The sequence below is a fragment of the Thermosynechococcus sp. PKX95 genome, from assembly GCF_031583295.1.
Lineage (GTDB): Bacteria > Cyanobacteriota > Cyanobacteriia > Thermosynechococcales > Thermosynechococcaceae > Thermosynechococcus.
Map to the genome: position 1 here is coordinate 1,371,184 of NZ_CP134171.1, position 55,628 is coordinate 1,426,811.

Sequence of the window (55,628 nt, forward strand, 5' to 3'; positions counted from 1 at the left end):
AGAAAACCTCGAAGTCCAAGCGCAGTATGCGTCGTGCGGTCTGGAAGCGCCAAGCTGCCCTTCAAGCGCAACGTGCCCTTTCCATTGGCAAGTCTATTTTGACCGAGCGCGCCCAAGGCTTCTACTTCCCTGAAGCTGAAGAAGAAAACGAAGACGAACAGGAGTAATCCATGGCCACTCCCACGGAGCCAAGCCGCACCCCAAAACTGGAAACCCCCAAGTACGGCTTTAATACTTTTGCTGAGCGGATCAATGGTCGTGCTGCTATGGTTGGTCTTGTGGCTCTTTTGTTATGGGAATATTGGACAGGAGAGGGCTTGCTCCACTGGTTGGGCTGGGTCTAGGGGACGCATTTAGCACTTTTTTGCATGATTCCCTACAACCTCAGTGACCCCCGCCTCTTTGGCATTATGGTTGGGGTCATGTTTTTGATGGTGGTCAGCCGCCTCGTTCTGGTGGCCGGCTTTTTTTCGCTTGTATATGTGGTGGCTCGCTGGACGCCCCTGAGGAAACGGCGGGTCAATTTGCGCCCCTACCAGCGGGGACAGTTTTGGCAGGAGTTTGGCTGGTCGTTGGTGACAGCGGCTATTTTTGCGTTGGCGGGGGCGATCGCCGCAGTGATGTGGCAGCGGGGCTGGACAGCGGTTTATCTAGAGTTAAATTCCCTTTGGGACTACATTTACTTTCCCTTGAGTATTGGCCTTGTGCTGCTGCTCCACGAGACCTATTACTATTGGCTCCATCGCTGGATGCACCAACCGAAAATTTATCGCCGTGTCCATCGGGTGCATCACCATAGCATTGTGGCCTCGCCCTGGACGGCCTTTTCCTTTCACCCGTGGGAAGCGCTCCTACAGGCCATTTTCCTGCCGCTGATTATTGTGCTTGTGCCGCTGCACCCCTACGCGATCGTGATTCAGCTCAGCCTGATGACGGTCTCCAGTGTGATCAACCACCTGAATTTAGAGATTTATCCCTGTGGCTTTGCCGAGCATTGGTTGGGACAGTGGTTGATTGGCGCCACCCACCACAGTTTGCACCATAGTCAGTTTCGCTGTAACTATGGCCTCTATTTCACCTTTTGGGATCGCTGGCTGGGGACAGAGAGCCGCGATTACCTTCCCCTGTTTCGCGATCGCACCCAAGGCTGAAGAAAGAATGAATTCTGCATAGGCCAATTGGCCAAGGCGTAGGACAGTTCGTCTAGTTCAGTGGCAGTGAGATGGTCAAGGCACTTTCCTTTCCGATGATGGCGGAGCGGCAACATCCTTTAATTCAGCCGCTACTCACTTGGTCTGATGAAGCACTGATCAAAGCCTTTCAGGAGGAGCGCGATCGCGGCTGCTACTTTGTTGCTCTGTATTGTCGCTATGCCGCCCTTGTCTATAGTGTGCTGCAACACCACGGGCGATCGCCCGTACAAGTGGACTATCTCTTTGCCAAGGTGTGGCATGGGCTATTTTTTAGCCTTGACCGTTTGGAATTTACTCCTGAAGGGGTGAAAATTGGCGATGAGGAAGCTCGCTCCCTGCGCAATTGGATTGTCAACCGCACTGCTACCCTGATTCAAGAGGAACTCCCCGGCATTGAGCACATTACCTATGTCCTGCAGGATGCGCCACCGCCCCTTTGGTGCTACTTAGAAGCCAGCCTTGCCTACTTGAGTCCCCTGAGCCGCCTCGTGCTAGTGACCACCCAAACCTTTCACTGGAACCTTGAGCGCGTGCGCGCCTATTTAGAAGTTCAAGGGGAAACCTACAGCCTTGAGGAACTCAACCAGCATTTAGAAGAGGGGCTAGTACGCATCGCGGAGTATCTGCCGCCGGATATTCGCCAAATTTACTTAATGCCCGATCTCGCTTCAGAGGAACCCCCCACCGTTCAACCCACTCTCGAAGAACTCTTTCCCAATAGCGTTGAGGAAGTGGGCACCCACCTTGAGAGTAACCCGACGGACGCTAGTATTGATAACCTACTGGCAGAGTGGGAGCGGATTCTCTCCAGCTAAGATTATTTTTCCACAGGTGAATCTCACAACGATCTGGGATGCCCCCAAGACCGTCCCTTGTATGCTAGACTCAATTTGTTGAGAAAAATTTCTAACAAGGTTTGACGTTCATGGGTCTGGGTGTTATTGATTTGCCGACATTTTCCCTTGAGGGCACTGTCGAAGCGGTCTTTTATAAGAAGGGGCGACCCAAAGTCGTGATTCTAAAAACCGCCACAGGAACGGTCTGGGTTAAGCTAGAAAAGTCTCTGCGCCGTGAGTTAGCGCAACCCCCCAAGGTGGGCGATCGCCTGCGGTTAGAGGGAATGATCAGCGATAAGTACGATGGCTGGGTCAAGCAATACAAGGCCAGTCATTTAGAATTTTTAGCAACGGCTCAACCCGCAGCGGCAAAGCGTTCTCAGCCCTGTAAGGTGCTCATTTGTCAAAAATCCTCCTGCTGTCGGCGGGGTGCCAAGGAACTCTGGCAAGAACTAGAGGCACAACAGCTCCCCATTGCCCTGAAGGCGACGGGCTGTATGGGGGAATGCAAACGGGGACCCGCGGTGGTTGTCCTGCCCCACAAGAAACGGCTGACCCGCGCCAATGCCCAACAGATTCGCGAGCTAGTTTGCTCGACTGAGGCTTAGGGAATTCAGGACAACGGCAATCGAACTCACAGCCATACAAGCGGCAGCAATTCCGGGGGTGAGACTAAGACCCCATAGGGGTAATCCAACACCGGCTGCAAGGGGTAAACCGACGATATTGTAGGCCACTGCCCAAAGAAGATTCTGCTGAATTTTGCGGAAGGTGGTGCGGCTAAGGCTTAGCACAGCGAGCACATCCTCTAGATGATTGCGGGTGAGGATAATATCCGCTGCTTCAATGGCCACCTCTGTACCCGTACCAAGGCTAATCCCCACCTGAGCTGCCGTTAGAGCTGGCGCATCATTCATGCCATCCCCGACCATGGCCACGGTTTTGCCTTGGGCTTGCCAACCTTCAATAAGAGCCAGCTTTTGTTGCGGTTGGAGGTCTGTGTGAAGATGGGTTGTGGGTAAGCCTAGTGGTTCTAGGAGTTGCTGTGCGGCTTTGGCCGTGTCTCCCGTCAGCACATGGATCGCATAGCCTTGGGCTTGCAGGGCTTGAACGGTGCTCACTGCCTCTGGGCGCAGGCGATCGCGAAAGGTCACAACGGCAATCAACTGGCGATCGCAGGCCAAGGCCACATGGGTTTCCACTTCTAGGGAAGGGCAGTCAACCCCCTGATCACGCAGCCAACTGAGGCGACCCGCCTGATAGTAATGCCCCTCAATCCAACCGCTGATCCCCAGTCCGAGGGCAGTTTCCACCTCTGTCACCGTTGCTAGCTCTGTTGTCTGGCCGGTCGCAACCCACGCCTTCTGAATCGCCACTGCAAGGGGATGGCGACTCTCGCGCTCTAAACTGGCTAGCAGATACAGCACCTCTTGAGAGGAGTGATCGCCATAGAGCTTGATCTCGGCCACTGCCAGTTCACCGGTCGTCAGTGTGCCCGTCTTATCAAACACAATTGTGTCCAACGTCTGACTGCGCTCAAGAACATCACCACCTCGAATAATTAAGCCTTTGGCAGCGGCGTGACTGGTGCCCACAAGCAGCGCGATCGGGGTGGCAAGGCCAAGGGCACAGGGACAGGCAATCACCAGAACACTCAAGGCTAGCTTTAAGGGCAATAGGGGTGTGCTATTGGTCATTTCTGGGAAGAAATGGGGGGCGATCGCGCTCCAAAAGAGAGCCGTTGCTGCCGCCAAGGCTAGCACCCCATAGCCAAAATAGCCGGCCACCCCATCCGCCATTTGCTGCACCGGTGCTTTGCGATTTTGTGCCTGCACCACGAGGTCTAGAATCTGCCCCAAAAATGAGGCACGACCACAGCGTTCCACCCGTAGGGTAACGGCAGCACCAACATTGCGACTGCCCGCCAGAACGGATGCCCCCACCCCCTTGGCCACCGGTAGAGATTCCCCTGTGAGCATGGATTCATCCACCAGGGTTTCCCCGGTCACAATCGTGCCATCGGCAGGAAAGGGTTCTCCAGCATCTACCCACAGCCAGTCCCCGACTTGGATACGACTGACGGGAATGGGCCAGCGATCGCTAGCGGTCAAACTGGGTTGCCATAGCGCCTGTTGTGGCTGAAGCGCAAGGAGGGATCGCAAGTCCCGTTGTGCCTGTTGACGTACCCGTTGCTCCAGCGATCGCCCCAGCAAAATAAAGCCAAGGATCATCACCGGTTCATCAAAGAAACACGCCCAGCCCAAGGCCGGCCAGAGCCACGCCACCGTACTCGTGAGGTAAGCCCCCAAGGCGCCAAGAGCCACCAGCGTATTCATATTCGGGCGACGTTGGAACAGGCCCATCATTCCTTCCCGCAGAATTTCCCACCCCGGTAGGACAAGGGCAATGGTTGCTAGCCCCCAATGCCAGATCATTGCCTCTAACATGGGCCAGTGCCCCGGCAGCAGATCAATCCCGTGGCCGACACTGGAGAGAACAAGGAGCACAAGGGCGATCGCCAACCTTGGCAAAGAGGTTTCCTCAGAGGCCGTGGGCAGTTCCAAAAGGGCATTGGCTTCTGCGAGGGTGGCTTGAAAGCGACCTTGGTTTAGGCTCTCGACAATGGCGCTGGGGGTCGTCTCAGCGGGGGAATAGGTGACAACGGCGGTTCCCGTGACCAGATTGACTGCCGCAGCATCTACGCCCGGCTGCTCTTTTAACTGATTTTCCAGCGATCGCACGCAGCCAGCACAACGCAAGCCGCTCACCCGCAGGATGGCTACCTCAGGGGCGTGAGAATCAACACTTGAACTTAGGGACACGTCGCACCCTCTCCAAAAAGAACTACGTTCAATCTCCTAACTGCGTCCCCACCGCCTATTGTGGCACGTTGGCTTTGGGATGTCAGGGAAAGGGCGAGCTATCCTAAAGAAGTGAGGTTTTCACGAGAAATACAGAGAATGGTGACTGCCAAGGAGACGGGCGATCGCTATTTCACACCAGAAGAATACTTCGCGTGGGAAGAGCAGCAGTTAGAAAGACATGAGTTGATTGATGGTTACGTGTATGCGATGGCGGGTGGTACAAGAAACCACAGCGATATTGCTGGTAACTTTTTGTTAATTATTAAATCCCACTTACGGGGTAAAGGCTGCAAAACCTATACTTCTGATTGTCGCGTGAATATTTTTGAGACATCGAATTTTACCTATCCCGATCTGAGTGTCACCTGTGACGATCGCGATCGCCAGAGTCCCTTTTTCATCACTTATCCCTGTCTCATTGTGGAAGTGCTCTCACCCGCCACCGAAGCCTACGATCGCGGCAAAAAGTTTGATCTCTACCGTCGTAACCCCAACCTCGTGGATTATGTGCTCGCTAGCTCAGAGGAAATGGCGATCGACATTTACCAGAAAAATGAAGTGGGGGATTGGTTGCTGCGCTGCTACCGCGCGGGCGATCGCGTTGAGTTGAGGAGCATTGACCTCAAAGTGCCTATTGAACAGTTTTATGAAGACGTTGACCTCTCTGCCCCCGCCGTAGATACCACTGCTCCGTGAAACGGCAAGCGGCTCTCCCTATGAACGCCGAGGCTATCGAAAAAGCAAAATTGGGTATTCTTTGAGAGGAGAGTAAATTCAAGGGGTACCAGACATGTTGCCGTTAACGGTGAGTCGCCTCTGGACAATTAGCCGTAATGTTTTCAATGAAACCCTGCGGGAGCGGGTTCTTTACGTCACTGCTGTTTTTGCCATTGGCCTCGCCTTGGCGGTTGTGATTTTGGGACAGGTGTCAGCAGGCACCCAAGACAAAATTAGCCTTGATGTGGGGATGGCAGGAATTTCCCTCTTTGGCTTGCTGATTGCTGCCTTTGTCGGGGGTGGTCTGCTCAATAAAGAGATAGAAAAGCGCACGATCTTAGTGATGTTGGCGAAACCCATCAGTCGCGCGGAATTTATTATTGGCAAACATTTGGGTCTATCGGCGGTTCTGCTGGTACTGGTAGCACTGATGACGCTGATTCTGTTTATTCTGATGAGCTTGAATCAGTTTGCCTATCCCGCAGGACCTTTGATGGTGACCTCTTTCTACATTGCGCTGCAACTCGCCCTCTTGACGGCAGCCGCTTTGCTCTTTGGCAGTTTCACCAGTTCCCTGATTGCCACGCTGTTAACGGTGGCACTGTACTTTATGGGGCACTTTAGTCAAAACTTGGTGATCCTCAGCCAAAAGATGGAGAGTGATGCCGTACGGCAACTGATGCAGTTTCTCTATCTGATCTTTCCCGATTTATCCCGCTTGGATTTTAAGAATACAGCGGTCTATGGCATGCTGCCCTCTGTACCAGAACTCGTGGCCAATGCCTTCTATGGCGTGATTTATACGGTAGCACTGCTGGCGATCGCCACTTGGATTTTCTCCCGTCGTAATTTTTAAGAAAAACCCACCGCCCCGCTGTGCAATTGCTCCCCCAATGGGCTATGATAAAGCTCTGGGAATTTTTGCCCGTGTAGCTCAGTGGTAGAGCACACCCTTGGTAAGGGTGAGGTCACGAGTTCAATCCTCGTCACGGGCTTTGTTGGGCAAATCTCATGGAAGTTGCCATCGCGAGTGGGGGCATTTATCGCTGTCGCTGCCAGTAAATGAGTGCCAGTACGACGGCCAAAAGAACCACTGTACGGCGTAACAGCAGCGGGTTAACCGCACGGGCAAATTTACCCCCCAAAAGTCCGCCAACAATGGCAGCGATCGCCATCCCCAAGGCAACGGGCCACACCACCTCCCCCGATACAACAAAAAATGCGGCAGCGGCAACATTGATTCCAAAGGCCAAAATGTGCTTCAAGCCATTGAGGCGCGTCAAGCTTTCCCCGAGAACAATGCCCAGCACGGCGAGTAGAATCACACTCACCCCCGCGCCAAAATAGCCGCCATAGACCGCCGCTAAAAACACAAGGGGAATAGCTCCCACTTCAGATACGGCTGGCGCACTGATTCGCCGCAGTAACCAAGCCCGCACCTGCTCCTGAATCCCCAAGAGGACGGCGGCCAAAAGCAGCAAATAGGGAATCAAGGCATTAAAGAGTGCCTCGTTGGTGTGCAACAGTAACATTGCCCCTGTGATGCCCCCGGCCACCGCACTGGGAAAGAGCCAACCAAGGCGCCGTTGCTGACCCTTCAGATCCTGCCGTTGCGCCACTGTCGCCCCCAAATAACCGGGTACCAAAGCCACCGTGCTGGTGAGATTGGCAACCACTGGCGGCAAGCCGATCGCCACCAAGGCCGGGAAACTAATCAGTGTTCCCCCACCGGCAATGGCATTGACAAAGCCCGCCGCCAGACCTGCAACGGTCAGCAGTCCGATCCCGCTGATCATGCCCCTGACTAGCTAGAGCCTAAGCAAGGTAGCGTTGGATGGTCTCGCGGTACTGACTCTTGGGTTTCATCCCCACGATCACTTCTAGGAGTTCTTTGTTTTTGAAGAGTTGAATCGTGGGTGTACTGGTAACCCCTGCTTGCTCGGCGATCGCGCTATCTTCAGTAATGTCAATTTCAATCAGCTGCACCCTGCCATCGAACTCCTCGACTAGGCGATCCAAAATCGGCTTGAGGGTGTGGCACGGGCCACAGGTGGGCGAGACATATTTCACCAGCAGCAGGCGATCGCTCTCGTGGAAAAGCTTGCGCAAGGCATAGCTACCCCGATGCTTAATGGCATTGGGATCAAACGCCTGTTCTGGAGATGTCGTAGGCTTCGCCGTTTCTGCGGGTTTGGTCTCGGTTTCCGTTTGGTGGAACTCCTGAATTAGCCCCCGCGCCGAGAGCCAGCGTTCGGCATCAAGGGCGGCCATACAGCCACTGCCTGCCGCTGTTACTGCTTGGCGGTATTCATGGTCTTGAACATCCCCTGCGGCAAAGACCCCTGCCACATTCGTTTGTGTCCCGTGGTGGGTGACGATATAGCCCACACTATCCAATTCCAGAAAATCTTTGAAGAGTTGGGTGTTGGGGGTATGACCAATGGCGTAGAATAGGCCGCGCACCGGCAGGACGGATTCTTCCCCTGTGGCTTTATTGATAATCCGCAGACCCGTCATTAAATTGCCATCGCCAAGGATTTCCCGTGCTTCAGTTTGCCAGTGAACCGTAATTTTAGGATTGGCAAACACGCGATCCTGCATCGCCTTACTAGCGCGCATTTTGTCACTACGCACAAGAAGATGGACGTGGGAGCCATATTTAGTGAGATAGACTGCTTCCTCCGCTGCACTATCACCGCCGCCAATCACCGCCAACTCGACATCCTTGAAAATCGGCGTTGCCCCATCACAAATGGCACAGGCGGAGACCCCCTTAGTCCAATACTGCTCTTCGCCGGGGAGATGGAGTCGTTTGGCCGTGGCACCCGTACAGATAATGACGCTGTGGGCATAGACCTGCCGCTCTGCTGAGCTAATGAGAAAGGGGCGTTGACTAAAATCCACCTGAATCACATCTTCAGTGACCATTTCTGTGCCCCAGCGCTCTGCTTGCGCCTTCATCCGTGCCATCAGTTGCGGCCCTTGAATGCCTTCCGGAAAGCCGGGAAAGTTTTCCACTTCGGTGGTGGTCATGAGTTGTCCCCCCGGCAGCCCCCCAATTTGATAGCCTTCAAACATAAAGGGCTTGAGGTTGGCGCGAGCGGCATAGATGGCTGCTGTGTAGCCCGCAGGGCCAGAACCAATAATGACAACGTTTTCAATCCGTGGCGGTGTCATGGCTAAAACAAACTCGAAACGACTATGAGTTATTTGATTTTAGCTTGATTTTCCGTGGCAAACAAGGGAAGCATCTTTGGGCATAATGAAACGGTTAGGCACGCTCCTTGGCTGTGTATATCAAGCAGTTAGAACTCACGAATTTTAAGTCCTTTGGCGGCACAACCGTGATTCCGCTGCTGCCGGGGTTTACGGTCATTTCAGGCCCCAATGGCTCAGGGAAGTCGAACCTCTTGGATGCGTTGCTGTTTGCCCTTGGCCTTGCGGGGTCTAAGGGGATGCGGGCAGAACGATTGCCAGATTTGGTGAACCATAGCCAAACGCGGCGTGGCCATAGTGTGGTCGAAACGCGAGTCACGGTGACCTTTGCACTAGATGCTGAAACGGAATGGCGCGTGACGCGGCGACTGCGGGTAACCAAGCAGGGCACCTATACCTCGACCTACGCGGTGAATGATCAACCCTGCACGCTGAATGAACTGCACGACCAGTTGCAGGCATTTTGTATTTATCCCCAAGGGTATAACGTGGTCTTGCAGGGGGACGTCACCAGTATCATTTCTATGAATGCCAAGGCACGGCGGGAAATTATTGACGAATTGGCGGGGGTGGCGGATTTTGACCGCAAGATTGCCCAAGCTCGCGAAAAATTAGATACAGTCAAGGAGCGCGAAGAACGCTTTCGCATTGTTGAGCAGGAATTGATTCAACAGCGCGATCGCCTGCAACGGGATCGCCTGCAAGCGGAAAAATATCAAGCCCTACGGCTAGAACTGCAAGAGCGAGAGCAATGGCTGTTGGTGCGCCAATGGCAAGCCCAGGAAGCGCAAAAGGTGCAACTACAAACACAGATTCAGACGCTACAAAAAGAACAAGCCCAACGCCAAGAGCAACTGCAACAAAAGGCACGGGAGATGGCAGCGGCAACGGTTACGCTAGAACAACTCAATCAACAGGTGAAAGCCCTCGGCGAAGAAACGTACCTCCGCCTGCAAGCAGCGTTGGCGGATCTCCACGCCCAACAGCGGCAGTGTCAACGCCAGCAAACAGCCTACCAACAGCAGCAGGCACAGTTGGCAGAACAACTCCAGCAACGGCAAGCCCAGTACCACAGTCAACGGTTGCAGCAACAGCAACTTACTCAAGAGTTAGAACAGCAACAGGGCGATCGCCCCCCCTTAGTGACAGCGGTTGCCACCAGCCAAGCCACCCTCGACGCCCTACGGCAGCAAGCTCAGGAGTTGAATACGGCAGCCCAAGCTTGGTTTCAGGAGCACAGTCGGCGACGGCAGCGGATTGATGCCCTGATCCACGAACTGGAACCGAGTCGCAGTGAACTCTCTCGCCTTCAGGAGCGATCGCAACAATTGCGGCAACGGCAGGGGGAATTGCACCAAGCGGCCACCAGTTTAGAAGCTCAACAATTGGAATTGCAAGACGCGCTCACAAAAGCTGCAGCAGCAGTCCAACAAGAGGAGCAGCAACTACAAAACCTCGCCCAACAACTGGCCACAGCGCAGCAACAATTGAGCTTAACAGAAGAAACCTATCAACGCCTTGAGCGAGAACAGCGCCAAAAGCAGCGAGAACTGGATCAACTGGAAGCACAGCAACAGGCGGTTCAGGAAAGCCAAGGGAGTTTTGCGGCGCGGCTCATTTTAAGTGCTGATCTCCCCGGCGTGTTTGGGCTGGTGGCACAGCTCGGTCAAGTGGAACCCCGCTATCAACTGGCCTTGGAAATTGCGGCCGGGGCACGCCTAGGCAATATCGTTGTGGCGGATGACAGTGTGGCGGCAGCAGCGATCGCCATCCTGAAGCGGGAACGGGCTGGTAGAGCGACATTTTTGCCCCTGAACAAGATGGCACGTCCCAAGACCCTACCCCTTATCTCCTTGGCAGGCTGTATTGACTATGCCTTGAATCTTGTGACCTTTGAGCCGCAATATGCCCCCATTTTTGCCTACGTGTTTGGCAGTACCCTGGTCTTTGAGAGCCTTGAGGCGGCGCGACCCTACCTAGGGCAATATCGGATGGTCACCCTAGAGGGAGACTTGCTAGAACCCTCAGGGGCAATGACCGGGGGTAGCTATAGTCGCACAAATACCCTCCGTTTTGGTCAGGGGGCCACCCCCCAAGAATCGGCAGAAGTCCAACAGGTGCGCGATCGCCTTGGGGAACTGGAACGCCTGTTAGATCGCCTCATTCAAGAGCGCACGCAAAAACAGGGGAGAGTGAATGAGCTGAGCCAAGCCCTGAGTGACGCCCGCCAAAGCCATCGCGATCGCCAGCGGCAATGGGAGCAACTTCAGCAGCAACAGCAGCACCTCAACCGCCAGCAAGCAGACTTAGCGCGCCAACAGCAGCACCTTAGCCAAGAGTTAACCGCCGCAGAGACTGAACTCGCGCACCTAGAGGCTCGTCTTCCTGAACTCGAAGCAGAACTCGCCGCCGAACGCCTTGCCCTCAATGCCCTTGAAGCCAATCCCAGCCATCAGCAGTGGCAGCAGCTTCAGGAACAGCTTCAGGCACAGGAAAAAATTCACGCCGACCATGTGGCCGCCCTGCAAGCGGTGGATCAAGCCTTGGGCGATCGCCACCGTCAACTCGAGCAACTAGCACGAGACCTAAAACAAACAGAACAGGAAATTCAGCGACTGCACCAAGCCCAACAGGAGACGCTTTGTCAGCAGCAAGCCCTCGATCAGATGCTTGGGGACTTAGCGACGCAAACTCAAAGCACGCAAACTGCCTTGAGGGAATTGGACGCCCGCCTTGGCCACCTCAAGGGCGATCGCGATCGCCAAGACTACCAACTACGACAGCAGCAAAAGGACTACCAACAACTGGAATGGCAATACCAAAAAGCCAGCGACACCCTCACCACGCTGCAAGCCCAACTTCAGGAATTCAGCACCATCGAGGCACCCCCTTTACCCCAGCCATGGCCGGAAGTGCCCGCCAATCTCTCCCTCAGCGACATTCAACAGCAGTGCCAAGCCCTCGAAAAACAGCTGCGTGCCATGGAACCCGTCAATATGTTGGCGATTCAGGAATTTGAGGAAACACAAGGGCGGCTTAATGAGCTACAGGAGAAGCTCGCCGTTCTAGAAGCGGAGCGCACGGAGATCCTACTGCGGATTGAGAACTTCACCACCCTGCGTCAGCAGTCCTTCCGTGAAGCTTTTGATGCCGTCAATGCCAACTTCCAAACCATTTTTGCCACCCTCTCCGAGGGTGATGGCTATCTGCAACTGGAAAGTCCTGAGGATCCCTTTGCCGGGGGTCTGAATCTGGTGGCACATCCCAAGGGGAAACCCGTACAACGCTTGGCCTCAATGTCGGGGGGAGAAAAATCCCTCACGGCCCTCAGTTTTATCTTTGCCCTACAACGCTATCGCCCTTCCCCCTTCTATGCCTTTGATGAGGTGGATATGTTTCTCGATGGTGCCAATGTTGAGCGCCTTGCCAAAATGATTCAGCAGCAGAGCCAAGAGGCACAGTTTATTGTTGTCAGTCTGCGGCGACCAATGATTGAAGCGGCTCAGCGCACGATTGGCGTCACCCAAGCGCGGGGTCAACATACCCAAGTGATTGGCCTCGATTTGACCGCTCACCATTGATGCCTAACGGTGGCTGAAAAATAATTCCTAGATTTTCGATAGTTGATCGGCGTGGATCGTAGAGGAACAGTAGAATCCATTTAACTGTCAAAACCTCGAAGTTCTGCTGAGGAGTGTCCCTATGAAATACTGGCAAAAATTTGGCCTGAGCTTACTGACGGTGGCCTGTTTGGGAACAATTGCCCCTCGACCTGCCCAAGCCAATATGTTTACACAAACGGAAGTGGATCAAAGCCGCTATGTGGTGATGGCTGTGCCCCTTGCCCGCGGTGGCTATCGCCTCTTAGTGGTGGAGCAAATTAAGGATACTCGTCCCTGCTGGAGTGAGTCGGGCAGCAACCCCGTGGTGATTGACCCACTGTTGACGACGTTTGACTTTACGGGCATTTGTGGGCGGGCTACGGATAGCAATGGCTACTCGATTCGGGTGGCGCAACAGGATTTAGGGTTGCAGTATGGTCTGCGCATTGAACAGGGGGATGGCGAGTTACTCCTTGTTGGCAGTAGCAATCGCGGTGGCCCGCGTATGGTCATTGGCCGCACCCACGGTATGCAGGAAGGGCAATTTCTCAAGTTTCATCTGGAACCCACTTGGCGGCTAACGCGGCGCACCTATGAGGGGCAAGTGCTGGGTCATGTGTATTTCACCAATGACTCTTGGGAAGCAGCAACCGGGAGTATCCCTGCCCCTGCAACGCCCATCGGCACGGAAACCAACATTGATCCCATACCCACTCCCCAAAGCTAGGTTTACCGCTGCTTCATTGCCCGCTCCATCTCCCGTTTATCTTGGCGCTGCTTGAGGTCTTGGCGTTTGTCGTGGAGCTTCTTACCACGGGCTAGCCCTAGGGAAACCTTGACCCGCCCATTTTTTAGGTAAAGCTTCAGGGGCACAAGGGTTAGCCCCTTTTGTTCCACCTTGCCCACTAGCTTGCGAATTTCCTGTTTGTGGAGAAGGAGCTTGCGATCGCGCAGGGGGTCATGGTTGTAGGATTGGTTAGTGCTCTCATGGGGCGAAATGTGCACATTCATCAACCAAACTTCACCATTGCGGATGCGGGCAAAGCCATCCCGTAAATTCACCTTGCCAGCCCGAATGGATTTGACCTCAGTGCCAAGTAACACGAGACCACATTCATAGGTTTCCAGAATTTCGTATTGGAAGCGCGCTTGGCGATTTTCACTCAGGACTTTAACGCTATCACCCATTTGAGACTCACAAGGGTATTGCCAATATACCGTAGTTTAGGGGTAGGCGGAGTTTTCATCTTATCACTGCCCTCCCACCCCCCTGCTCAATGGTTATGACGCTATGCCCAAGCCGCAGCAGTTAGCGTTTTTGCAAGGCCTGCCTTTGATTGCAGTGGTGCGTGCTGCTCATCCTACTGCAGCGATCGCCCGCGCTCAAGTCTGTATCCAAGCGGGCTTCACCTGCCTAGAGGTGACTTGGACAACCCCCGATGCTGCTGGCGTCTTGCAACAACTCCGTCAAGACGCTCCCCACTGCACCATTGGCGCTGCGAGCCTGCAAAACCCAGAAATGGTTAAAGGAGCGATCGCTGCTGGCGCACAATTTTTAGTGACCCCCCATACAGCCCTAGAGGTGGTGCCCCTCGCAAAGGCGGCCAATTGTCCTCTGATTTTGGGGGCATTAACGCCAACGGAAATTCTCCACGCTTGGCAAGCCGGGGCAACGGCAGTGAAGGTTTTTCCAGTGATGGCGGTGGGGGGGGCGAGCTATTTACGCGCCTTGCGACCCTTGTTTGGCGAGATTCCCCTCATTCCCTGTGGCGGTATTGGTTGGGGGGATGTGGTACCCCTCTGGAAAGCAGGGGCGATCGCCATTGGTATGGGCAGTCAACTGGGTACGGATGTCACAATGCTCAAGCAGCAGGTGGCTCAGGCTCGTCAGGCGTATCAGGCACTGGCGCAGGGGTAAGGGTGCGCACCCGCTCAGCATGGAACCGTTTGCGGCGCCAGCGTTTGCCCAAATCGAGGCCAATGGTTTTGTGGAAATCATCCTGCACCTTTGCCGTGAGGCGGTAGGACACTTGGCGGACAATTTGAGCCAAGACACGATTGCCTGTCCCTTGAATCAGGCCATGGGGCAAACGGTAGATAAACCGCGGAAAGTACATTTCCACCCGCAAATCCAGTTCCCAATTGACCCGCGTGTAATCAATGACATTCAGCGCCAACAGGTCGCTATCCGTCTCAGGGGTGGCTCGCATCGGTACCAAGGCCATGGCCGCTTGAAAATTCACCTCATAGTTCAAAAACGGCTGTTCGGGCACAGGAATTGTTTCAATGCGATAGACCCCCTGCTCTTGGGGCAGTAGGTGCAGTCCAATTTTGGGTTCCACTTCATAGCCATGGGAACCATAGCGGCCAATGGTGAGAATGTAGCCATGCTTGCCCACAGGTTCTGTTTTCATGGGATGGGCGCAGCGGTGAAACCATTCTTGGTGATTGTTCAAATAGGTCTCGTAGCGTTGAACGGGCGCATAGACTTCCATCCAGCCTTGGAATTGGTTGTGAAAAATAAAGGGGGGTAGCTTTGTCCCCTCTTGGGCATCGGTCATAGTATTAGATCAGCATTAGATCAGCATTTGGTGATTTTGATCCTGACATACGGCTGGGGGCGATCGATCGCTACTGCGGGGAACCTTGGAAATATTGTCCCTGTCCAATGGTTGGTTTACATTTCGTTACATTACTATTCAGTTGCTTGAGGCTCCAGCGATGCCCCCTGTCCCTCCTTGGCTCGCCATTGAACACTTGGACAAGCCGTGGATTTTTTGGCCATTGTGCTTGATCGTGCTTCTCAGCAGTATTGTTTTGCGCTGGGGGAAAGTGCAGCAGCAGTGGGCGCGGGTCATTGCCGTTGGCAGTTTAATGGCCGTGATGCTGCATTATCTGCTGTGGCGATCGCTGGCTACCCTCAATCTACGCACTCCCCTAGAGGCCACCTTTAGCCTACTCCTACTGGCGATTGAAGGTTTTATGATGGCGGGCTATGGCCTGCAACTCTACCTCCTCTTGCACATTAAAAACCGTCGCCCTGAAGCCGATGCTGCTGCCCTTGCGGTCAAAAGTGGCCACTATCAGCCTTGGGTGGATATTTTTATTCCGACCTACAATGAACCCCTGACGATTTTGCGACGCACGATTGTTGGCTGCCAAGCCCTCGACTATCCCCACAAACGTATCTATGTTCTTGACGATACCCGTCGCCCTGCCCTACGGGAATTGGCCTGTGAACTGGGCTGTGAGTACCTCAGCCGTCCAGACAATCGCCATGCCAAAGCGGGCAACCTGAACCATGCCCTTACGCAGACCAAGGGTGAACTGATTGCGGTCTTTGATGCTGACTTTGTTCCCACTCGAAATTTTCTCACCCGCACTGTGGGCTTTTTCCAGACCGCTGATATTGGCCTTGTCCAAACCTACCAGAGCTTTTACAATCCCGATCCCATTGCCCGTAACCTTGGCCTCGAGGATCACCTACCCCAAGAGGTGGAAATCTTCTCCCGTCATTATCAAGTCCTGCGGGATGGCATTGAAACAGCGCTGTGCTACGGCAGTTCCTTTGTGGTGCGGCGATCGGCCCTCGAGGCCATTGGCGGCTTTGTTACTGAATCCCTCAGCGAGGACTACTACACAGGAATTCAATTGGCGGCAGCAGGTCATCGGTTGATTTACCTGAATGAAAGTCTCAGTGCAGGCTTGTGTGCAGAGGACATGACGGCGCATATTCGTCAACGTCAACGCTGGGCACGGGGCACCCTCCAAGGATTATTCATTGTGGCAAGTCCACTGCGGGTACCCAATCTCACTGGGCTTCAGCGCCTTGCCCACCTAGAGGGGATCACGCAATGGTTTCACAGTCCCATGCGTTTGCTGTTGCTGCTGTTGCCCTTGATTGCCGCCTTTTGGGGTGTCGTCCCCCTTGAAACCACCCTGCGGCAGTGGCTTTACTATTTTGTGCCCTACTACTGGCTGCTGTTGAGTACATTCCGCTGGCTCAATGGTCAAAGTCGCTCTGCCTTGGTATCTGATATTTATGCGGTTCTTCAATGTGTGCCGTTGACATTGACAGTGATTGACACGTTGTTGCGTCCCTTTGGTCGCGGCTTTTGGGTGACTCCCAAGGGGAGTTATCGCGATCGCTACCATTTTCAGTGGCACCTAGCGACACCGCTCCTCGTGCTTTTTCTTCTCTCTGTGGCGGCTGCTGTATTAAATTGGCAGGCATTACACACCAAGGGGCTACTATTGGCTTGGGTCTGGAACCTCTACAATCTGGTAATTCTCGCCCTTGCCCTCTACAGCCTCATCGAACGCCCCCGCCCCGATCCCTATGATTGGCTCAATGTCCAGCAAACCGTTGAACTCCATCTCGCTTGGGATCAAACCACTGCCCTGTGGGGCACGACAATTCGCCTTTCTGAAGGGGGGGCGATCGTGCATCTGCATCAACCCCTCCCCCCCTCCGCAATGGGTGTACCCCTCACCTGTCGGCTTTTGGAGGCAGGCATTGACCTCAGCGGCCAAGTTGTTGATATGCCCAATCCAACGACCCTAGAGATTTACTTTGACCCCCTGACCTTGGCTCAATACCGCCAATTGGTCACCTTACTTTTTTGTGAACCCAACCGTTGGCAATGGCAAAAAGCCCCCAGTGAATTACAAACCCTGTGGCTGCTTCTGCACACTCTCATCTCGCCTCCCCTGAGTCGTCACTGGATGCGGATCACCCGCCCTAGTCAGGCAAAAGCGTGGCATCGAGCCTATAGCTATGCCAAGGAAAAATGATTTTTGCCAGCTCTTTGTAACATTAAGCTTATAGGTCTTAAACGAGGGGACTATCCATCCAAAAGCCGTCCACAAATTGCCTAGTTGCTCCATCGCAACGAGTCCACCATTACTCGCTGGCTCAATGTCTATCGTCCAGTGTTGAATTCTGCATTGGCAGTCACTGTCTCTCCTCTGAAAAAACACTTGAATGGTGCATTGGCTAAGATATAGCTTGGCTAGAGCGACAACACTTTCTTGGAACACTAAAGATGCACCGATACCTCCTCCGAATCTGTATTGCTCTGGTGTTGGTGCTGTCTCTTCAGTCCATTGCTCAAAGTGCCTTACCCGCTGGTGCAGGGGAATTTCTCACAGGTCGCGAGGCCACTTGGCAACGGGAATATGAAGTTTATTTTCAAAATCAATTTACTAGTCGGCGACTCAATCCCTCTGCCATTCAGCGCATTCTCAGGCAAATGTCCAAGCGTACGGGTCGGCGCACAGCTCTTTTGCACTTGGTACCAACGGCCAACGAGATTAAGCTCTTAGTTACCTCTCTACAGGGAGAGCCACTGTTGCTGACTGTGCCAGCGGTGTCGCAAGCTGATCTGATGGCTACGGTTCAAGACTTTCGCCGCTCAGTGGCGGATCCACGCCAACAGTTTTTATCTGCCTCCTTTGGCAGTAGTGAGCAGCTTTATGACTGGTTAATTGCGCCCTTAGAAGCCAAACTCAGGGCTGATCGGATTGACACCTTGCTCATTTGTGTTGGAGCAGGCCTGCGATCGCTCCCTTGGGCGGCTCTCCGAGACCGCAGTACCGGTCAATTTCTGATAGAAAAGTACGGTGTTGCCTTAATTCCAGCGTTTAACCTGATCAAAACTGACTATGCTCCCCTCAAAAATGCCACGGTCTTGGCAATGGGGGCTTCAGAATTCGATCGCCTCAGTCCACTGCCGGCAGTCCCCCAAGAATTAAGTGCCATCCAACAACTCTGGGGCGGATCCACCTTCCTCAATCGTGACTTTACTGTTGCCAACCTAACGCAACAACGGCAGCAGGGTAACTATTCCATCGTTCATCTGGCTACCCATGCCTTGTTTCGCCCCGGGCAAGCCCAAGAGTCCTTTATTCAACTGTGGGGCAGTGAAACAGTCACGCTGCAAAACCTCCCCCAACTTAATCTAGAGCAACCCCCTCTCGAACTGCTGGTTTTGAGTGCCTGTCAAACCGCTCTGGGAGACGATCGCGCGGAGTTAGGCTTTGCGGGTCTTGCCCTTCAATCGGGTGCCAAAAGTGCCGTCGCTAGCCTCTGGCAAGTGAGTGATGCGGGTACCCTAGAACTCATGGAACACTTCTATAGCCATCTGCACCACACTGCTAGTAAAGTTGCTGCTCTGCAAAAGGCTCAATTACACCTTCTGAGATATTCAAGATTCCAAGCACCTTATTTTTGGGCAGGCTTTACACTCGTGGGCGCTCCTTGGTAAAGCAATTTTCTGGCCATCGTTTTAAGATTTGTTAGAAGAAAATTTATTTTTGCAAGCAACATCTGAGAAAATTGCATTGAGAGATACAGGATTAAGCACAGATGCATTGGCAAGTGGCTTGGAAAAACGGCATTCGCTATCTTTTGCTGGCACTACTCGCTAGTACGTTGTGGGTCACCCCCGTCTGGGCAACCAGCGCGATCGATATCCCTTTGCCGGAAACAGCGGCCGGGGTCGTTGATGAAGGTAATGTGCTTAGTGTCGTCACCCAAGGCAGTGTCGGGCGATCGCTCCAAGACCTCTCCGAGGCAGCGGGCATCAATGTTCATGTAGTTACACTGCACCGCCTCGACTATGGTGAAACCCCCCAGAGCTTTGTGGATGACCTCTTTAACCAGTGGTTTCCCGATCCTGAGTCCCAAGCCAATCAGGTGATCATTGCCCTCGATACCGTTACCAATGGCACAGCGATTCACTATGGCGAGGCCGTGGCCGAACGCTTGAATCCTGAAACTGCCGAAAGTATTGTCCAAGAAACGATGCGGGTGCCCCTACGGGATGGCAACTACAATCAATCAGTCCTTGACACCGTCGATCGTCTTGCGAAAGTCCTCAAAGGCGAACCGGATCCAGGCCCGCCCGTAGTACGCGAAGTGGTTGTCGAGAAAACCTACAAGAGCAAAGAGGAAACCGACGATCGCTCCGCCACAATTATCGTCGTTGCCCTGCTAATCGCCGCTACAGTGATCCCAATGGTGACATACTTTATGTATCAAGGATCATCGTAGCCAAGCTCCCCTTCCATTTATGAAAATCTATACCTACCACACACCAGAGCGTGTACCAGCCGACTGGCAACCCGACTGTGCCATTGCTGTTGATGTCCTGCGGGCAACCACTACGATCGCCACTGCTCTTGCGGCTGGGGCAGAAGCCGTTCAAGTCTTTAGTGATCTAGCAGAGCTAGAACAAGTGAGTCAGCAGTGGCCGGCAGCCAAGCGGATTCGCGTTGGTGAACGGGGTGGGAAAAAAGTTGCTGGCTTTGACATGGGCAACTCTCCTGCTGAATGCTTGCCAGAGCGGGTAAAAGGATGTCGCCTCTTTATGAGCACCACCAATGGCACCCGTTCCCTTGAGCGAATTCAAGCCAGTCCCCTCGTTCTTGCCGCCGCCCTTGTCAACCGTGCTGCCGTTGCCGAGTTTGTCCAAAAACATCAACCGGAAACCATCTGGATTGTTGGTTCGGGCTGGGAAGGTAGCTATTCCCTCGAAGATACCGTCTGTGCTGGCGCGCTGATTCATCACCTCTGGGGTCAGCAGGATGCCCCCCTCGAAGCCCTTGCGGGTAATGACGAAACTATTGCTGCCACTGCTTTGTACCGCTACTACCAAGATGATCTATTGACCCTCTTTCACCATTCCAGCCACGGGCAGCGCCTGCTCAACCTTGGCAATGAAGCCGATCTCAAATATTGTGCCCAAGTGGATATTCTGGCCATTGTGCCGTGGCAGGTTTCCCCCAAGCTCTTGACTAAGGCCTAGGGCACCACATCCCCACCCAGAGCAAAAAGCCCAACCAGACATTTTCATTGAAGTAACGACCATAGGTCTGAATGGGGAGCGTTGTGGTTTGGGTGTCACGGCGTTCGTGGGTATAAATTTGTAGAGATTGCCGCAGCCAAAAGTAGGTGGTCACGGCCAAGGCCAGCCAAAATCGCCAAGTGAGTCCCGCACTCCAGCCAACAATGATCAGGAACACCACCGTCAGCCCATAAAATAGCGCGATCGCCAAGGGCGCATAGGCACCGAAAAATAAGGCACTGGAATTTACCCCCAGTCGGCGATCGTCGGGGCGATCGGGCATGGCATACACCGTATCAAAGGCCAATGTCCACATCACCACTGCCGCCCACAACCACGCGGTGGTCAAGGTTAAGCGTCCCTGTACCGCTGCCCAAGGAATGAGGACAGCAAACCCCCAAGCCACTGCCAAAACGAGTTGCGGAATGGGAAAGACTCGCTTCGCCAAGGGATAGAGCAGAATCACCGGCACTGCGGCCACCGCCAGCCAATACCCCAAGGGAGTGAGGTAAAACGTCAATCCCCAAGCACAGAGGAAGGCAATCACCATCAAGCCCAAGGCCACACTGAGGGAAAGGCGGCGACTGGCTAGGGGGCGGTTTTGAGTCCGCTGCACATGGGGGTCAATATTGCGGTCCCAGCAGTCATTGACAATGCAGCCCGCCGCACTGGTGGCGATCGCCCCCACCGTGATAATCAGCAGCAACTGCAACGACGGCAAGCCCTCACTCGCCAAAGTTAAGGACCACAGCGCCGGAATGAGGAGAATCAAACGACCCGCAGGCTTATGCCACCGCAACAGTTGGGCAATGGCCACCCAAGTTGGCACTGAGGTTCTCGAAACTTGAGAATTCACCACACCGCTCCCACCGTGAATGCCACTACACTTAAAAATCTTAACTTTTCAGGCGATTTTGGGACGTTGCCGCCCCATTTGCCCTAGGTTTCTAGTTAGCCCGTTTGCACTCTGTCGATTTCCCCTTTTATGGCCAGAAAACCCTTTCACTTTTTCCGTAGTGCTGCCCCGCCAGACCCCACACCCCCCGCCGAGGAAGAAGATAACTATCTCGAAGATTACTTCTTTGATGAACCCGGCGCCATGCCCGGTACCCTCAGTATTGAGGCCGATGCGCCACCGCCGACAATTATTCTCATTGACTATCAGCCGGATCAGGCCAGCCGTCGCGTTTTAGAAACGCCGGAAGAATGTGGCCCCTACCTCAGCAGTCCCTCCGTCAGTTGGATAGATGTTCAAGGGATTGGCGATGAAGACGTGATGCGGCGACTTGGCCAAGTTTTTCACCTGCACCCCATTGTCCTTGAAGATATTGTCAATGTCCCCCAGCGCCCCAAAGTTGAGGATCATGACGATTACCTTGTGCTGATTACCCGCATGGTCACCCCCAAGGAAAATGAACACGGCTTTTATACTGAACAAGTGAGCTTTGTCTTGGGGCCGCATTTCTTGCTCACAGTACAAGAAGAACCCGAACGGGATTGTTTTGACATGGTTCGGCAGCGGATTCGCACCAGTCGCGGCATCATTCGTCGCTATGGCCCGGATTATTTAGCCTATGCCCTTTTGGATGCCATTATTGATGGCTTTTACCCGGTTCTAGAAGACTACGGCGAGCGCATTGAGGAATTAGAAGATGCCGTAGTTACCCGTCCTAGTCGCGCCATTCTCGAAGAAGTCCACCAAGTGCGCCGCGAATTACTGGCGCTGCGCCGTGCCATTTGGCCACAACGGGATGCCATCAATGCCATGATTCGCGATCCCAGCCCCCTTCTCTCCGAGGAAGTGCGCATCTACCTACGAGATTGCTATGACCATGCCATTCAAGTGCTAGATATGGTGGAAACCTACCGTGAACTGGCGGCCAGTTTGATGGATGTGTATCTTTCTTCCGTTGGCAATAAAATGAACGAAATTATGAAAATTCTGACGATCATTTCGACCATTTTCATACCGCTGACCTTTATTGTCGGTATCTATGGCATGAACTTTGATCCCGATACCTCCCCTTGGAATATGCCTGAACTGGAGTGGTATTGGGGCTATCCAGCCTGCTGGGCGGTCATGCTTACCGTGGCGGGCAGTTTATTTTTCTTTTTCTGGCGCAAGGGCTGGTTCCAAAGCAGCACCAGTATAGGCTCCCTAGATACTGAACGCTAGTTCCCCATCGACTTTAGAAACTTGCCCCTTGTCCCTTGCGTCAAATTGGCTTAGGGTGGGAAAGCAAAGGGAGTACTTCATATGTAAAAATACTCACTTGTTACGTGCATAAGTTTTGGTGTGAGTTAGGTACTACAGGGCGATCGCCCCTCTCTCCACACGTGAAGAATGGGATTGGGAGAGTTAACCGACTGCAATCAAGCATGAATTAGGAGACTGTATGAAAAGATTGGCACACTTGGGTGTTTTGGCAGGGTTAGTGAGTAGCCTATGGCTAGCACCCGCCATCAGCCGCTATGACATTGCCACTGCCTTGCCCGAAGAACAAGTGTTGCGCATCCTCAACAATGTGCCCATTTTTATGATCACCAATGATAAGGGGGAACCGCTGACCTTTGAGATGCCCAATCCCCAAGATCAAAGCAAGAAAATTCAAGTTTTTACCTTCTTTGTCAATCAGCAGGATGCCCAAACTGCCCTGAACACCATTAAAACCCAGCAACCGGATGTGGGTCGCGTGGCGCGGGTCTCGGCAGCCGCTCTCAGTGGGGCGGTGAAAATTGCCCTCGAAAGCCAAAAAAATCCTGCCATTGGTGTGGACATTATCCCCTCCAGACCACAACTGGAAGCAGCGGTGAATCTGCTCAAACAAAGTGGCGATCTAGTGGAACGCGATGGCAAAATTCTCACCAAGGATGGTAGGCCGTTCATGGGCGGTACCCCCCTCTTTTTCCTAGCAGATAGCAAAACAGGCAACCCCATTGCCATTGAAGCCCAAATGCGCGAAAACGGCCAGACCCGCACCCAGCGGTTTATTCCCTTTTACTTTGATAAAACCCAACTCCAACGGGAAGTGGATCAAGCCCGCCAGCAGCGTCCTGAACTGGCCAAGGATACCGGGATTCGCGTCGTCATGCTGGATAATTTGGTGGCAACCATGTTGAGCACCAACGATCCTGTGGCGGGTCAAATTCAACTGGTACAAACCCCTGAGGCGATTCAGTTTGCCGTGCAACAGAGCGGTGGCAATAATGCCCAGCGACCCAATCAAGCGAATCAACCCGCGTCTCCCCAGCGCCCAAATCAACAGGGGGGCGGTCAAGGCACAAACCGCAACCGCTAAGACACACCCATGCCCTGGCGACACCTGCTAACGGCAATTCTGCTCCTTGGCTTCCTGTGGGGATGTGCCCTGCCTCAAGTGCGAGCAGAGGAGCGCCTGTTTCTGAATGTCGGGGTGGAATTTCGTGGCGAAGTGCAATTAGCTGTTGGCAGCCAGTGGCAGAATACCGAGGTGGGGGGGCTGTCGGGTTTGATCTACGATCCGCGTCAACAGCAGTTCTATGCCATTAGTGACGATCGCCAGCAACCTCGGTTTTACACCCTCGAAATCACTCCCGAAACCATTACCCCCAAGGACGTAACCTTTCTCCAGCAGCCTAATGGTGAGGTGTATCCGCCCAACACTGCCGACACTGAGGGGATTGCGCTGACGCCTGAGGGGCACCTTGTAATTAGCAGTGAAGGGGTAACGGCCACGGCTAGCCCCCCTTGGATCAAAGAGTTTGAGCGCGCGAATGGACGAACCATTGCAGCTCTCCCTATGCCCAAGTACTATCTCGCCAATGGTCAGCAGGGCATTCGCAATAATCTTGGTTTTGAGGCACTGACGCTTTCGCCGGCGGGCGATCGCCTGTTTGTCGGCGTTGAATCGGCCCTTGCCCAAGATGTCCGCCCCAATATCCCCATTTACTGCCGCCTGCTCCATTACCTGCGGGGGGATGTTGCCCCTGTGTTGGTGGCGGAGCATCTCTATCCCTTGGAACCCTCAGAGGCCGTGTTTAATGGCCTCGTGGAGCTACTTGCCCTTGACAATGGTGGCCATTTTCTGAGCTTGGAGCGCACCTATAGTCCGGGAGCAGGGCATGGCATCAAGCTCTTTGAAGTATCCCTAGCGGGGGCGACAGATACCCTTGGCATGGCCACGTTACCGGTTGATCTGCGCACTCTCCGCCCTGTGCAGAAACGGCTGATTTTGGATTTCAAGACGCTGGGGATTCCCTTGACCAATTTGGAGGGGATGAGCTTGGGTCCCCCCTTGGCCGATGGGGCGCGATCGCTCTACATCATTGGCGACAACAACTTTGATGGCAAGACGCCGACCCAAGTCCTGATTTTTGCCTTAACCTTCCAGCGCTAGGCCTCAACGGTCAAGAGTCCCAGTTGTGCTAACAGGCGATCGCCCTCCACATGCTCCTGCATCATTTGTTCGACGCATTTGACTTTAGCGATTTCATGGAGGCGCACCTGACCAAAGGCACGATCCACAATTTCCACGGCTGTTAGGGTGTCTAAGTCCACCGAGAGAATGGGAATTTCCAACTCTTCGGCACGGGCAAGAATCGCAGGGGAAGGCGGCAAATGCCCCGTGAGGATCAGACAGTGGGTGGAGGTCTCCAAGGCCGCCCATTGAATATCGGTGCGATCGCCCCCGGTAATCACCGCCATATTGTTTGCTTTACGGAAATACTTCAAGGCAGCACTGACGTTCATTGCCCCAATGGTGAGTTCTTCTACCAGCAAATCCAAGCGATCCGGGCGGCACAACACTTCCGCATTTAACTGGCGTACCAATTCCCTGACACTGACACTGCGCAGCAGCTGACTGCGGGGCAACATCCCAAAAACGGGGATCTGATGGGTCTCCAGATAGTGGCGAATGGCAGGCAAGGGTTGGGCCTCGGGTTGGGGAATATCGTTGATGATCACCCCCAATAGGCGATCGCCCAATTCCGACTTGGCGAGGAGGAGCGATTCCACCACCAAGGGGGACTCGTAGCGCACCACCAGTAAAATGGGTGCATCCAACACCGCTGCCATCTGAGCTAACCCCAAATCAAACAGCCGCCCCTCGGCTAATGTGGCTGGCCCTTCGAGAAGCACCAAGTCTTCACTATTGATAGTGTGATAGGCTGCTAGGGCTTGGCGATAATCCTGCTGATCTGTGCCCATCAGCCGTGCCTTGATCACTTCTGGCGTCAGCGTGAGCAATGTGGGTCGCACATTCTCTAGGTTGAGGGTTTGCTGTAAAAAACTGACATCGGCTTCAGTGTCTTCACTCTCGGTAGCGGGTTGGTAGGTGCCCAAGGGCTTACCATAGGCAATGCGCAGATGGCGATCGCGACAGAGCTTGGCCAAGCCTAAAACCGTTGCCGACTTACCGCTATAGGGCACAATGGAACCAATTAATAAATGCTTCGCCACCGTTTAGTTACTCCTCCCACAACCCCAACCCTGAACACGCTATCCTTAGTCAAGCCGTAACAGCTTACGATAAAACGCTTTTGAAAAATCGGCAATACGATGTTTTTTATAGTTAATAATTACATCAATGAGATGATCCACCAGTTCAAACGTGGTGATGGACATTTCGTACTGGAGATCAGGCGAATTATCAAAGGTCACCGTACAACGGGATAAATCCGCCGGCAAATTGGCGATTGTCCATGTGGCAATAAAATCAACATTGTTACCGCCTTCAATCCCCCGTTGTCCCTCCAACTTCCCCAAACGGTAGAGGGCGATGCCCAAGGGCAGCAGCGGACGTTTCTCAGCACGCATATAGGGGGCAAAGATATTGACTTCCCGGGGGTTGGCAGGCTGAAGCTGATCGAGGGCGGTCATGCAAGAATCCTTGTGTATTCAGTCTCACCGAGTGCTGAGGTCTATTCTACAGGTAGAGCAGGTAGCACGGGAGTCTTCGCTCTAGTAGCGCATTTTGGTTTGGTAACATATAGTTAACATAACTAACGAGCACTGCCTATGGTTTTTGATCCCGGAAACGCTAATTTCTACCAGTCTTCTACGGATGATGGGCAGCCCAATCTGCTCCTGAAGTACCTGCAAAGCCAATCGCCAGAAGTTTTGACCCGTATTGCCCGTTCCGTCAGTCCAGAAATTCGCCAAATTATCAGCCAGAATGTCCAAGGTCTCGTGGGCGGCCTTCCCTCCGAGGATTTTAATGTCCAAATTGCCACCGATCGCGACAACCTTGCGGGGTTATTGGCCTCAGCCATGATGACGGGGTATTTTCTGCGCCAGATAGAACAGCGCATGGAACTGGAAATGAGCCTCGGCGATTTACCTATGCCCTAGGTTCTACCCACATACTTATTGTGAGTCTTGCTTGTGTCCGATCCTTGGCAACAGTTTAAGGCACTGCCTTGGCGATCGCTGGTGCCCACAGGTCTTCTTGTTGCCCTGCTTGCAGCGCTGTTTGATACGGGGCTTTACTATATTGCCGGTGCCGTCGCATCTGTCGGCGAGGCGTTGATCATCCTACTTCAGCCTCCTTTGGGTCTGTTAGTCCGCCTTGGTCTGAGCATTGGCCTTGGAATGGTGGCAGTGATCTCTTTGGAGGTGTGGTTTAACCCAGCGCCGATCTATAGCGGCACCCTCTGGGCGTTATTTCTGTGTGTCCTAATGGCCAGTGTGTTCTTGAGCTTTTTTAGCGGTACCTTGGGACTGCGCCCCCTATTTTTTCCACTCACAGAGGTGTTCCTGATTGGCACAGCCGTGGGGATTTTTTGGCAGGGTCGTCGCTACTGGCGGTATTAATTCGCTTCCTCAAGACGAGACGCAGGGAGCTTCGGAACGACGGCACTAATCTCAGGATTGAAGGTGGCATCAAAGGCATCGGCTCCCTGAAACAAATACCACACGGCCTCAATCACACAGGCAATGCGAGCAATGCTACCCAGAGAACCGTAGGGCACCGTCGAAAAGAGTAGCCCCAGCATGAGGTAAACGCCACCCCACAGGGGTTGGCGCAAATAAAACTTATGGAGTCCGGGGAGAAAGATGCCGGCCAAGGCTAAGAGAATGGCGATCGCGCGATTACGGTAGCCCATTATTGCTCACTGTGAATGACTCTAAATGCGATATTCAGTTAATCTTTAGCAAAACGCAACCTTGAGGAGTCTGGATTGCCACAACCACTATCTGTTGCTGTCTTTATTTGCCTAGAATGGCAACCCAATGCCGGGGGACACGTCAAATGTTGGGAACGTTTTGCGGAAGCTGCCAGCCACTACCCAGACTGCGTTGACCTGACCATTTACTTCCTTGGTGCCAAACAGCAAACCCTAGAGGTAGCAGCCAATGTTCGCTACCAATTGCTACCGCCCCAGTTCAGCACGCACTCACTGGAAATTATGCGCCAAGGGGCAGGCGTGACCGATGTAGCTCCCTTGCATTGGGGATTGCGCCGTTATTTACCCCAACATCAGGTGTTTCACATTACGGATACTTTTAGCTTTGCTCAAACGGTGCGCCGCTTTTGTCGCCAGTACCATCGTCCTCTCCTCAGTTCGATTCACACGGATTTGCCCTTATTGACCCGCACCTATTCGCGGGAAATTATTTGGCGCATGAGTGGCCGCAGTTGGGGGCGAGAATTTTGGCGGTGGCTATGGCTGGAGAAATTACAAGTGGATCAGTGGTTTGGTTACCGAGCCGAACGTAAATTAGCGGGCTTTATGCGTGCTAGCGATCGCGTCTTGGTCTCGCGGCAGCAGGATGCCGATTGGCTGCTCACGTTTTTGCCCCCTGAGCGGGTGGCGTGGTTTCAGCGGGGCATCGATCGCGATCGCTTTCATCCGCGATTTCGCAATCCCCAATGGCTACGGGAGGAGTATCACCTGCCAGAGGTGCCGATCGCGCTTTTTGTCGGTCGGGTAGATGCCAGTAAAAATGTGCTCCTGTTAGCGCAGGCAGCTCAAGTGTTAACCAATCAAGGAAAGGCATTCCATGTGTTGATTGTTGGCGAAGGGGCACAGGCTACCCTTGTCAAAGACCTTTTGGGCGATCGCGTCACCCTCACAGGCAAGGTACCCCAGGAAAAATTAGGGGCAATTTATGCCAGCAGTGATCTATTCGTCTTTCCCTCAGAGTCGGAAACAGGGCCCAATGTGGTGGTGGAAGCACGAGCGGCAGGATTACCCGTTGTCATTTCTGGGTTTGATGGCGGGCGCAAATATGTCCAAACCTCAGGGGAGGATGGGGTGGTGGTTTACAGTCGCGACCCCCAAGATTGGGCAGCCGCCATTACCCCGCTGTTAGATGATGCCCACTATCGCCAGCGGATGGGAACACAGGCACACCAGATCACCCAAGCAACGTGCCCCACGTGGCAGGACGCCTTTGAGCAGAGCATTTTGTGCCAATGGGAAGCGGTTGCCCAAGCCTACGGCTGGCCTCAAAAAGCCTGATCCTCTAGGAGAGCCTCTAAAATCAAGGCCATATGGGTCCAGTGGGTTCCCCCCTGACAAAAGACAATATAGGGTGGACGCAAAGGGCCATCGGCAGACAGTTCCGACGTGCTGCCGTCAATAAACGTGCCCCCAGCCATCACTAGATCATCGGCATAGCCGGGCATGGGCGCAGGTACAGGATCAAGATAGGAACCCACCGGGGAGTAACGTTGCAACGTACGGCAAAAGGCAATCAGCTTTTCAGGACTGCCCAATTGGATCGCTTGAATGACATCGCGGCGGGGGGCAAGGGGGGCGGGGTTGACGGGATAACCCAATTGGTCAAAGACATAGGCCAAGAGATGGGCGCACTTGAGGGCTTCGCCGACCATTTGCGGTGCTAAGAACAGCCCTTGAAAGAGCAGACGATGTTGATCAAATGTGGCACCCCCTTCGTGGCCAATCCCCGGTGCCGTAAGGCGATAACTGGCTTGCTCAATGAGATCAGCGCGTCCTGCTAAGTAGCCCCCCGCGGTGGCGATCGTGCCGCCGGGATTTTTAATCAGAGAACCCGCAATCAAATCGGCGCCAACATGGGGCGGTTCTTGGGTCTCGACAAATTCGCCGTAGCAATTATCCACAAAACAAACCACATTGGGATTTTGCCCCTTGATCAGTTGGATCATTTTGCCAATGTCCTCAAGGCTGAGGCTCGGCCGCCATGTATAGCCACAGGAGCGTTGAATGAGCACCATGCGGGTTTGAGGTTGGACACAGGTGGCGATCGCCCCCCAATCCGGTTCGCCCGTACTCAGGAGGGGAATTTCGCGATAGTGAATCCCAAAGTCCTTGAGGGAACCTTGGCCATGACCCCGCAGGCCAATCACCTCTTCTAGGGTGTCGTAGGGGGCACCGGCAAGGGACACCAGTTCATCCCCAGGGCGCAGCACACCAAATAGCGCCGTGGCGATCGCGTGGGTACCAGAAACAAATTGCACCCGCACCAAGGCCGCCTCAGCCCCCATCACCTGCGCAAAAACGCGATCCAGCACCTCACGCCCTAGGTCGCCATGACCATAGCCCGTCATGCTACTGAAGTGATGCACCCCCAGCCGCTGCTGCCGAAACGCCCCTAGAACCCGATCCAAATTTTCCTTAACGCGGCCATCAATTTCGTTAAACGTTGGGGCAAGTGCCTCTTGGGCAGCAGTTACAAGTGGAGTTTTCACGTCGAGACTAATCATTGAGCAACGGCAAGTGTCATAAAGATAAAGACTTAAACCAAAGTCTGAGTCTTGGCAGGATAAATGCGTCCTCGCCACTGCTTAGGGCGTTGCCAAGAGGAGAGGGTAATTCGCAGGGCGGCGAGGGGATCCGCAAGGGGAGACAGCCAAAAGAGCCAGTGCCCTTGACCCGTCTGCCAATCATAGACAGGGGCGATCGCCAGTGTCATGCCGCAGCGGATCAGCACCAGCAAGCCATTGAGCAGTGTCGCCATCTCTAAAGGAAGGCTGGGAGTAGTCATTGCCAGTGCCATCAAGCCCAAAATCAACAGGGGCAACGGTAATCCCTGTACTGCCCAGAGGAAATAGGCATCGCCCCAGAGCTGGGCGGCTGGGGTGGCATCCTTGAGATCCAGCGATCGCCCCCATTCTCGCCATGTTTCCGCCATGCCCTCATACATCCGCACCTTGAGCACCTTGGAGCCATCGCGAAAGGCCACCCGTGCTCCCCTAGCTGCTGCCGCCCGCACTAACGTTACATCATCACAAAAGGAGGAAGCGGCAACCTGGTAGCCGCCCATTGCCTCGAGGCGCGATCGCCGAATGAGTAGGCACTGACCATTGGCCAGAATCCGCTCCGGCTGAGTTTCCACAGCGCGCGCTGCGCCAAAGCGGTAGATCAGCGTCAAGAGCAACGCCGGTTGCAGCCACCATTCACCGCCGGTCTTGAGGATAAAGCGAGGCGAGAGAGAAATCAGATCCAGTTGCTCCTGCTCTGCTGTCGCCAAAAGACTAGCTACAAGGCCGGGTTGCGGTTGGGTATCCGCATCAATGCCCAAAATCCACTCACTATCGGGATGGGCACGACAAAAGCCCGTATGTAAAGCCCAAGGCCGCCCCACCCACCCCGGCGGTAAGGGGGGATCAAACTCCAGTCGCAGACGCGGATCGCGGTGTTGTGCCGCGTGCACGATTTCAGCCGTGCCATCTTGGGAATGACTATCAACAATCAGAATTTCCCGCACCTCATAGCCTTGACGCATTAAGCCCTCTAAACAGGGTTGCAACCGCTGTGCCTCATTGAGGGTGGGGACAACAATTGAGACTTTGGCTAAGTTCTCTGGGCGGGAGGGCTGGGGGGTTAAGGGAGTCGGTCGTCGCCAACCTGATCCTAAACGGGCGATTAAAACAGCCGCCCAAGGTGCCTGTGCCAGGATCGCGGCGCTGGCGATCGCTGCTATGCCAACTGCAACGGTACTCAATTTTCTTCTGCCTCGTCCTCTGCTGGCGAATTTTCGGGGGGCGGAACATCCTCTGGAGACAGTTTCAGCCGTTTAATCGGTAAATTGGCAATCAAAGCCGTTGTCCGCTGATCCGACTCTAGGGAAACCGCTAGCCCCTCCGTTTCTAGCTCCACATAGCGGGAGACCACCTCTAAAATATCGCGCCGCAGATTGTCCAAAATTTGCGGTGTCAGGGCCGTGCGATCGTGGGCAAGAACTAACTTTAAACGCTCCTTGGCAGTGGTGCGACTGGGGGGAGTACGGGTAAACAGCCGCTCTAAAAGTTCACTGATCATCCCTTTGCCCCAAACAAGCGTCGAATGCGACCAAAGAGTCCACCGCTTGCCGCCTCTAAATCAAGAAACTCAACCTTTTCCCCCTCCAAGCGACGGGCAATATTCATAAAGGCCTGCCCCGCTAGGGACAGCGACTCTGCCAAGACCAAGGGTTCCCCTTTGTTGGTGGAAACAATCACCTTCTCATCCTCGGGGACAATGCCAATCAGGGGAATGGAAAGAATTTCTTGGACATCTTCAACGGACATCATATCGTTGGCAGCCACCATGGCGGGGCGTAAGCGATTCAAAATGAGATGGCTATTGCGAATGCGGTAGGCCTCCAGCAGGCCAATCACGCGATCGGCATCCCGTACAGCGGCAATTTCTGGCGTGGTCACCACCAAGGCTTCCTGCGCAGGGGCAATGGCATTGCGAAATCCCGCCTCGATCCCCGCTGGACAATCAATGAGCACGTAATCATAGTGCTTGCTCAGGGCTGAGGCTAACTGTCGCATCTGTTCTGGGGTAATGGCATCCTTATTGCGGCTTTGGGCTGCGGGCAGCAACACCAGCCTATTCAGGCGTTTATCGCGCACAAGGGCTTGATCCAAGCGACACTGCCCAGTCAGCACATCAATGGCGGTGTAAACCACGCGATTTTCCAAGCCGAGTAGTAGGTCAAGGTTACGCAAGCCAAAGTCGGCGTCAATGAGCACCACCGATCGCCCCAATTTGGCCAAAGCCACACCAATATTGGCACTGGCGGTTGTTTTCCCCACGCCCCCTTTGCCCGAGGTAATGACAATCGTGCGCCCCATTGAACTCCCTAGGAATTGGCTTACTAGAATAGATTATCTCAAGGTGCCTCGGATACGGCGAAGGCTCGCCCCCAAGTATCGGCGGGGGCAATCTGAATCCCTTGGTCTGTGGCGTAGGCCACCTCTGGATAAGGCGGGTTTGGCGGCTCTGGGGTACGTGCCAACAGATCAGCAATCCGTAACTGTGTGGCTGCCATTTCAAGGGTCATAATCCGTGCCCCCCGATTGCCCTTGGCACCGGCGTGGGCGATACCGCGTAATCGCCCCCAGACGATAATATCGCCGGCAGCAATGATACTGGCTCCTGCATTGACATCGCCAACAATCACCACAGTGGCGTCATGGTGAATTTCCATGCCTGATCGCAGGGTTGTTTTCAAGTAAAGGGGGTTGGCCATGGGGTCTGAGTCCCCCTCAGTCTCTTTTGCAATTAAGGGTGGCAGTTCCCCCTGCTGGACACTGTAGCCAAGGGTAGCGGCAGCGATCGCCGTCTGGCGGCGTTCGGTAATAATCTTGTCCAGTCGCAACTGATGCTCGCTGAGAGCCTCGGCCAACTGTTGAAGCTGTGACTGATCTAAAAGCCGCTGTCCGCAGGCACAATCTACGGGTAAGGTCTCTGACCAGAGGTGTTCTTGACCGACAAGGTAAAGTTGCAACTGCGGCCACAGGTCAATCCAGTCTAAATCGGCCGGCAACGTGAGTCGGTAGCGCCCTCCACAGTGTTCTAAAGCAAGGCCGCTGACAATGGGTGTGCTTTGCTCCACCTCAAGAGTTACCGCAGGGCTTTCAGCAGGTTCCTCTACGGGGGTTGACTCAGACTCACTCATGGTTTTTCCACTCGCAGTCGCTGTGTAATCAGAACCATGCCCGTATCGCGAATTAAGGCCACAGAGACCCAGCGATTACCGGCTTCTTGAGGCGCACGTCCCACCTTAAAAATCCCGCCCGCAGAGAGGAGTTCCAATTTGACGGGGCTAGGATTGGCGTAGGTTTGGGCGTTGATGGGCTGATCGCTGGCGGCGCCAAGGAGAATGGCATTGCCAATGGGTTCTTGCACAATCGCATCAAGGCTAAACTCTTCACCCGCACGCACGGCTTGGGGGAGGGAGAATTGCACCGTAGGCGGTGTCGCACCAATCGTGATCGTAGTTTTTTCGCTGGTAATGTCTTGGCGGATGATTTTGCCGTTGCGGATGACTTGGGTGGCTTGCAGGTTGCCACGAATGTTTTGCGGGCGATCGCTCGTGCCGCCGGTTCCCTCAATGGTTGTACTAATCTCTAGAATCCACTCATTTCCCTGCTGTTGCCAACGGTTCACCGTCGTGCGGTAGCGGATGTCACGGTAGGGTTGCCAAAACGTCGGCAGTTGTTTGCGCAAGATTTCAAGGGTGAGGCCGTCCCCTGTTTTGAACTCAGGGTCATAAAAGGCTAGCACTGCCTCTAGATTCTTTTGACTGGCTGCTGTATCCAACCCGTTAACGAGGGATTGCAACGATTCTGGCAGAGCAGCCGGAGTGGCTTGCGCGAGGGGAGCCGCCCAAGTCTGCTCCTGTATCCCCCCACAGATCACTGCCAAGCCAAGAACTGAAACCAAAAAAGAGCGACGCATCATTCACTGCCTTTGCGACTCGTTTGCCATTAAGGTCTATTCATCAAAATTGGCGGAGTTATCTTGCTCGTCAGTGGGAGGACGATCCAAGGGTTGATAGGGCACATATTCACTGCCATCCGTTGTGCCTTCCGGACGGGGGCGGGGGGGTCGCCGTCGCACAGGGCGATCGCTCACTTCCGCAGTTTCCGTAATCGGCGGCGGCGGTCGGCGGGTTGGCCGGCGGGTTGTCGGTGTTGGTGGACGATAGGGTTCATCGACAATCTCATCTGCCGGTGGTGGGGTCGGTCGCGGACGCCTTGAAGGGGGACGCCGAACACTGGGGCGGCTAGGGGGTGGGCTACTGCGGCGTGAGGGTAAACGTCCGACCGGGGGGGTATCCTCTACATCCTCGTCTTCATAGCGCGATCGCGACACCTCACGACTGCCCCGAATTCGCCGCAGGGGTGGGTAATCCTCCTCCTCTTCCTCTTCATCCTCGTAGGGTTCGAGTTCCTCCAGCTCCGCTCGATAGGTGTAGCTACGGCTCACGGGTCGCTCTTCATCCACAATCGGGGTATTTCGCCGCGCCTGCTCGGTGGCCACCCGTCGTAGCCGAATACTCTCGTAGGCAAAAAAGGCAGCGGTGCCTGTTAGTAGAAACTGGCCAAAGAGCAGAATTGGATCGAGGCGCCACCCTTGGAAAAAGAGAATCCCACCGCACAGAAGAGCCACTGCGGCGAAGAAAATATCGTGATCTCGCGCTAACTCTGGCTGAACCGAGCGCAGAAAATAGAGGAGCGCCCCCGCAACCGCTAGGCCAATGCCCAAAATACCAGCAGGCCCAAGCCCGACATTAACAATTTGACCAAGGAGGGGGGAAAAGGAAAGATACGTCATTTAACCGGTTGATTGAAGGGGCAAAATAAAAGACAGAGTCACAGCGCTATGGCCATGACTCTATTTTAGCGATGATTGCAAAGCCCACCAGCTGCTTGGCTGCCTATGAAGAACGCTGCACTTTATCAATTTGACTAATGGTGATCAAAGCAGCGAAGGTTAAACCCAGCACCACCGCGCCGGACAATAGCCCAATAAAGAAACCTTTAAGAGAAGGGGTAATGGTCAACAGTAGAGGGTACGCAGAATGAATCATGGCTGTTGCTTGCAGGTCAAAGTGAACACTAGGATTTTAACAAAATCTGGCTTCGCTGCTATTAGACCCAGTGTCGCCAAGCTCGGAGTCGCGTCAGTAGCCGCTGCTGAAGGCGTTCCCAAAACGCAAAGGAAAGGACGCCTCGGGATTGCTCTCGTGGGACTAAGCCGATATTTGCCCCGACCGGTCTGAGCGATCGCCCCATGGCCATCGCCGCTTCGCGAGCCTCTTCTCTAGGAGGAATAAACGTGAGGGTGGGAGCGGGTAGCCAACGCGCCAGTTCGCAATAGCGATCGCGGGGATGATTTTTTACTTGTCCCTGCACCACCAACGTCGTCGATTCGCCACCATCCACCGCCGTTGCATCAGTGACGCCCTGCTCCAGTAAAAACGCCTGAAGCTGTGGAAAGGAGAGCCCCGGCGAACCACCATTGCCCCGCCCATCGCTGACGACGAAAATATATTCATTGCCCCGTCTGCCGAGAATCGCCTTAGGAGAAGTGCGATCGCTGTCATCCACAGGTAGCTTCCTGCCGCCCTCTAAAAGCTGCTGCGAGCCACTCACCACATGAAACGGCTGCGCAGGTAAGCTGCCTCGGTAAAACTCCATCCCCCCTTGAGCCGGGAAATGCACAATCGCTAAATAGCCCCCCTCATAGGGACGCACCACCTGACCATTCACGATGTAGGCTCCGAGAACCCCCGCTGGAATCGTGCCTCGACCGCTTAAGCAGGTCTGCCGTAGTGCCCCATAGTCAATACCCTCAGGCTTTAATTCCCCCATAACCCATTTCTGATAGTCCTGAAAGGAACGCAGGGAATTCGCATTTAACCAGCGGAAGAAATTCGTATTCATCGCTGCCACAGCTCCCGTCCGCCGCGCAAAAGCCGCTGTCGTTTCTAAATAGGTATCTTGGCCATTGGGGGCAGGTTCTGTCATGACCACCCGATAATCCGCCATCGGCGCAGCCACCATATATACCTGCGTTTGATCCACTCTATGGGTCGAGTACTGAAGAGTGGCTAATGAGAGGCCAACCCAAGGCAACACACTCAGCATCTATTTTCCTCCAGCACAGCCTTCAGTTTCGGTGGGCTATCTCTAACCTAGGACGCAAAAACAGATGATTCTGTCCCCAAGCTGCTTTAAGGATAGTGAATAAATCAACATAAATCTTTAGGTTCTTTTAACCCACATCCTTGGGGAATCTGCCTAGGATCAGGGTGGGATTTTCTGGACGCTTTGGCACCATGGAACAAATACCCGCTTCAATTTGGACACTCACCGCTGGCATTGTTGTTACCCTGATTAGCTTCTGGGTTGGTCATCACCATGGCCTCCTGCCGGAACAGGCCTCTGAGCAGGCTCCCTTGGTGGATAACTTCTTTGACATTATGCTCACAATTGGTACCGCTCTCTTTTTGGTGGTACAGGGTGCGATCATCCTCTTTGTGATTCGCTATCGCCGCCGTGCCGGTGAGGAAGGGGATGGCCTACCCATAGAGGGCAACTTACCCCTAGAGGCCTTCTGGACGGCCATTCCTGCCCTGATTGTGATTTTCCTTGGTATCTACAGCGTGGATATTTTCCAGCGCATGGGGGGACTGAATCCGGGGGATCATGCTCTGCACTCCATGCACACCCCTAAACCAGCAGTGGCGGTTGTTGCCGAAGCCCCCTCAAAAACCACCAGCGATGCAACTGCCCTTTTAGCAGCAGCGCCAACCCCTGAAATTGGCATTGGTGCCAGCCCCGATGTTCAAGGCAAAGCCCCAGACGTAGTGGTGGATGTGGCGGGTATGCAGTATGCATGGATTTTCACCTACCCCGACAGTGGCATTGTCTCCGGCGAATTGCATATCCCAGTGGGCAAGGATGTCCAATTGAACCTCTCCGCACGGGATGTGATCCATTCCTTTTGGGTGCCGCAGTTTCGCTTGAAGCAGGATGCGATTCCGGGTGTGCCCACTGAACTGCGCTTTAAGGCTACCAAGGTCGGGACATACCCCGTCGTCTGTGCTGAACTCTGTGGTGGCTACCACGGTGCCATGCGCACGCAGGTGATCGTGCATACTCCAGAGGATTTTGAAGCGTGGCGTAGTCAAAACCAAGCGATCGCAACGACTCCCGTGATCCCCTCCCTGAGCGATCGCCATGTCGAGGAGATGGGCGTCACCCCCCAATTGGTGGCGCAAGTAGAAGCAATGACCCACCACCATTCTCCGTCAAAGCTGTAGTTTTCTTCCTACTGTTGCATTCTTGAGAGAGTTATGGCGCAAGCACAACTGCCGCTAGATACCCCCTTGTCGCTCCCTGAGCATCCCAAGGCGTGGAAGTGGTACGACTATTTCACCTTTAATGTTGATCACAAGGTGATTGGCATTCAATACTTGGTCACCGCCTTTATCTTTTACTTGATTGGCGGACTGATGGCGGTGGCCATGCGCACGGAGCTGGCAACGGCAGATTCAGATTTTCTCAATCCCAATCTCTACAATGCTTTCATGACCAACCACGGCACCATTATGATTTTCTTTTGGGTGGTGCCAGCGGCCATTGGTGGCTTTGGCAATTACTTGGTGCCCCTGATGATCGGGGCACGGGACATGGCTTTTCCCCGCTTGAATGCCTTAGCCTTTTGGCTGAACCCGCCGGCGGGGGCATTACTCTTGGCCAGTTTCCTGTTTGGCGGTGCCCAAGCGGGTTGGACCTCCTATCCGCCCTTGAGTACGATCACGGCCACTACTGCCCAGAGTATGTGGATTCTGGCGATCGTCCTTGTGGGTACCTCCTCGATCATGGGATCGGTGAATTTCATCGTCACCATCTGGAAGATGAAAGTGCCTAGTATGCGCTGGGATCAATTGCCCCTCTTTTGCTGGGCCATGCTAGCTACCTCTCTGCTGGCTCTAGTGTCAACGCCCGTGCTGGCGGTAGGGCTGATTTTGCTGCTGTTTGATATTAACTTTGGCACCTCGTTTTACAAACCCGATGCCGGTGGGAACGTTGTCATTTACCAGCACCTTTTCTGGTTTTACTCTCACCCGGCGGTGTACCTGATGATTTTGCCGATCTTTGGCATTATGTCTGAGGTGATTCCGGTTCATGCCCGTAAGCCTATCTTTGGCTATCAGGCGATCGCCTACTCCAGTTTGGCCATCTGCTGCGTGGGTCTCTTTGTCTGGGTACACCATATGTTCACCAGTGGTACGCCCCCTTGGATGCGGATGTTCTTCACGATTTCGACACTGATTGTGGCGGTGCCGACAGGAGTAAAAATCTTTAGTTGGGTCGCCACCCTCTGGGGGGGCAAGATTCGCCTCAACAGTGCCATGCTCTTTGCCATTGGCCTACTGTCGATGTTTGTCCTTGGTGGCCTCAGTGGTGTGACCTTGGGGACTGCCCCCGTGGATATTCACGTCCACGACACCTACTATGTGGTGGCACATTTCCACTATGTCCTCTTTGGGGGCTCCGTGTTTGGTCTCTATGCGGGGATTTACCACTGGTTCCCCAAAATGACAGGACGGCTCCTCGATGAGCGCTTAGGGATTCTCCACTTTGTGCTGACCTTTATTGGCACGAACTTGACCTTTTTGCCGATGCATGAGTTGGGTCTTAAAGGGATGCCCCGCCGCGTGGCCATGTACGATCCCCAGTTTGAGCCAATTAATCTCATCTGTACGATTGGTGCCTTTGTCCTAGCTTTCTCAATTATTCCTTTCCTGATTAACATCATTTGGAGCTGGAATAAGGGCAAAATTGCCGGCGATAACCCTTGGGGCGGTCTCAGCTTAGAGTGGACGACCAGTTCACCGCCGCTGATTGAAAACTGGGAAGTGCTGCCTGTGGTCACCAAAGGTCCCTACGACTACGGCATTGAGCAGCGCAAGGAAAGCACTGATGAGGATGAGGACGAGGAAGAGTAGGACGCTTTAGGAGCAAGCCATGCAAGGTACTGTTGACTCTCAAGCGACGGCCATAGCCGTTGATCATGCCCATGAGCACCCTGATTTTCGGGTTTTAGGGTTGCTGGTCTTTTTGATTTCTGAATCCCTAATGTTTGGTGGCCTCTTTGCGGCCTATTTACTTCTGCGGGGCATGAATGAGCAATGGCCGCCCGAAGGCACTGAGGTGGAACTTCTTGTGCCCACCATCAACACCATCATCCTTATTTCCAGTAGCTTTGTCATCCACTACGGCGATGTTGCCATCAAAAAGGATGACGTTCGCGGCATGCGCCAATGGTACTGGATCACGGCGGCCATGGGGGCAGTGTTCTTGGGCGGTCAAGTTTATGAGTACCTCACCCTCGGCTACGGCCTGCGCACCAATGTCTTTGCCAACTGCTTTTATGTGATGACGGGCTTCCATGGCCTCCATGTCTTTGTGGGGATTTTGCTGATTTTGGGGGTGATCTGGCGATCGCGCCGTCCCGGCCATTACAGTGCCCACAAGCACACGGGGGTCACCATGGCAGAGATCTACTGGCACTTTGTGGATGTGATCTGGATTATCCTCTTCACCCTGCTGTATATCCTGACTCGCTTTTAGGGGCAGGTCTTGAATTGGGGCGATCGCGGATCAAAGTTGCACTGATAGACCACAGGTGCTTGCCAACTCAAGGGAATTTCCAAGAGGTCACGGGTACCCGTAATTCCCTGCAAGAGAAAAAGAACAAGGGCAAGGGAATTCAAGCCAATGTGAATCCGCCGCCACCTGAGCGATCGATCTTGGTAAATCTCCCGCACAATGGCCACAGAAAAAATCATCAGCATCACCGCCGCCAAGCCAAAGTAAAAGTGGGAAACCCACCACTCGTCATCACGGCGAAAGACCCCCGGTTGAAAAGCTAGAATGGTCACCCCCATCCCTGAGAGGGTGGCAAAAACAGCACGCCATAGCTTCGATTGAGCACGATACAGCAGCGCCGTTGCTGCAATGGTGACAACAAACATCAGTGCCACGAGGACAACAGAGAGCGGTTGCAGTGTCTGATTCTCCGCCTGCATCAAGAAGCCCTGAAATCCAAACACCACTGAATAGGCCAAGGCCACCAATGTGATGCCAACCACGCCGGCTGCTAAAAGATTGCCCAATTTGACATGCAGGGTGCCCACTGTGGGTGGGATGGTGGTGTCTTTGAGACGACGCTGCCGCGTTTGCAGAGCAAAGAATGTGGTGATACCAATGACCGGAAAGACAAATGTGCAGGCCAAGATGGGATGCAACAGCAAAATGATGTCTTTGAGGTTGAGAAACATACTGGCTAAGAATGATAAGGCCAGTTTTAGGGTAACGAATCTAGGGGCGGGGCAAATCAAAGAACAGCACTGTTGTCAGTAAGCCAACTGTGGCCACCAACAAGGTCACTAGGAATCCCCAAAGCCGGGCATCTGTGCCCGCTTGTCGCTTAGAAATATCCTGCAAGGTGGACTCTACCGTATCAATCCGCTGCCCTAACTGTACTTCTATGGAATTGATACGCTGCTCCAGTTTGGCCTCCACAGCCTTCATCTGTTGCTCCAGCTTAGCTTCGACAGCATTGATGCGCTGCTCCAGTTTGGCTTCGACGGCGTTGATGCGCTGCTCTAGCTTAGCCTCCACAGCATTGATACGCTGTTCAAGTTTGGCCTCGACAGTATCAATTTTGTCCTCAAGCCTTTGGAATTTCTCGTTACTCGTGGCGATGTGAATATCCAGCTTTTTATCCATGGCTTGGATGGCAGCCTGCATTGACTGCATATCGGCCTGCATCCCTTGGATAGCATCTAAAACTTGGCTCAATTCGGAACGGGTAACGGGTTCAGTCATGATGCTGATGCTTGATTAACGGACGTGGAGGGATTCGAACCCCCGACCCTCAGAACCGGAATCTGATGCTCTATCCACTGAGCCACACGTCCAGCCTTCTCATCATAGCATTAACCAAGGTAGGCTTGCTGAACCCGTGGATCATTCAGGAGATCTGCTGCACGACCGCTGAGGGTCACTTGACCCGCTTCAAGCACATAACCGCGATCGCCCAATTGTAAGGCTAGGTGCGCATTTTGCTCGACCAGTAGCATTGTCATCCCCTGTTGCCGCAGTTGTGCCAAGATGGCAAAAATTTCCCGCACTAAATTGGGCGCTAAGCCTAAACTGGGTTCATCAAGGAGCAGTAAGCGAGGACGACTCATCAGGGCACGGGCGATCGCCAGCATTTGTTGCTCACCGCCACTGAGGGTTCCCGCCAGTTGGTATTGCCGCTCCCGTAGTCTAGGAAAGCGCTTGAGTTGTTCTTCGAGGTCTTGTGCAATCTGCGCCTCATCTCGACGACAGTAGGCACCGAGAAGAAGATTGTCGCGTACGGTTTGGCGGGCGAGAACCTGACGCCCCTCTGGACAATGGGCAATGCCCAGGCTCACTAATTCATGGGGCGATCGCCCTGCAATCGATTGACCGGCAAAGCGAATGGTACCTTTACTGGGAACGAGTCTAGAGATGGCACGCAGCAGGGTGGTTTTGCCAGCACCATTGGCACCCACAAGGGTAATGCACTCGCCGGCTGCAATGGCCAGACTCACCTCGCGCAGAGCGCAAATGCCACCGTAGTGGACACTCAGGGACTCAATTTCCAAGATGCGCGCTTGAGAAGTCATCCCCTAGGCCGTGGTCTGTGATTCCTCCGTATTGGGGGAGCTACCCCGCGCCTCTTCCCATTCAGCAATAGCGGCATTTTCGGTTTGGGCAGCAGCACTGGTGACGAGGGCGCTAATTTCCCGAGAAAAGAACCCTTCTTCCAGTAGCTCCATATAGATAGGATGGAGGTTGCGTTGCAGTTCTTTGAAGATGGCGCGGGCGCGATCGGTATAGCGAAAGTTTTGGTCAAATAAGCTGGCCATCTGAGAAATCCAAGAGCACTGCCACTATCCTAAATCCTATCGGCACACCCATTGCCAGTGGTGGCGCGGACTTTTGTTTTCTTTCCCTTGGGCAATGATGGCAAGTCAATTTGTTATTCATTTTTCGATTGAACTTGACTTGAAGGTGCTGGTGTTGTTAAAGGATGTGTTCCTGTAGATACACCTCAGCCTTGTCCGTAGTCAGCGGTGGGGCAAAAAGATAGCCTTGGCCAGAGGGACAGCGCAGCGATCGCAACAGTTGCAGTTGAGTTGTGTTTTCAATGCCCTCGGCAATGCAATCGAGGTGGAGGTTGCGCGCCAGCACCAAAATCGTGTGAACGACCTCTAGATCTTCTTGGCTGCGATCTATTTGGGAAATGAAGGAGCGGTCAATTTTAATGCCATCGAGAGGCAGATTGCGTAAATAGCTCAGGGAGGAATACCCAGTGCCAAAGTCATCAATATTAATGCGCACCCCCATCGCCTTCAGCTCGGCAAGAATTTCGCGGGCAGAATCCAAGTGCTGCATCAAGGTACTTTCAGTAATTTCTATCTTTAGAAAGTGCCCTGCTAAATGGTAATGCTCAAGGGTTTGTTGAATCTCAGCTACAAGGGTGGGCAAAGAAAATTGATTGGCGGACAGATTGATGCTCATCGTAAAGCCCACGGACTGAAGCTTGGGATAACGCTGTTGCCACTGCTGCAACTGTTCACAGGCATTGTGCAAGACCCAGCGGGAGAGTTCAAAAATCAGCCCCGTTTCTTCAGCGACGGGAATAAAAACTTTGGGGGAAATCAGCGTATCCCCCTTTTGCCAGCGCAGGAGTGCCTCAAAACCTTTGAGAGATTGGCTCCGGAGCTTGACGATGGGCTGATAGTGGAGGACAAAGTCCCCCCGTTCAATCGCTTGCCGCAGTTCCACTTCTAAGTACAGGCGATCGCGCACCTGTTGCAGCATCACAGGATCAAAGACATCAATGCGATTGTGTCCCTTGGTTTTAGCGTGGTACATGGCCATGTCAGCATCCCGCAGCAGTTCCTCACTACTGGTGTAATGGGGGTTACCCATCACAAGACCGATACTCACCGTGCTGTACAGGGTGTAGTGATCGATTTCAAAGGGATGGTTGAGGCGATCCTGCAGTTGGTGGGCAATGGCTTGGGCATGTTCTATCCCCTCAATATCATTGAGCAAGACCGCAAATTCATCTCCCCCTAGGCGTGCCACTACGTCCTGAGGACTCACACAACGCGTCAGCCGCTGAGCAAAGGCTTGGAGGAATAAATCCCCTGTGCCATGTCCCAGACTGTCATTGAGGGTCTTGAAGCGATCAATATCCAAACAGAAAACAGCATAGTGGTACTTGGGGTGCTCGGCTGCATAGCTGAGGGTAAGGCGCAACTGCTCCTCAAAGAACCAGCGGTTGGGTAAATGGGTGAGGCGGTCATGGCGGGCTTGGTAGAGGAGTTGGGCTTCGATTGCTTTGCGCTCTTGAATTTCCGCTTGCGCCTTTTGATAGAGTTCTGCTTGCAGGATGGCGATCGCCAACTGGGTCGAAATTTGCTTAATCAGTTCAATTTCACTGTCTTGCCAGTCGCGGGGATGGGCGCACTGATGACAGATGAGCAACCCCCACAGCCGCCCTTCGACAATAATCGGTACCACTAGATTAGCCTTAACCTGATAGTGCGCCAGCAAATCGCGATAGCAGGAGGTAACAGGCGCTGTGTCTAAATCATTTACCACATGGATGCGACCGCGCTTGTAGGCTTCAATGTATCGCTCTGTAAAGCAGGAATCCCCCACGACATCCCCAAGGGCTGACAACCAAGGAGGGATCACCGCTTCAACGTCCATAATGCCGCGCCAATCCTCAAGGAAGCGATAAATAAGCACGCGATCGCAGCCCAAGAGTTCTCGCACATCCTTGACGGCAGCTTCGAGAATCGTGGCCAGATCAAGGGATTGGTGAATGTGCTGGGTAATTTGTACCAGCAGGCGATCGTACTGGGCTTGGCGCAGAAGTTGTTGTTCCACCTGATGGCGATCGATGGCATGGCGGATACTGCGCGCCAGCAAGTTGGGGCTGAGTTCCTGAAAGCTCAAGTAGTCCTGAGCACCACTGTGGAGGATCTGCGTGGCCAGATCCGGACGATCGCTGGGATCAATCACAACTAAGGGTAAGTGTGGATAGCGTTGCTGGAGTGTTTGCACTGCTTTAAGAACGTGATCCCCTTGAGCAATGAGGACAAGGAGATTGGGCTTGGCCTGAGCAACCACCCCAGGGGTTAAATGAGAATACGGACAGGTGTGAACTTGATAGCAAATGTAATCAATCTCGGCGAGATGGGGATATAAAATTTCACCCGATTGGGGGATGTTTTCGATCAGTAATATGTTGATGGATGGCAATAAGCATTTTTTTTGAGGATATTTTTGCGCAGAGTCTTCTGCGACGACTTCAAGGGTCGCTAGTGATTCTAAAGGGCAGTCATCAACAGCGGATAAAACAAGGAGTTTCTCAATCATTGCTAAGTCATCATTCAACACATTAAAATCACAAACTATACAAAAACTTATCAAGGAATATTATTTGTTGCTTCTTCCTAAGTCCATCATACAGCCCTTTTCTAAACTATTGGAGCAGCGATGGCGCTTCATCCCTCAAAGAGCGGTTTTGAGGTTTTTCTGACCGTGATCCCGTCACTGTGAAAAGGGGTGGGGATCGCTGTGAGATCGTGATAGAGAACACGTTTAGACTGCTATCAAAATTGCTAGGTTAGGAGCAGCATTCCCCAAAGGCAGGGGGTTGATCATTGTGCTGCAAAAACAACTTCAAAGCTGGCTGCGGGTTTCTTTATCGACATTGACGCTGGCGATCGCCCTTGTAGTTTCCCCATCCCCGGGTCTCGCCCAGCGGGATTTGATCCCCATTGACGGTTCCGATGAGGATATTCAGCTTCTCTTTGATCTGGTTTATTATCCGCGCCGCGATCCTGCCCGTTTTCGGCTGCAAAACAGTGCTGAGGTGGAAGCCTATCAGTTGATTCGCACCATTTTGCGTACGGGCACGACCCTCTACATCCGGCAGCGCCAAGATGATAATTACGGCTCCTATAGTTTTAGTCGCGATCGCTTGATCTTGCGTCCCCGCGCCCTTGCCCATTGGCCAATTTTTATCGAAACGCTGCGCCACGAGGGCTGGCACGTCGTTCAAGCCTGCTTTGCCGCCAAACGAGATTTGGATTCCTTGGTGCCCGTGGGCATTCGCGTCAGCCCCGGTATCGTCGCGGATCTCTACCGCAAGAGTGGCTATAACCCCGAAGACATTCCAATTGAGGCCGAGGCCTTTGCTGCTGAGCGGGTACCCAATATGACATTGCAGGGGCTACAGCGCGAGTGTGCCGACTGGATCAACCGCCCCAGCAAGAATTAGAGAGAAGAACGGGTCGATGCACCGCAATGCCGACAATAGGGTAAGTGGCGATAGGTGGGCTGCTGACAATTGGGACAGGGCATCCACTGCAAATAACCACAGTGGGGACAGTGTTGATCGAGATCCCGCAGTCGTTTGCCGCAACGGACACAGCGGAGTTTTTGGACTCGCCCTGCCGCCTGTCGCTGTGGATTGAGGAAAAGAGCTTGCGCCACTTTAATCATGCCAAACCCCACCGCTGGAATCAGCAGGATATAGAGGTAGCTGACCAAAAAAAGCAGACCGCCAAAGAGAGCAAGAATGACATTAGCCAGCCACTCAAAGAGGGCTCCCACCTGCAATAGTTCAAAAATCTTCAGCACCAAAGGAATCAAGAGGATCACCAGTAGGTGCCAACTCATGAGGGCAAGCAGGCCATGGCGGTGGCGATCGGCAAAACGATGCACCACTAGGGCGATCGCAATCAGCGGTAATAGAAAGAGGGCTTGTAAAACAAATTGGAGACTGGGATACCAAAACTGAGAGCGCTGATATTGGTTCTCAAGCTGGGCAAAGGTGGCGTCCTCGGCTAAAAATTTCAAGAAGGCTTGGCTATCGGCTTCTTGGAGAATCGCCTGTTCAAGGGCCGCCATCTCATTTTTGAGAGCGGCAATTTGGCGGTTGTTGGCCTCAAGGGTGGCTTTGGCCCTAGCAGCTTCCACCAAGTTGATCGATTGATCCGGGGGTTGCCCCGCAAGCTGCTCTAATAGTGTCGAGTCATACTCTTGACGAATGCGGGCATTGGTGGCCTCGAGGGTTTGAATTTGTGCCTGTTTCTGCTGTCGTTGCTGGAGTCGCTCCCGATGGGTAGGGCGGTTGACGGCATCTTGATACTCTGCATAGGTGAAGCAAATGGCGGAGATGGTTCCCAGTTTGCCCTTGCTGCTTTCCTGTAGGCGCTCCACAGCGGTCTGGAGCGGGGGGTCAAGGCTAATCTGCTGCTCTAGAAAACGAATGTCGCGCTCCCTAGCGGTGTCTTGGCGATAGGCTTGCCAAGGAGCATAACAGGGCTGGGCTTGACTGGGACTCAAAGGCCAATTGCTAATTTCGCTGAGGCCACTAAAGACATTAATGAGGATAAAAATATCCACCAAGATAATGACAATGAGACTGACCCAATTCAGGGGTTCGTCATTGACAAGGCGCGATCGCCGCCAAAATCCCCGCCAGAGTCGCCTCAACCCGCTTGTGATATTCATGGCAGCGTAAACCCAAAGGCAAGTTTTACCCGCTCTAGGGTTGCATTGGCCACGCGGGCGGCCTGTTCTTGGCCTTTTTTGAGCAAATCCTTGAGATAGCGGGGGTCTGCCATAATCTCTTGGTATCGCTGCTGAATCGGTTCTAGGGTAGCAATCACCGCATCGGTGAGGAGGGGCTTAAACTGTCCCCAGCCCATATCGGCACATTCTGCTGCCACTGCCTCTTTGGTTTTTCCCGTGAGTACTTGATAGAGACTCAGCAGGTTATTGGCTTCGGGGCGATCGGGATCGTCAAAGGTCAAGCCACGAATCGGGTCAGTTTTGCAGCGCTTGATCTTCTTGCGAACCTCATCCGGCGAGTCCAAAAGGTTAATGCGACTCAGTTCCGAGGGATCCGACTTCGACATTTTCTTGGTGCCGTCGGTGAGACTCATCACCCGTGCTCCCGCCTTGGCAATCAAGGGTTCCGGTAGCTTGAGAATTGGCGGCTGATTGCGGGCAAAGAGGTAGTTCACACGAGCGGCAATATCGCGGGTCAGTTCCAAGTGTTGCTTTTGATCTTCCCCCACAGGAACTAGATCGGCATCGTAGAGCAAAATATCCGCGGCCATGAGCACAGGATAGTCCAGTAGTCCTGCCGCCACGTTTTCCCCCTGCTTGACGGCTTTTTCCTTGAATTGAATCATGTCCTCCAGCCAGTTGAGGGGGGTAATGCAGTTCAGTAACCAAGTGAGTTCGGCATGGGCGCTGACGTGGGATTGGACAAAGATGGTGGCGTGGGCTGGGTCAATGCCACAGGCCAAGTACAGAGCAGCAACAGTATAGGTATTAGCCGCCAGTTCTGCGGGATTGTGGGGGACGGTAATGGCATGTAAATCCACCACACAAAAGTAGTTCTCATAGTCCGCTTGCCCCGCCACCCAGTTGCGAATGGCTCCGAGATAATTCCCCAAGTGCAAGCTACCTGTGGGCTGGACTCCCGAAAGCACCCGTTTTTTGGTCACCCCAACCTCCTCTAATTGTGTTCCTACTATGCTACAGCCCTTTTCCTATGGATGGAACACGGCTTAAACGATGAAAGCCCCTATCCCATGGCAGGGTCATCTGGGCTTGCCCAATGCCCGCAGGGGTCTGGGTGATGATATTGCTAACTTGGCGCTGAGTCCTGCTGGGTCGCTTTAGTGCGTGCTTCTAATTCTTCAAGGCGGCTTTTTAGAGTTTGATTTTCCTTTTGTAACTCGTTGAGGGTGGTCTCAAGGGTCTTGAGGCGGTCATCGCTGCCAAGGGCTTTCTGAACTTTGGCGATTCCTTCATCAACTGATCGTTTGATACGGCCGTCGGTGGTGCGATCGCCCAGCTGCTGCAGCAGGCCTAGAACTTGGGGATGGTCAATTTGACTCAGGGCTTGGACAACGGCCATCTGGGTAAAGAAAAAGGTCTCGTGGCTGAGTTGCTCTAGCCGTTCCAGAATTTGCTTCAGTTGGGGATGGTGGCGATCGCCAATGGTGCCAAGGGTACGAATGGCGGCCAAGCGTAGGGGTTGCGGGACATCAATAGCGGTGTAGTCAAGAACCAAATTCACCGCCTCTGGAGACTCCTTGAGTTGCCCCAAGCCAGCGATCGCCCCACAGCGTACCACCTCATTCCAGCCTTGTCGTTTTTCCAAAGCCTTCCGCAGTCGTTTCAGCACTTTTTCGAGCTTGGGTTTCGGTTGCGGTTTGGCAGCGGCAATCACACCAATTCCCTTCAGGGCGGCAGCTTCAACGCTATAGCTGGGGTCGCCGTGCTTGGCAATGGGCTTGAGAAGTTCGTAGGCTTTGGCGGACTTAAACCCAGCAATGGCCTCCACTGCGGCGGCACGAACATGGGGGTGATCATCGGCTAGTGCCAGCTTGAGCGCCTCTAAGCTTTGATCCAGTTGAATCGTGCCCAGCACTTTGGCAATTTCACGCCGCACTCCCCAAAAGGGTTCCCGTTGCAGCGCCGCCGCCAAGGTTTGCACAACTTCTAGGTTTCCTTTTTTGCCTAGGGCAATGGCAGCTTGAACCCGCCCCAAAACATCGGGGTCGTACTGCAGTTGGGCTTTGAGTTCAGGGAGGGGGTACTCTAGGGTAACGGTTTTGAGGATATGGTTGCCGGCATCAAAACTCACAAAGGTGGGCTGCTGTGGCAGCGGCAAATAGAAGGTGTGCTCTGGTTCATGAATGCGCAGGGGAATGGTTTTGACCGTCACCTGCCCCTGATCATCCACCGTACCGATGCCAACAGGAATCCGCAGATCAAAAAGGTTGCGCTCTAGGGGCGTGACCCCATCGGTCACCTGCTGCTGCTTGACGGTAAGAACGGCTAATTGATCGGCTACCTCCCAGCGATAGCTCACATGGAAGTCGGGATGTCCCCCACGAAAAACGTATTGGTCAAAGAGGGGAAGTAGGTTGCGCCCAGTGGCCATTTCAATCGCCCGCAGCAGATCCACCGTTTCCACAGCTTGGTGGGCGTAGGTGCGGACAAAGGTTTGAATGGCTTTCCAGAATAACTCTTCTCCGAGTTCCTGGCGGATCATGTGATAGACACAGGCGCCTTTTTCGTAGAGGTGGCGATCGTAGAGTTCAATGGCTTCGCGATAGACATGGGTGACAATGGGGCGGCGGTAGCGATCGCTATCCTCACTGAGGTAGTTGCGCAATTCCTCAAGGCGATAATAGGCGGCAAAATCAGCGCCATATTCCTCCTCAAACCAGAGCACCTCGGCATAGGAGGCCATGCCCTCCTTGATCCAAGCGTGAGACCAGTGCTTGATCACCACCAGATCGCCAAACCACTGGTGTGCCAACTCATGGGCCACTAAACTTTCACTGCGAAAATCTTCAGCGGCGGCTCGCTCATCCAACAGACAGCGGTCTGTCAATAGGGTTGTCGAGGTATTTTCCATGCCGCCAAAGATAAAATCGGCCACACAGACTTGGGCATATTTGGGGTAGGGATAGGGATAGCCGTAGATGCGGCTGAAAAAGTCCATCATCTTTGGCGTTTTGCCCAAGGTGCGGCGGGCATCAGCAGCGCGATCTTTAGCAACGTAGTAGGTGACGGGCTTCCCCTGCCACTGGTCATCAAAAACCGCAAAATCCCCCACCGCTAGGGTCATCAGATAAGTGGGATGGACCTGGGGTTGATACCAGTGAAAGATTTGCCACTCTCCCTCGCTGTAGCAGGCACGCAATTCCCCATTGGAAATGGCCTGTAAGGGTTGGCGCACCCGCGCTCGTACCTCTGACGTCGCCAGCTGCCCAGGAGAATCAAAGCAGGGAAACCAATAGCGGGAGTCCTCATCTTCCCCTTGAGTCCAAGCTTGGGGGGGATCAGTGGCAACAAAGTACAATCCCCGCTGGGGTTTCTGCAGACGGTAGTCAATGGTGATCACCAGCACCTGATCTGGATGAATCCCCAAGCTCGCATCAAGAGAAATATCCAGAAATTCACCATCGTAGTGGAAGGCTTGGGGTTGGTGCTGCACAGTCACACTCTGGATCTGTTGCCCCACGGCATTGAGGCGCAGCTGGCGCACTTGGGAGTGCAATGGTCGTAGATGGATATGACACTGTCCCCAGCATGCCTGGGTCTCTAAATCTAGGGTCAAGTCCAAGCAGATATGTTCCACCTGCCCCACTCGATCGGGACTGTAGTGGGGACGCGCACCGCTGAGAACAAAGGATTTGGCTGGAGTGACATCAAGAGTCATAGGTCATGTTGAGCCGCACTTGCTCTTAGTCTAAGGGGCATCAATCGAGGAGTTCAACCACCTTATAGCGACTGGTATGACCCTTAATCAGCTGAATACGGGACTTGGGTACCTGAAAATAGGCCGCCAAGACAGCAATGAGTTCCTCATTGGCTCTGCCCTCAGTAGCTGGGGCACGCACCGCCACCACTAGCTGGCCGTCAGAATTCACGGAAACAGAAGAGGTTCTTGCATTGGGTTTGACCACCAGATGGTATTTCTTCATGCCCTCCTAGCCTGAAGCATGGGCACAGATGTGCTGCCCAATTTGCTTGTCAATTTTCATAATGTGATTCACTAACCAGTCTGCTAACTTACCATGGATCCGGGTGGCGATCGCCGCATCCGCTTGGCTGTCGCGGTACTGCTGCTGCAGCTCTTCAATCATCTCGATGAACTGTTTATGGGCGCAGCGGTTAACTTCTGCTAGGGGGCACTGGTATTTTTCAGCACAGCCTTCTTCATTCCCGAAGTGCCACTCTGCATAATACTTCATGAAAGCAATTAGCTGTTTAATCGCAGCGCTTCCCCGACCCTGTTCAATGGCATCCGCCAGATCATTGACAGCACAGACGAGTTCCTTGTGCTGTATATCAATCATGGGCACGCCGGTCTGCAGCTGCTCTGTCCACGCGAAGCGTTGCATTGTTTTTTATCCCCCTAGACCGATTGCGGGTGGGTTTTTGTTTTCAGAAACGTAAAGATTCCCTCTAGAAAGGAGGAGCTAATTTCTGTTGTTTCAATGAGTTCTGGTTCCCTAGGGCTGGCGGCGGGAGCAGCAATGCCAGCAATTTCCTCGGCAATCCCCACCACTATTAGGCGAAAACAAATTTTTTGCACCTCTAGAATGGGTAAGTTCAACGCTTCACTGATTTCTTGGAGGGTTTTGGTACCGTTAGCGTACTCCCACACTTGCCACTCATGATGATTGAGGCGGTAGGGGGGCTGTCCTTCAATCGTGCTGGCAATGGTTGAACTCGGCAAGGGCAGCTTGTCCATTAGGGCTGTCCAATCCCGCAGCAGTCGTAGACCCGCCAAGGAAATTTCCATGGGTGAGGCACTCAGTCCCGTCATTTCGCCAAAAGGCAGTGGATGGTTGGCATCGAACTTAAACCAGCCCTCATTGAGACTAAAGAGGTGAGGAATCGGTGTCAGTACCTGTTGCTTGAACAATAGCCGCAGCTGTTCTGGCTCAAGGGCACCTTGGGTTTTCAAGCACAGTCCAAGGGATCCGGTTAGGGAACAAAAGGGTAAGAGGCGTTGAATGGTAGTTGGGCGCAGCCAGCCCCGCTGCTCAATGAGCCGTTGCAATCCTTGGTGATCCAAGGTCGTTGTTGCGGCTACAATTTGACCCAAGCGAAAGAAGATATAGTACTCCTGCATTTGGGGAATCAGCGGCATCATCCCCGCCATTTCCACGGGCTTAATGGAAAGGCAACCCGTTTTTTGCCCCTGCTCCAGAAAACGGAAAATTTCCCCCAGTGAAAACTCTGATAGATAACCGGTGATTTTCATAGATTCCCCCTAATAAGTTGAGTGATTCTGCGTTCAGTTACGTGGCTAGAGCACTGCGGTTTAATTGCGAGGATTGGGCACTGGCATAGGCTTGAATGAGTGCCATCATGGCAGCAGCAACAGAGGACTGATCTAAAGCATTGACTGGTAGCATCGGTGGGCGACGGTGGGGACTCAAGTAGCCAAGGGCGATCGCGATCTCTTCAGCAGGCCACGCATTGGGATTATCGGCATGGCTCAGACCCACTAGCATTGGAATCTTTGTGCGATGGCGCATGAAGGCCAAAATCCGCCGTGCGGCTCGAAAATCTTGGGGACGGTGAGAACTGACCAGTAGGATAAACGCATGGGCTTTGCGAATAAGAATATCCCACATAAAGTCAAAGCGTTCTTGACCAGGCGTGCCATACAGATGCAGGGCAACATTAGGACCAAACTGCAGCCGCCCAAAATCCATCGCTACCGTTGTCTTTTCCTTGAAAGCAGCAATTTCATCCGTTGCCTTGCGATCGGTATCCACCACCTCAATTTCGCTGATGGTACGGATGAAGGTGGATTTGCCTGCGCCCACTGGTCCTGTGATGACAATGCGCATAATTTCCATGGGTTGGCACCTCAATTACGGCAAAACACAGAGGAATCAGGCTGGTCTAAACATTCACGGCTTGCCCCATACCCATAAGTTGGGTTTGCAATTCAGCCAGAACATTTTTAATTTCAAGGTTGATAATGCCCAATTTGGCAGAGGCATCCGCCAGCACAAGGAAAACCGCATCTTCGGTGCAACTGGTGAGAATGCCATACCCACTGGCACCCTCTACAAGGATGCGCTCGATTTTGCCCCGGCTTAGCTCTCGTCCAATACGTTCCCCCAACGACAGCATGGCCGCTGACATCGCTGCCACCCGTTCATCATCCATTCCCCCCGGCAAGGTTGCCGCCAGCGTCAGACCATCGGGAGACACAAGGGCGGCTCCTTGGACATTACTGGCATTGGCAACAAAGTTTTGCAGTGTAGCTTCAAGTTTTGCGGCATTAATTGGCATAATCTAATCCTCGTAAAGATATGGGAACTTTTTGAACAATGACTGCTAGGTGACCTACATGGCAGCAGCCCCTGTGGCAATTAGCCGTTGAAACAGTGCCTGGGTCCAACCGGTTTCCTTAAGAACCGCTTGGGAAGACACCTCGAAGTAGGCCTGCTCAATAAAGGCAAGATCAATCATGCAAATTTTGCCTAGGGCATCACTGAGAGCCTCGGATTTGTTGGCTTCCCTTAACTTTTGCCGCACGGCGTTGACAACAATTGCCATCGCGGGTACCACATGCTGTGGCCCAATGCCAATGCGCACGTGAACCAGACCAATTTTCCAGCGTCGCTCAGCGTAGGCCTTGCCCCAACCATCCATCCCTGTGAACATTTCATGGAACCAGTCGATGAAGGTTTGATGGAGGCGATGAATGCGTCCTTCTGTGGCGTTGAGAATGGCATTCATCTCTTCATCCCGCCCCAAGTAGTCATAAAAAATGTCGGCCATTTGGGGGGCAATTTCCTTTCCCCACGGCGCGGCCTCCGCCAACAGGGATTTGTCTGCATCGGTCAACTGGACTCGCCGTACCATCGTTGCCATAAAATTGACTGGCTCAATTGTCATCTCTTTCGCCTCGAAACACTGAATAACTTTAATTACTAGATCAGGTGAATTGACTGGGCGTCCGTGATTCAGTGATTAGAATCAAGTCAGGCACTTACTCCTGCAAGCTAACAAACAATATTCGGAAAAGCTGAAAATTTTAGAAACAATTAAAGATTCCCCCTTAAAAATCCAAGCACTGCTGGTACAGACCTCTGCATTAGATGCTTGAAAAGCGCTTCCTCACTCCACGACATGCAACCTCAACTCAGATTTAGCCGATTTCACAGGGACTCAACACAGAAATACAAAGTTGCTCCTCATTCTAAAAAGTGTGAAGTTAGCTTACTTATCACTCTGCGTTGCAGAAACAGGCTGCGGTTAATGCAGAGTATTCCCCTGACTTTCTAATGAAAAGTATAGATTTCTCTGTAGTTCTTTGACTGTATTTCTCGACACACTACACAAAATAAAATGATTAGATACATTTTTTAATTATTCTTTAGTTTTTTAATTCGCTTTGTGTGGAAATGAAAGTAACTTTTACAAAATATCCCCAATGCCTTGATCCCATGGCACGGAGTATGCCACCCTTGCATTGTTATCCATCTAGGATGCTTTGAGTCATCGTAGGTATTTATCTTGAGCAAGGGAGGATAGTTGTATGTCCGATCGCTTGACCTACCAAGGCGAAATGGAAACGAAGCTGCAACAACTCGGTGCCCAGCTTGACCAACTCAAGGCAAAGGCGGATCAAGCGGGTGAAGATGTCAAGGCAGATATTGAAGCTAAAATTGAAGCCCTCAAGGCCAAACGCGATGAGATTACTCAGCAATTGGCTGCCCTCAAAGAAGCGGGCGATGATGCTTGGGAGTCCCTCAAAGCAGGGTTCCAGAGTGCGTGGGATGAGTTGAGCAAGGCCTTTGAGGAAGCAGCCAGTAAGTTTAAGGGTGAATAACTGTTTTCTTAGCTCCAACCCTCAATGGTGACATCGACGCGATCGCCCTCGTGGGATAGGGGCGCAATGTTAAGGTAATACAACGGCTGATCGGCAGAAAGATTCCGCAGCCAATGGAGACATTGGGCATCCACATGGACATAGGAGCCGGTTTCCACGGGGGTACGGATCAAGGCGGTTGCTGCCACAGAACTCGCAGGGGGCGTCATCGGGCAGGTAATGAGTTCACCAACTCCCGATACAATTAGGAAAATATCGTCACCGCGATGGTGGTAATGGGGATAGTTGGCTTGTCCGGGTTCAATGCGATAGAGACTAGAGGCCAATTCCGCATTGTGGTGATCCAAAGGACAAACGGCGTAGCCTGGCCGCTTAGGCATCCAGTTTTGGCAACGCTCGATTAATTCAGGAAAGGAGAAAACTAACATTGTGCCATTAGGATAAATCTTGACCATTATGAATATTAAATTATTGTATCGCCAAGCGATCGCGCTATCCTAGCCAATGGCCGCGGTTCGGAGTTTTGAATGAGTACACCCATTCCGGTCATTGTTGTCGGTGCTCTCGGCAAAATGGGGCGCGAGGTCGTTAAAGCCGTACAACAGGCTGCCGACACTGCCCTCTATGCTGCTGTTGATCGCAAGCAGGTGGGGGAGGATATTGGTGAAGTCCTAGGGCTAGGGGCGCTGGGCATTCCAATTAGTGGCAGCTTGCAAGAGGTGTGTGTCGCCGCTGCCCAAGAAAAACAAGGGGTGGTGATGGTGGATTTTACCCATCCCACAGCCGTCTACGAAAATGTGCGCATGGCGATCGCCTACGGTATCTATCCTGTGGTCGGAACAACGGGCTTGAGTCCAGAACAAATTGAAGATCTGGCCGAGTTTGCTGACAAAGCCGATATGGGGGGGGTGATTGCTCCCAACTTCTCCATTGGTATGGTGTTACTGCAGGAGGCGGCCATCCGGGCGAGCCAGTATTTTGACCATGTGGAGATCATTGAACTGCACCACAACCAAAAGGCTGATGCTCCTAGTGGTACCGCCATTCAAACCGCGCAGCGTTTAGCAGAATTGGGCAAAACCTTTAACCCACCGCAAGTGCAGGAGTCGGAACATCTCAGGGGTGCCCGCGGGGC

General features: G+C 53.4%; 59 protein-coding genes and 2 tRNA genes (2 of these 61 only partly in view). 27 read left to right on the top strand and 34 right to left on the bottom strand.

All coding sequences use genetic code 11. The features are described 5' to 3' along the window. From RHH81_RS06590 to RHH81_RS06610, 5 genes are all read left to right on the top strand, one after another. A protein-coding gene (locus tag RHH81_RS06590) for a 50S ribosomal protein L32 (RefSeq protein ID WP_024124949.1) crosses the window boundary here: on the top strand, positions 1 to 167 show its 3' portion. 16 nt of this gene lie to the left of the window's left edge; 167 of the gene's 183 nt are visible here — the last part of the coding sequence; its start codon lies beyond the left edge, outside the window; the stop codon is at positions 165 to 167. 3 nt (positions 168 to 170) lie between these two features. Further along, the gene (locus tag RHH81_RS06595; protein WP_149818048.1) at positions 171 to 344 is read left to right on the top strand and encodes a hypothetical protein; all 174 of its coding nucleotides are present in this window, start codon (positions 171 to 173) and stop codon (positions 342 to 344) included. Between the two features lie 24 nt (positions 345 to 368). Next, a complete protein-coding gene (gene crtG, locus RHH81_RS06600; protein ID WP_206199488.1) occupies positions 369 to 1,151 on the top strand; it encodes a 2,2'-beta-hydroxylase CrtG in 783 nt (260 codons plus the stop codon). Between the two features lie 71 nt (positions 1,152 to 1,222). After that, entirely contained in the window at positions 1,223 to 2,008 is a 786-nt protein-coding gene (locus RHH81_RS06605; protein ID WP_302676411.1) for a hypothetical protein, read from the top strand. A gap of 110 nt (positions 2,009 to 2,118) precedes the next feature. Beyond that, complete coding sequence (locus RHH81_RS06610) at positions 2,119 to 2,637, top strand: (2Fe-2S) ferredoxin domain-containing protein (RefSeq protein ID WP_206199490.1); 519 nt, start codon at positions 2,119 to 2,121, stop codon at positions 2,635 to 2,637. Here the strand turns inward: RHH81_RS06610 and RHH81_RS06615 are convergent. Further along, positions 2,614 to 4,851, bottom strand: a complete 2,238-nt coding sequence (locus RHH81_RS06615; protein ID WP_310742792.1) for a heavy metal translocating P-type ATPase — start codon at positions 4,849 to 4,851, stop codon at positions 2,614 to 2,616. The genes RHH81_RS06610 and RHH81_RS06615 overlap by 24 nt on opposite strands. 138 nt (positions 4,852 to 4,989) lie before the next feature. Here RHH81_RS06615 and RHH81_RS06620 point away from each other — a divergent pair, with 138 nt between their 5' ends. The 3 genes from RHH81_RS06620 (at position 4,990) to RHH81_RS06630 (ending at position 6,605) form a co-directional block, all read left to right on the top strand. Continuing rightward, positions 4,990 to 5,589 carry a Uma2 family endonuclease gene (locus tag RHH81_RS06620; protein WP_206199491.1) on the top strand — a complete coding sequence of 200 codons (600 nt, stop codon included), beginning with the start codon at positions 4,990 to 4,992 and terminating at the stop codon, positions 5,587 to 5,589. Positions 5,590 to 5,683: 94 nt separating this feature from the next. Beyond that, the gene (locus RHH81_RS06625; RefSeq protein WP_206199492.1) at positions 5,684 to 6,466 is read left to right on the top strand and encodes an ABC transporter permease; all 783 of its coding nucleotides are present in this window, start codon (positions 5,684 to 5,686) and stop codon (positions 6,464 to 6,466) included. A gap of 67 nt (positions 6,467 to 6,533) precedes the next feature. Beyond that, a tRNA-Thr gene (locus tag RHH81_RS06630) sits at positions 6,534 to 6,605 on the top strand. A 45-nt stretch (positions 6,606 to 6,650) separates the two neighbouring features. On the opposite strand, the gene RHH81_RS06635 is transcribed toward RHH81_RS06630, so the two are convergent. Further along, entirely contained in the window at positions 6,651 to 7,406 is a 756-nt protein-coding gene (locus tag RHH81_RS06635; RefSeq protein ID WP_206199493.1) for a sulfite exporter TauE/SafE family protein, read from the bottom strand. A gap of 19 nt (positions 7,407 to 7,425) precedes the next feature. Then, positions 7,426 to 8,787: a thioredoxin-disulfide reductase gene (gene trxB / locus RHH81_RS06640; RefSeq protein ID WP_310742793.1), complete on the bottom strand. Its 1,362-nt coding sequence runs from the start codon at positions 8,785 to 8,787 to the stop codon at positions 7,426 to 7,428. Positions 8,788 to 8,900: 113 nt separating this feature from the next. Here trxB and smc point away from each other — a divergent pair, with 113 nt between their 5' ends. Beyond that, positions 8,901 to 12,407: a chromosome segregation protein SMC gene (gene smc, locus RHH81_RS06645; RefSeq protein WP_310743545.1), complete on the top strand. Its 3,507-nt coding sequence runs from the start codon at positions 8,901 to 8,903 to the stop codon at positions 12,405 to 12,407. A 121-nt stretch (positions 12,408 to 12,528) separates the two neighbouring features. Beyond that, positions 12,529 to 13,155, top strand: a complete 627-nt coding sequence (locus RHH81_RS06650) for a DUF3747 domain-containing protein (protein ID WP_206199496.1) — start codon at positions 12,529 to 12,531, stop codon at positions 13,153 to 13,155. A 2-nt stretch (positions 13,156 to 13,157) separates the two neighbouring features. Here RHH81_RS06650 and smpB read toward each other — a convergent pair whose 3' ends face one another. Beyond that, entirely contained in the window at positions 13,158 to 13,616 is a 459-nt protein-coding gene (gene smpB / locus RHH81_RS06655) for an SsrA-binding protein SmpB (protein ID WP_206199497.1), read from the bottom strand. A 103-nt stretch (positions 13,617 to 13,719) separates the two neighbouring features. Here smpB and RHH81_RS06660 point away from each other — a divergent pair, with 103 nt between their 5' ends. Further along, a complete protein-coding gene (locus RHH81_RS06660; RefSeq protein WP_206199498.1) occupies positions 13,720 to 14,346 on the top strand; it encodes a bifunctional 4-hydroxy-2-oxoglutarate aldolase/2-dehydro-3-deoxy-phosphogluconate aldolase in 627 nt (208 codons plus the stop codon). Here the strand turns inward: RHH81_RS06660 and RHH81_RS06665 are convergent. Further along, positions 14,291 to 14,989, bottom strand: a complete 699-nt coding sequence (locus RHH81_RS06665) for a DUF1997 domain-containing protein (protein WP_206199499.1) — start codon at positions 14,987 to 14,989, stop codon at positions 14,291 to 14,293. The genes RHH81_RS06660 and RHH81_RS06665 overlap by 56 nt on opposite strands. A gap of 160 nt (positions 14,990 to 15,149) precedes the next feature. On the opposite strand from RHH81_RS06665, the gene RHH81_RS06670 reads away from it, so the two are divergent. From RHH81_RS06670 to RHH81_RS06685, 4 genes are all read left to right on the top strand, one after another. Then, entirely contained in the window at positions 15,150 to 17,222 is a 2,073-nt protein-coding gene (locus RHH81_RS06670) for a glycosyltransferase (RefSeq protein WP_310742794.1), read from the top strand. Positions 17,223 to 17,473: 251 nt separating this feature from the next. Next, positions 17,474 to 18,694, top strand: coding sequence for a CHAT domain-containing protein (locus RHH81_RS06675; RefSeq protein ID WP_310742795.1), 1,221 nt, complete (start codon positions 17,474 to 17,476; stop codon positions 18,692 to 18,694). 101 nt (positions 18,695 to 18,795) lie between these two features. Then, positions 18,796 to 19,482, top strand: a complete 687-nt coding sequence (psb32, locus tag RHH81_RS06680) for a photosystem II repair protein Psb32 (protein ID WP_206199501.1) — start codon at positions 18,796 to 18,798, stop codon at positions 19,480 to 19,482. A 19-nt stretch (positions 19,483 to 19,501) separates the two neighbouring features. After that, positions 19,502 to 20,236, top strand: coding sequence for a 2-phosphosulfolactate phosphatase family protein (locus RHH81_RS06685; protein WP_149818073.1), 735 nt, complete (start codon positions 19,502 to 19,504; stop codon positions 20,234 to 20,236). Here the strand turns inward: RHH81_RS06685 and RHH81_RS06690 are convergent. Next, the gene (locus RHH81_RS06690; RefSeq protein WP_286668923.1) at positions 20,226 to 21,104 is read right to left on the bottom strand and encodes a 4-hydroxybenzoate solanesyltransferase; all 879 of its coding nucleotides are present in this window, start codon (positions 21,102 to 21,104) and stop codon (positions 20,226 to 20,228) included. The two genes, RHH81_RS06685 and RHH81_RS06690, sit on opposite strands and share 11 nt — an antisense overlap. Positions 21,105 to 21,260: 156 nt before the next feature. Between RHH81_RS06690 and corA the strand changes: the two genes are divergently transcribed. From corA to RHH81_RS06705, 3 genes are all read left to right on the top strand, one after another. Then, positions 21,261 to 22,451, top strand: coding sequence for a magnesium/cobalt transporter CorA (corA, locus tag RHH81_RS06695; protein WP_206199502.1), 1,191 nt, complete (start codon positions 21,261 to 21,263; stop codon positions 22,449 to 22,451). 220 nt (positions 22,452 to 22,671) lie between these two features. Further along, positions 22,672 to 23,574 (top strand): Tic22 family protein, encoded by a 903-nt coding sequence (locus RHH81_RS06700; protein WP_206199503.1) that lies wholly within the window; start codon positions 22,672 to 22,674, stop codon positions 23,572 to 23,574. A 9-nt stretch (positions 23,575 to 23,583) separates the two neighbouring features. Beyond that, a complete protein-coding gene (locus RHH81_RS06705; protein WP_310742796.1) occupies positions 23,584 to 24,651 on the top strand; it encodes an esterase-like activity of phytase family protein in 1,068 nt (355 codons plus the stop codon). Here RHH81_RS06705 and RHH81_RS06710 read toward each other — a convergent pair. Further along, positions 24,648 to 25,715, bottom strand: a complete 1,068-nt coding sequence (locus RHH81_RS06710) for a phosphotransacetylase family protein (RefSeq protein ID WP_310438334.1) — start codon at positions 25,713 to 25,715, stop codon at positions 24,648 to 24,650. The genes RHH81_RS06705 and RHH81_RS06710 overlap by 4 nt on opposite strands. 45 nt (positions 25,716 to 25,760) lie before the next feature. Beyond that, the gene (ebsA, locus tag RHH81_RS06715) at positions 25,761 to 26,135 is read right to left on the bottom strand and encodes a type IV pilus biogenesis protein EbsA (protein WP_206199506.1); all 375 of its coding nucleotides are present in this window, start codon (positions 26,133 to 26,135) and stop codon (positions 25,761 to 25,763) included. Positions 26,136 to 26,273: 138 nt separating this feature from the next. Here ebsA and RHH81_RS06720 point away from each other — a divergent pair, with 138 nt between their 5' ends. Next, positions 26,274 to 26,606 (top strand): DUF760 domain-containing protein, encoded by a 333-nt coding sequence (locus RHH81_RS06720; protein WP_206199507.1) that lies wholly within the window; start codon positions 26,274 to 26,276, stop codon positions 26,604 to 26,606. Positions 26,607 to 26,639: 33 nt separating this feature from the next. After that, positions 26,640 to 27,068, top strand: coding sequence for a hypothetical protein (locus tag RHH81_RS06725; protein ID WP_206199508.1), 429 nt, complete (start codon positions 26,640 to 26,642; stop codon positions 27,066 to 27,068). Here the strand turns inward: RHH81_RS06725 and RHH81_RS06730 are convergent. Further along, positions 27,065 to 27,361 carry a TM2 domain-containing protein gene (locus tag RHH81_RS06730; protein ID WP_225901511.1) on the bottom strand — a complete coding sequence of 99 codons (297 nt, stop codon included), beginning with the start codon at positions 27,359 to 27,361 and terminating at the stop codon, positions 27,065 to 27,067. The two genes, RHH81_RS06725 and RHH81_RS06730, sit on opposite strands and share 4 nt — an antisense overlap. A 75-nt stretch (positions 27,362 to 27,436) precedes the next feature. Here RHH81_RS06730 and RHH81_RS06735 point away from each other — a divergent pair, with 75 nt between their 5' ends. Beyond that, the gene (locus RHH81_RS06735; protein WP_310742797.1) at positions 27,437 to 28,720 is read left to right on the top strand and encodes a glycosyltransferase; all 1,284 of its coding nucleotides are present in this window, start codon (positions 27,437 to 27,439) and stop codon (positions 28,718 to 28,720) included. Here RHH81_RS06735 and RHH81_RS06740 read toward each other — a convergent pair. The 9 genes from RHH81_RS06740 to RHH81_RS06780 all read right to left on the bottom strand — a co-directional run bounded on the left by RHH81_RS06740 (position 28,708) and on the right by RHH81_RS06780 (position 36,108). Continuing rightward, entirely contained in the window at positions 28,708 to 29,931 is a 1,224-nt protein-coding gene (locus RHH81_RS06740) for a methionine gamma-lyase family protein (RefSeq protein WP_255521428.1), read from the bottom strand. The two genes, RHH81_RS06735 and RHH81_RS06740, sit on opposite strands and share 13 nt — an antisense overlap. A gap of 47 nt (positions 29,932 to 29,978) precedes the next feature. Further along, entirely contained in the window at positions 29,979 to 31,187 is a 1,209-nt protein-coding gene (cruG, locus tag RHH81_RS06745) for a 2'-O-glycosyltransferase CruG (RefSeq protein WP_310453552.1), read from the bottom strand. Then, a complete protein-coding gene (gene minE, locus RHH81_RS06750; protein WP_206199511.1) occupies positions 31,184 to 31,504 on the bottom strand; it encodes a cell division topological specificity factor MinE in 321 nt (106 codons plus the stop codon). Before minE ends, cruG begins: the two co-directional genes overlap by 4 nt. Then, on the bottom strand, positions 31,501 to 32,304 hold the full coding sequence (gene minD, locus RHH81_RS06755; RefSeq protein ID WP_206199512.1) for a septum site-determining protein MinD: 804 nt from the start codon (positions 32,302 to 32,304) through the stop codon (positions 31,501 to 31,503). The genes minE and minD overlap by 4 nt, the downstream gene beginning before the upstream one ends. 38 nt (positions 32,305 to 32,342) lie before the next feature. After that, positions 32,343 to 33,131, bottom strand: a complete 789-nt coding sequence (gene minC, locus RHH81_RS06760; protein ID WP_206199513.1) for a septum site-determining protein MinC — start codon at positions 33,129 to 33,131, stop codon at positions 32,343 to 32,345. Continuing rightward, complete coding sequence (locus RHH81_RS06765; RefSeq protein WP_226971996.1) at positions 33,128 to 33,916, bottom strand: nuclear transport factor 2 family protein; 789 nt, start codon at positions 33,914 to 33,916, stop codon at positions 33,128 to 33,130. Before RHH81_RS06765 ends, minC begins: the two co-directional genes overlap by 4 nt. Positions 33,917 to 33,949: 33 nt before the next feature. Continuing rightward, on the bottom strand, positions 33,950 to 34,792 hold the full coding sequence (locus tag RHH81_RS06770; RefSeq protein ID WP_310742798.1) for a Ycf66 family protein: 843 nt from the start codon (positions 34,790 to 34,792) through the stop codon (positions 33,950 to 33,952). Positions 34,793 to 34,895: 103 nt separating this feature from the next. Next, positions 34,896 to 35,048: a photosystem II reaction center X protein gene (locus RHH81_RS06775; RefSeq protein ID WP_149818106.1), complete on the bottom strand. Its 153-nt coding sequence runs from the start codon at positions 35,046 to 35,048 to the stop codon at positions 34,896 to 34,898. Positions 35,049 to 35,109: 61 nt separating this feature from the next. Further along, the gene (locus RHH81_RS06780; RefSeq protein WP_310744272.1) at positions 35,110 to 36,108 is read right to left on the bottom strand and encodes a phosphodiester glycosidase family protein; all 999 of its coding nucleotides are present in this window, start codon (positions 36,106 to 36,108) and stop codon (positions 35,110 to 35,112) included. Positions 36,109 to 36,299: 191 nt separating this feature from the next. On the opposite strand from RHH81_RS06780, the gene RHH81_RS06785 reads away from it, so the two are divergent. From RHH81_RS06785 to RHH81_RS06795, 3 genes are read left to right on the top strand one after another with little or no spacing between them, the layout of a single operon-like run. Further along, positions 36,300 to 37,286 (top strand): cytochrome c oxidase subunit II, encoded by a 987-nt coding sequence (locus tag RHH81_RS06785; protein WP_310438328.1) that lies wholly within the window; start codon positions 36,300 to 36,302, stop codon positions 37,284 to 37,286. Positions 37,287 to 37,319: 33 nt separating this feature from the next. Beyond that, positions 37,320 to 38,978 (top strand): cytochrome c oxidase subunit I, encoded by a 1,659-nt coding sequence (gene ctaD / locus RHH81_RS06790; protein WP_206199517.1) that lies wholly within the window; start codon positions 37,320 to 37,322, stop codon positions 38,976 to 38,978. A gap of 19 nt (positions 38,979 to 38,997) precedes the next feature. Then, the gene (locus RHH81_RS06795; protein WP_206199518.1) at positions 38,998 to 39,603 is read left to right on the top strand and encodes a heme-copper oxidase subunit III; all 606 of its coding nucleotides are present in this window, start codon (positions 38,998 to 39,000) and stop codon (positions 39,601 to 39,603) included. Here RHH81_RS06795 and RHH81_RS06800 read toward each other — a convergent pair. The 6 genes from RHH81_RS06800 to RHH81_RS06825 form a co-directional block, all read right to left on the bottom strand. Continuing rightward, a complete protein-coding gene (locus RHH81_RS06800; RefSeq protein ID WP_206199519.1) occupies positions 39,600 to 40,313 on the bottom strand; it encodes a DUF4079 domain-containing protein in 714 nt (237 codons plus the stop codon). The genes RHH81_RS06795 and RHH81_RS06800 overlap by 4 nt on opposite strands. Positions 40,314 to 40,353: 40 nt before the next feature. Next, complete coding sequence (locus RHH81_RS06805; RefSeq protein WP_310742801.1) at positions 40,354 to 40,863, bottom strand: hypothetical protein; 510 nt, start codon at positions 40,861 to 40,863, stop codon at positions 40,354 to 40,356. Positions 40,864 to 40,882: 19 nt separating this feature from the next. Next, positions 40,883 to 40,955: transfer RNA gene (locus RHH81_RS06810), tRNA-Arg, on the bottom strand. Between the two features lie 18 nt (positions 40,956 to 40,973). Next, on the bottom strand, positions 40,974 to 41,690 hold the full coding sequence (locus RHH81_RS06815) for an ABC transporter ATP-binding protein (RefSeq protein WP_302677873.1): 717 nt from the start codon (positions 41,688 to 41,690) through the stop codon (positions 40,974 to 40,976). Positions 41,691 to 41,693: 3 nt separating this feature from the next. Next, on the bottom strand, positions 41,694 to 41,933 hold the full coding sequence (locus RHH81_RS06820) for a hypothetical protein (protein ID WP_206199522.1): 240 nt from the start codon (positions 41,931 to 41,933) through the stop codon (positions 41,694 to 41,696). A 157-nt stretch (positions 41,934 to 42,090) separates the two neighbouring features. Then, complete coding sequence (locus RHH81_RS06825; RefSeq protein ID WP_310742802.1) at positions 42,091 to 44,346, bottom strand: EAL domain-containing protein; 2,256 nt, start codon at positions 44,344 to 44,346, stop codon at positions 42,091 to 42,093. A 397-nt stretch (positions 44,347 to 44,743) separates the two neighbouring features. Between RHH81_RS06825 and RHH81_RS06830 the strand changes: the two genes are divergently transcribed. Further along, positions 44,744 to 45,370, top strand: coding sequence for a hypothetical protein (locus RHH81_RS06830; protein WP_310744273.1), 627 nt, complete (start codon positions 44,744 to 44,746; stop codon positions 45,368 to 45,370). On the opposite strand, the gene RHH81_RS06835 is transcribed toward RHH81_RS06830, so the two are convergent. The 9 genes from RHH81_RS06835 to RHH81_RS06875 form a co-directional block, all read right to left on the bottom strand. Continuing rightward, positions 45,367 to 46,608 carry a zinc ribbon domain-containing protein gene (locus RHH81_RS06835; RefSeq protein ID WP_310742803.1) on the bottom strand — a complete coding sequence of 414 codons (1,242 nt, stop codon included), beginning with the start codon at positions 46,606 to 46,608 and terminating at the stop codon, positions 45,367 to 45,369. The genes RHH81_RS06830 and RHH81_RS06835 overlap by 4 nt on opposite strands. Further along, the gene (trpS, locus tag RHH81_RS06840; RefSeq protein WP_310742804.1) at positions 46,605 to 47,612 is read right to left on the bottom strand and encodes a tryptophan--tRNA ligase; all 1,008 of its coding nucleotides are present in this window, start codon (positions 47,610 to 47,612) and stop codon (positions 46,605 to 46,607) included. The genes RHH81_RS06835 and trpS overlap by 4 nt, the downstream gene beginning before the upstream one ends. Positions 47,613 to 47,755: 143 nt before the next feature. Beyond that, positions 47,756 to 50,347, bottom strand: a complete 2,592-nt coding sequence (locus tag RHH81_RS06845) for a M1 family metallopeptidase (protein ID WP_310742805.1) — start codon at positions 50,345 to 50,347, stop codon at positions 47,756 to 47,758. A 40-nt stretch (positions 50,348 to 50,387) separates the two neighbouring features. Then, on the bottom strand, positions 50,388 to 50,612 hold the full coding sequence (locus RHH81_RS06850; protein ID WP_206199527.1) for a DUF167 domain-containing protein: 225 nt from the start codon (positions 50,610 to 50,612) through the stop codon (positions 50,388 to 50,390). A 6-nt stretch (positions 50,613 to 50,618) separates the two neighbouring features. Then, positions 50,619 to 51,032: a hemerythrin family protein gene (locus RHH81_RS06855; protein ID WP_206199528.1), complete on the bottom strand. Its 414-nt coding sequence runs from the start codon at positions 51,030 to 51,032 to the stop codon at positions 50,619 to 50,621. A gap of 14 nt (positions 51,033 to 51,046) precedes the next feature. Next, a complete protein-coding gene (locus RHH81_RS06860) occupies positions 51,047 to 51,901 on the bottom strand; it encodes a DUF4388 domain-containing protein (RefSeq protein WP_206199529.1) in 855 nt (284 codons plus the stop codon). A 37-nt stretch (positions 51,902 to 51,938) separates the two neighbouring features. Beyond that, the gene (locus RHH81_RS06865; protein ID WP_206199530.1) at positions 51,939 to 52,505 is read right to left on the bottom strand and encodes an ATP/GTP-binding protein; all 567 of its coding nucleotides are present in this window, start codon (positions 52,503 to 52,505) and stop codon (positions 51,939 to 51,941) included. A 46-nt stretch (positions 52,506 to 52,551) separates the two neighbouring features. Next, positions 52,552 to 52,947 carry a roadblock/LC7 domain-containing protein gene (locus tag RHH81_RS06870; protein ID WP_206199531.1) on the bottom strand — a complete coding sequence of 132 codons (396 nt, stop codon included), beginning with the start codon at positions 52,945 to 52,947 and terminating at the stop codon, positions 52,552 to 52,554. Between the two features lie 54 nt (positions 52,948 to 53,001). Next, the gene (locus tag RHH81_RS06875; RefSeq protein ID WP_206199532.1) at positions 53,002 to 53,556 is read right to left on the bottom strand and encodes a protoglobin domain-containing protein; all 555 of its coding nucleotides are present in this window, start codon (positions 53,554 to 53,556) and stop codon (positions 53,002 to 53,004) included. Positions 53,557 to 54,199: 643 nt separating this feature from the next. Here RHH81_RS06875 and RHH81_RS06880 point away from each other — a divergent pair. Further along, entirely contained in the window at positions 54,200 to 54,493 is a 294-nt protein-coding gene (locus RHH81_RS06880; RefSeq protein ID WP_206199533.1) for a hypothetical protein, read from the top strand. Positions 54,494 to 54,501: 8 nt separating this feature from the next. Here RHH81_RS06880 and RHH81_RS06885 read toward each other — a convergent pair whose 3' ends face one another. Beyond that, on the bottom strand, positions 54,502 to 54,873 hold the full coding sequence (locus RHH81_RS06885; RefSeq protein WP_310742806.1) for a cupin domain-containing protein: 372 nt from the start codon (positions 54,871 to 54,873) through the stop codon (positions 54,502 to 54,504). A gap of 147 nt (positions 54,874 to 55,020) precedes the next feature. Between RHH81_RS06885 and dapB the strand changes: the two genes are divergently transcribed. Continuing rightward, positions 55,021 to 55,628 carry the 5' portion of a 4-hydroxy-tetrahydrodipicolinate reductase gene (gene dapB, locus RHH81_RS06890; protein WP_206199535.1) on the top strand. The gene runs 208 nt beyond the window's last position, so 608 of the gene's 816 nt are visible here — the first part of the coding sequence; its start codon is at positions 55,021 to 55,023; its stop codon lies beyond the right edge, outside the window.

What these genes read in the sequence shown, in the direction of transcription:
- RHH81_RS06595 (WP_149818048.1), top strand. Translation starts at nt 171, where the DNA reads ATGGCCACTCCCACGGAGCCAAGCCGCACCCCAAAACTGGAAACCCCC.
- crtG (WP_206199488.1), top strand. Translation starts at nt 369, where the DNA reads ATGATTCCCTACAACCTCAGTGACCCCCGCCTCTTTGGCATTATGGTT.
- RHH81_RS06605 (WP_302676411.1), top strand. Translation starts at nt 1,223, where the DNA reads ATGGTCAAGGCACTTTCCTTTCCGATGATGGCGGAGCGGCAACATCCT.
- RHH81_RS06610 (WP_206199490.1), top strand. Translation starts at nt 2,119, where the DNA reads ATGGGTCTGGGTGTTATTGATTTGCCGACATTTTCCCTTGAGGGCACT.
- RHH81_RS06620 (WP_206199491.1), top strand. Translation starts at nt 4,990, where the DNA reads ATGGTGACTGCCAAGGAGACGGGCGATCGCTATTTCACACCAGAAGAA.
- RHH81_RS06625 (WP_206199492.1), top strand. Translation starts at nt 5,684, where the DNA reads ATGTTGCCGTTAACGGTGAGTCGCCTCTGGACAATTAGCCGTAATGTT.
- RHH81_RS06635 (WP_206199493.1), bottom strand. Translation starts at nt 7,406, where the DNA reads ATGATCAGCGGGATCGGACTGCTGACCGTTGCAGGTCTGGCGGCGGGC.
- trxB (WP_310742793.1), bottom strand. Translation starts at nt 8,787, where the DNA reads ATGACACCGCCACGGATTGAAAACGTTGTCATTATTGGTTCTGGCCCT.
- RHH81_RS06650 (WP_206199496.1), top strand. Translation starts at nt 12,529, where the DNA reads ATGAAATACTGGCAAAAATTTGGCCTGAGCTTACTGACGGTGGCCTGT.
- smpB (WP_206199497.1), bottom strand. Translation starts at nt 13,616, where the DNA reads ATGGGTGATAGCGTTAAAGTCCTGAGTGAAAATCGCCAAGCGCGCTTC.
- RHH81_RS06660 (WP_206199498.1), top strand. Translation starts at nt 13,720, where the DNA reads ATGCCCAAGCCGCAGCAGTTAGCGTTTTTGCAAGGCCTGCCTTTGATT.
- RHH81_RS06665 (WP_206199499.1), bottom strand. Translation starts at nt 14,989, where the DNA reads ATGACCGATGCCCAAGAGGGGACAAAGCTACCCCCCTTTATTTTTCAC.
- RHH81_RS06670 (WP_310742794.1), top strand. Translation starts at nt 15,150, where the DNA reads ATGCCCCCTGTCCCTCCTTGGCTCGCCATTGAACACTTGGACAAGCCG.
- RHH81_RS06675 (WP_310742795.1), top strand. Translation starts at nt 17,474, where the DNA reads ATGCACCGATACCTCCTCCGAATCTGTATTGCTCTGGTGTTGGTGCTG.
- psb32 (WP_206199501.1), top strand. Translation starts at nt 18,796, where the DNA reads ATGCATTGGCAAGTGGCTTGGAAAAACGGCATTCGCTATCTTTTGCTG.
- RHH81_RS06685 (WP_149818073.1), top strand. Translation starts at nt 19,502, where the DNA reads ATGAAAATCTATACCTACCACACACCAGAGCGTGTACCAGCCGACTGG.
- corA (WP_206199502.1), top strand. Translation starts at nt 21,261, where the DNA reads ATGGCCAGAAAACCCTTTCACTTTTTCCGTAGTGCTGCCCCGCCAGAC.
- RHH81_RS06700 (WP_206199503.1), top strand. Translation starts at nt 22,672, where the DNA reads ATGAAAAGATTGGCACACTTGGGTGTTTTGGCAGGGTTAGTGAGTAGC.
- RHH81_RS06705 (WP_310742796.1), top strand. Translation starts at nt 23,584, where the DNA reads ATGCCCTGGCGACACCTGCTAACGGCAATTCTGCTCCTTGGCTTCCTG.
- ebsA (WP_206199506.1), bottom strand. Translation starts at nt 26,135, where the DNA reads ATGACCGCCCTCGATCAGCTTCAGCCTGCCAACCCCCGGGAAGTCAAT.
- RHH81_RS06720 (WP_206199507.1), top strand. Translation starts at nt 26,274, where the DNA reads ATGGTTTTTGATCCCGGAAACGCTAATTTCTACCAGTCTTCTACGGAT.
- RHH81_RS06730 (WP_225901511.1), bottom strand. Translation starts at nt 27,361, where the DNA reads ATGGGCTACCGTAATCGCGCGATCGCCATTCTCTTAGCCTTGGCCGGC.
- minE (WP_206199511.1), bottom strand. Translation starts at nt 31,504, where the DNA reads ATGATCAGTGAACTTTTAGAGCGGCTGTTTACCCGTACTCCCCCCAGT.
- minD (WP_206199512.1), bottom strand. Translation starts at nt 32,304, where the DNA reads ATGGGGCGCACGATTGTCATTACCTCGGGCAAAGGGGGCGTGGGGAAA.
- minC (WP_206199513.1), bottom strand. Translation starts at nt 33,131, where the DNA reads ATGAGTGAGTCTGAGTCAACCCCCGTAGAGGAACCTGCTGAAAGCCCT.
- RHH81_RS06765 (WP_226971996.1), bottom strand. Translation starts at nt 33,916, where the DNA reads ATGATGCGTCGCTCTTTTTTGGTTTCAGTTCTTGGCTTGGCAGTGATC.
- RHH81_RS06770 (WP_310742798.1), bottom strand. Translation starts at nt 34,792, where the DNA reads ATGACGTATCTTTCCTTTTCCCCCCTCCTTGGTCAAATTGTTAATGTC.
- RHH81_RS06775 (WP_149818106.1), bottom strand. Translation starts at nt 35,048, where the DNA reads ATGATTCATTCTGCGTACCCTCTACTGTTGACCATTACCCCTTCTCTT.
- RHH81_RS06780 (WP_310744272.1), bottom strand. Translation starts at nt 36,108, where the DNA reads ATGCTGAGTGTGTTGCCTTGGGTTGGCCTCTCATTAGCCACTCTTCAG.
- RHH81_RS06785 (WP_310438328.1), top strand. Translation starts at nt 36,300, where the DNA reads ATGGAACAAATACCCGCTTCAATTTGGACACTCACCGCTGGCATTGTT.
- ctaD (WP_206199517.1), top strand. Translation starts at nt 37,320, where the DNA reads ATGGCGCAAGCACAACTGCCGCTAGATACCCCCTTGTCGCTCCCTGAG.
- RHH81_RS06795 (WP_206199518.1), top strand. Translation starts at nt 38,998, where the DNA reads ATGCAAGGTACTGTTGACTCTCAAGCGACGGCCATAGCCGTTGATCAT.
- RHH81_RS06800 (WP_206199519.1), bottom strand. Translation starts at nt 40,313, where the DNA reads ATGTTTCTCAACCTCAAAGACATCATTTTGCTGTTGCATCCCATCTTG.
- RHH81_RS06805 (WP_310742801.1), bottom strand. Translation starts at nt 40,863, where the DNA reads ATGACTGAACCCGTTACCCGTTCCGAATTGAGCCAAGTTTTAGATGCT.
- RHH81_RS06815 (WP_302677873.1), bottom strand. Translation starts at nt 41,690, where the DNA reads ATGACTTCTCAAGCGCGCATCTTGGAAATTGAGTCCCTGAGTGTCCAC.
- RHH81_RS06820 (WP_206199522.1), bottom strand. Translation starts at nt 41,933, where the DNA reads ATGGCCAGCTTATTTGACCAAAACTTTCGCTATACCGATCGCGCCCGC.
- RHH81_RS06835 (WP_310742803.1), bottom strand. Translation starts at nt 46,608, where the DNA reads ATGAATATCACAAGCGGGTTGAGGCGACTCTGGCGGGGATTTTGGCGG.
- RHH81_RS06845 (WP_310742805.1), bottom strand. Translation starts at nt 50,347, where the DNA reads ATGACTCTTGATGTCACTCCAGCCAAATCCTTTGTTCTCAGCGGTGCG.
- RHH81_RS06850 (WP_206199527.1), bottom strand. Translation starts at nt 50,612, where the DNA reads ATGAAGAAATACCATCTGGTGGTCAAACCCAATGCAAGAACCTCTTCT.
- RHH81_RS06855 (WP_206199528.1), bottom strand. Translation starts at nt 51,032, where the DNA reads ATGCAACGCTTCGCGTGGACAGAGCAGCTGCAGACCGGCGTGCCCATG.
- RHH81_RS06860 (WP_206199529.1), bottom strand. Translation starts at nt 51,901, where the DNA reads ATGAAAATCACCGGTTATCTATCAGAGTTTTCACTGGGGGAAATTTTC.
- RHH81_RS06865 (WP_206199530.1), bottom strand. Translation starts at nt 52,505, where the DNA reads ATGGAAATTATGCGCATTGTCATCACAGGACCAGTGGGCGCAGGCAAA.
- RHH81_RS06870 (WP_206199531.1), bottom strand. Translation starts at nt 52,947, where the DNA reads ATGCCAATTAATGCCGCAAAACTTGAAGCTACACTGCAAAACTTTGTT.
- RHH81_RS06875 (WP_206199532.1), bottom strand. Translation starts at nt 53,556, where the DNA reads ATGACAATTGAGCCAGTCAATTTTATGGCAACGATGGTACGGCGAGTC.
- RHH81_RS06880 (WP_206199533.1), top strand. Translation starts at nt 54,200, where the DNA reads ATGTCCGATCGCTTGACCTACCAAGGCGAAATGGAAACGAAGCTGCAA.
- RHH81_RS06885 (WP_310742806.1), bottom strand. Translation starts at nt 54,873, where the DNA reads ATGCCTAAGCGGCCAGGCTACGCCGTTTGTCCTTTGGATCACCACAAT.